Annotated in this window: 33 protein-coding genes; 26 read left to right on the top strand and 7 right to left on the bottom strand. The window is 37.2% G+C overall.

Annotated features, from left to right (window positions below):
- From PHP31_03685 to PHP31_03620, 14 genes are all read left to right on the top strand, one after another.
- A partial coding sequence (locus PHP31_03685; protein MDD3738376.1) for a glycosyltransferase occupies positions 1-660 on the top strand: 660 nt, incomplete at its 5' end.
- Between the two features lie 3 nt (positions 661-663).
- On the top strand, positions 664-1,254 hold the full coding sequence (locus PHP31_03680) for an acyltransferase (protein ID MDD3738375.1): 591 nt from the start codon (positions 664-666) through the stop codon (positions 1,252-1,254).
- Between the two features lie 3 nt (positions 1,255-1,257).
- Complete coding sequence (locus PHP31_03675) at positions 1,258-2,136, top strand: polysaccharide deacetylase family protein (GenBank protein MDD3738374.1); 879 nt, start codon at positions 1,258-1,260, stop codon at positions 2,134-2,136.
- A gap of 91 nt (positions 2,137-2,227) precedes the next feature.
- Entirely contained in the window at positions 2,228-2,836 is a 609-nt protein-coding gene (locus tag PHP31_03670) for a sugar transferase (GenBank protein MDD3738373.1), read from the top strand.
- Positions 2,837-2,864: 28 nt separating this feature from the next.
- Positions 2,865-3,458: an acetyltransferase gene (locus PHP31_03665; GenBank protein MDD3738372.1), complete on the top strand. Its 594-nt coding sequence runs from the start codon at positions 2,865-2,867 to the stop codon at positions 3,456-3,458.
- 151 nt (positions 3,459-3,609) lie between these two features.
- Positions 3,610-4,362, top strand: a complete 753-nt coding sequence (locus tag PHP31_03660) for an SDR family NAD(P)-dependent oxidoreductase (GenBank protein ID MDD3738371.1) — start codon at positions 3,610-3,612, stop codon at positions 4,360-4,362.
- A 17-nt stretch (positions 4,363-4,379) separates the two neighbouring features.
- On the top strand, positions 4,380-5,546 hold the full coding sequence (locus tag PHP31_03655; GenBank protein ID MDD3738370.1) for a DegT/DnrJ/EryC1/StrS family aminotransferase: 1,167 nt from the start codon (positions 4,380-4,382) through the stop codon (positions 5,544-5,546).
- Between the two features lie 21 nt (positions 5,547-5,567).
- Positions 5,568-6,569, top strand: a complete 1,002-nt coding sequence (locus PHP31_03650; protein ID MDD3738369.1) for a hypothetical protein — start codon at positions 5,568-5,570, stop codon at positions 6,567-6,569.
- A 126-nt stretch (positions 6,570-6,695) separates the two neighbouring features.
- Positions 6,696-7,250, top strand: coding sequence for an exosortase/archaeosortase family protein (locus PHP31_03645; protein MDD3738368.1), 555 nt, complete (start codon positions 6,696-6,698; stop codon positions 7,248-7,250).
- A gap of 94 nt (positions 7,251-7,344) precedes the next feature.
- Positions 7,345-9,306, top strand: coding sequence for a nucleoside-diphosphate sugar epimerase/dehydratase (locus PHP31_03640; GenBank protein MDD3738367.1), 1,962 nt, complete (start codon positions 7,345-7,347; stop codon positions 9,304-9,306).
- A gap of 135 nt (positions 9,307-9,441) precedes the next feature.
- Complete coding sequence (locus tag PHP31_03635) at positions 9,442-9,840, top strand: four helix bundle protein (GenBank protein MDD3738366.1); 399 nt, start codon at positions 9,442-9,444, stop codon at positions 9,838-9,840.
- A gap of 161 nt (positions 9,841-10,001) precedes the next feature.
- On the top strand, positions 10,002-11,483 hold the full coding sequence (locus tag PHP31_03630) for a GWxTD domain-containing protein (GenBank protein MDD3738365.1): 1,482 nt from the start codon (positions 10,002-10,004) through the stop codon (positions 11,481-11,483).
- A complete protein-coding gene (locus PHP31_03625) occupies positions 11,483-12,511 on the top strand; it encodes a glycosyltransferase family 2 protein (GenBank protein ID MDD3738364.1) in 1,029 nt (342 codons plus the stop codon). Before PHP31_03630 ends, PHP31_03625 begins: the two co-directional genes overlap by 1 nt.
- Before the next feature lie 110 nt (positions 12,512-12,621).
- On the top strand, positions 12,622-12,984 hold the full coding sequence (locus tag PHP31_03620) for a four helix bundle protein (protein MDD3738363.1): 363 nt from the start codon (positions 12,622-12,624) through the stop codon (positions 12,982-12,984).
- A 57-nt stretch (positions 12,985-13,041) separates the two neighbouring features.
- Here PHP31_03620 and PHP31_03615 read toward each other — a convergent pair whose 3' ends face one another.
- On the bottom strand, positions 13,042-13,473 hold the full coding sequence (locus PHP31_03615) for a 3-dehydroquinate dehydratase (protein ID MDD3738362.1): 432 nt from the start codon (positions 13,471-13,473) through the stop codon (positions 13,042-13,044).
- Between the two features lie 476 nt (positions 13,474-13,949).
- Here PHP31_03615 and smpB point away from each other — a divergent pair, with 476 nt between their 5' ends.
- From smpB to PHP31_03590, 5 genes are all read left to right on the top strand, one after another.
- Positions 13,950-14,396, top strand: a complete 447-nt coding sequence (gene smpB / locus PHP31_03610) for an SsrA-binding protein SmpB (protein MDD3738361.1) — start codon at positions 13,950-13,952, stop codon at positions 14,394-14,396.
- A 442-nt stretch (positions 14,397-14,838) separates the two neighbouring features.
- Entirely contained in the window at positions 14,839-21,504 is a 6,666-nt protein-coding gene (locus PHP31_03605) for a hypothetical protein (protein MDD3738360.1), read from the top strand.
- Between the two features lie 315 nt (positions 21,505-21,819).
- Positions 21,820-24,414, top strand: a complete 2,595-nt coding sequence (locus PHP31_03600; protein MDD3738359.1) for a hypothetical protein — start codon at positions 21,820-21,822, stop codon at positions 24,412-24,414.
- A 515-nt stretch (positions 24,415-24,929) separates the two neighbouring features.
- Positions 24,930-25,199 (top strand): 30S ribosomal protein S15, encoded by a 270-nt coding sequence (gene rpsO / locus PHP31_03595; protein MDD3738358.1) that lies wholly within the window; start codon positions 24,930-24,932, stop codon positions 25,197-25,199.
- An 84-nt stretch (positions 25,200-25,283) separates the two neighbouring features.
- Positions 25,284-27,410 (top strand): polyribonucleotide nucleotidyltransferase, encoded by a 2,127-nt coding sequence (locus PHP31_03590; protein MDD3738357.1) that lies wholly within the window; start codon positions 25,284-25,286, stop codon positions 27,408-27,410.
- 111 nt (positions 27,411-27,521) lie between these two features.
- On the opposite strand, the gene PHP31_03585 is transcribed toward PHP31_03590, so the two are convergent.
- The 3 genes from PHP31_03585 to PHP31_03575 form a co-directional block, all read right to left on the bottom strand.
- On the bottom strand, positions 27,522-28,814 hold the full coding sequence (locus tag PHP31_03585) for an adenylosuccinate synthase (protein MDD3738356.1): 1,293 nt from the start codon (positions 28,812-28,814) through the stop codon (positions 27,522-27,524).
- A gap of 128 nt (positions 28,815-28,942) precedes the next feature.
- Positions 28,943-29,398: a transcriptional repressor gene (locus tag PHP31_03580; protein ID MDD3738355.1), complete on the bottom strand. Its 456-nt coding sequence runs from the start codon at positions 29,396-29,398 to the stop codon at positions 28,943-28,945.
- A 66-nt stretch (positions 29,399-29,464) separates the two neighbouring features.
- Positions 29,465-31,675: a RelA/SpoT family protein gene (locus PHP31_03575; protein MDD3738354.1), complete on the bottom strand. Its 2,211-nt coding sequence runs from the start codon at positions 31,673-31,675 to the stop codon at positions 29,465-29,467.
- Positions 31,676-31,841: 166 nt separating this feature from the next.
- On the opposite strand from PHP31_03575, the gene PHP31_03570 reads away from it, so the two are divergent.
- Positions 31,842-34,427, top strand: coding sequence for a gliding motility-associated C-terminal domain-containing protein (locus PHP31_03570; protein ID MDD3738353.1), 2,586 nt, complete (start codon positions 31,842-31,844; stop codon positions 34,425-34,427).
- A 506-nt stretch (positions 34,428-34,933) separates the two neighbouring features.
- On the opposite strand, the gene PHP31_03565 is transcribed toward PHP31_03570, so the two are convergent.
- Genes PHP31_03565 through typA form a run of 3 tightly spaced genes read right to left on the bottom strand, consistent with a single transcriptional unit; the run spans position 34,934 to position 39,188 of the window.
- Entirely contained in the window at positions 34,934-36,640 is a 1,707-nt protein-coding gene (locus tag PHP31_03565) for an Ig-like domain-containing protein (GenBank protein MDD3738352.1), read from the bottom strand.
- A gap of 3 nt (positions 36,641-36,643) precedes the next feature.
- Positions 36,644-37,342, bottom strand: coding sequence for a 4'-phosphopantetheinyl transferase superfamily protein (locus tag PHP31_03560; protein MDD3738351.1), 699 nt, complete (start codon positions 37,340-37,342; stop codon positions 36,644-36,646).
- A gap of 49 nt (positions 37,343-37,391) precedes the next feature.
- Entirely contained in the window at positions 37,392-39,188 is a 1,797-nt protein-coding gene (gene typA / locus PHP31_03555; protein MDD3738350.1) for a translational GTPase TypA, read from the bottom strand.
- 202 nt (positions 39,189-39,390) lie between these two features.
- Here typA and PHP31_03550 point away from each other — a divergent pair, with 202 nt between their 5' ends.
- The 6 genes from PHP31_03550 to PHP31_03525 all read left to right on the top strand — a co-directional run.
- Positions 39,391-40,524, top strand: a complete 1,134-nt coding sequence (locus tag PHP31_03550) for a glycosyltransferase (protein ID MDD3738349.1) — start codon at positions 39,391-39,393, stop codon at positions 40,522-40,524.
- An 80-nt stretch (positions 40,525-40,604) separates the two neighbouring features.
- Positions 40,605-42,071, top strand: coding sequence for an IMP dehydrogenase (gene guaB / locus PHP31_03545; protein ID MDD3738348.1), 1,467 nt, complete (start codon positions 40,605-40,607; stop codon positions 42,069-42,071).
- A 34-nt stretch (positions 42,072-42,105) separates the two neighbouring features.
- Entirely contained in the window at positions 42,106-44,079 is a 1,974-nt protein-coding gene (locus tag PHP31_03540; GenBank protein MDD3738347.1) for a peptidylprolyl isomerase, read from the top strand.
- A gap of 6 nt (positions 44,080-44,085) precedes the next feature.
- Positions 44,086-44,979 carry a hypothetical protein gene (locus PHP31_03535; GenBank protein MDD3738346.1) on the top strand — a complete coding sequence of 298 codons (894 nt, stop codon included), beginning with the start codon at positions 44,086-44,088 and terminating at the stop codon, positions 44,977-44,979.
- Positions 44,957-46,324 carry a peptidylprolyl isomerase gene (locus tag PHP31_03530; protein MDD3738345.1) on the top strand — a complete coding sequence of 456 codons (1,368 nt, stop codon included), beginning with the start codon at positions 44,957-44,959 and terminating at the stop codon, positions 46,322-46,324. The genes PHP31_03535 and PHP31_03530 overlap by 23 nt, the downstream gene beginning before the upstream one ends.
- Positions 46,325-46,346: 22 nt before the next feature.
- Positions 46,347-46,582, top strand: a 236-nt coding sequence (locus PHP31_03525) for a MoxR family ATPase (GenBank protein MDD3738344.1), incomplete at its 3' end; no start/stop codon positions are given.

Raw genomic sequence — 46,582 nt, 5'->3', positions numbered from 1 at the left:
GTAAAATTAGAAAAAATAGATGTCATTACTAATATAAGTGAATTAAAAAGATTTAAAGATATTTCTAAGAAAGTTGATTTAAATATTGATTTGAGCAACAAAAAAACTATACTCTATGCTGGCACTTTAGGCCCGGTTAATGATATTATGTATGTTGCTAAATTAGCTGAAAAAATGATCAAAATAGATCCTGATGTTTTATTTCTTATTTTTGGAAACGGTAGCGAAAAAGAAAAAATAATATCATATTGTCAAGAAAAAAATATTCTCAATAAAAACATTGTTTTTAAAGAGCCTATTAGTAAAGACTCTCTCCCTCATTTATATAGCAAAATCTCGATGGGTAGCTCATTTGTTTGGGATTATAAAATTAAATGGGATAATTCTGCGAATAAGTTTTTCGACTCTTTAGCCGCTGGTCGCCCAATATTAATTAATTATTACGGTTGGCAGGCTGAAGTAATAAATAAAAAGAAGTGTGGATTTGTTTTACCCTATCATTATAATGAACAAGATATTCAAAATTTGGCTAAATATCTTAATAACAACGAAAACCTGCAAGAACAATGTATGAATGCTTTATTAGCAGCTGAAGAATATTCTTTAGAAAATGCTGTTAGTAAATATGTTAATATTTTAAATTCAATATGCGTTAAATAGTTCATGACAAAATTAAGTTTAACATATCGATTTTTAAGGGCTATAGGGCTAAATTATTCTGAAAAAGAGTATGGAAATATAAGTTTATGGGTATTAATTAAAAGAGTATTTAAAACTTATAGAGATGGATTTTTACTAAAATTCTTAATGAACTCGTGGTTATTAGCTCCAATTAGTCCCCGAAAATTAAGACCATGGATTTTAAGAAAAATTGGCGCCAAAGTGGGAAATAATGTATTTATTGGTTCAAATGTTTGGATAGATTCTGGACATGCTAATATGTTAATTCTAGAAGATCATGTACATATTGCAGGAGAATCTACTTTGCTATGTCATCAAAGGAATTTAAAAGAATATTATAAAGGAGATGATTATGCAATATTAGGATATAACATTGCAAAAATTCATCTAAAAAAAGGTTGTCTTATTGGACAAAGAACAATGGTAATGCCTGGGGTTACTGTTGGCGAAGGAGCGATTGTAGGAGCTTATTCGCTTGTTACGAAAGATATACCAGCATGGACAATTGCTATGGGGAGACCAGCTAAGGTTGTGAAAGAAATTCCAGAAAGACCTAATATTGATATTAAATAGATAATGAAAATACTAACATTTGATATTGAGGAATGGTATATAGAAAAGGCTTACTACGGTGGAAGAAAAGATAAATATCAAGAATATGATAGATATTTGAATTCTATTCTAGATATATTAGAAGAACAGAAAATTAAAGCTACATTTTTTTGTATAGGAAAAATTGCTCCCAATTTTCCAGAAGTTATTCGAAAAATTGCCGATAAAGGTCATGAAATAGGTTGTCACTCTGACGAACATATATGGCTCAACAAAATGAAACCCTCTGCCGTGCGAGAGGATACTATTGAGGCTGTTAAGTCTCTTCAAGATGTTTCAGGTCAGCCAGTTATCAGTTACAGAGCTCCAGCTTTCTCTATTGGAGAACAAAACAAATGGGTTTTCGAAGTTTTGTATGAATGTGGTATCAGAAGAGATGCATCAGTTTTTCCCATGACACGAGATTTTGGAGGATTCTCATCATTTCCATCACGTACACCAACAATTGTAGAATATAATGGCATCCAAATAAAAGAATTTCCTATTTGTTCTACTAAATTGTTTGGTAAAGAAGTTGCATATTCGGGAGGAGGTTATTTTCGATTTTTCCCTCTTTGGCTTCTTAAGAATAAAATGAAAAACAATAAATATGTAATGACCTATTTTCATATCGGCGATCTTATACACAATAAAGGTGGCATAATGTCAAAAACTGACTATGAAACCTATTTTAAAGAAAAAGGCTCGTTTTTTAACCGTTTAAAAAGGTATGCAAAATCGAATATTGGCACATCAAATGCATTTGAAAAAATGACCCATCTAATAAAACAGTTTAATTTTATTAATTTAGAAAAAGCTGATTCTCTGATCGACTGGGGAAGTAGTGAGTGTGTGATATTATAGTGGGGTATAAAGCTAAAAATCTAATATTAAAACATATTAGCACTTGTATTTAGCTCAGTATGCACAACCATTTTCAGAAATAACTAAAAACATGTATAAACACATAAAACACATTCTCGATTTTCTTTCAGCACTAATTGGATTTATCGTTATAAGTCCGATATTCCTATTTTTATGGCTATTACTAGCTATTGCCAATAAAGGTGCTGGAGCATTTTTCTTTCAAGAGCGTCCAGGCAAAGATGAAAAGATTTTTAAGGTCATCAAATTTAAAACCATGACTGATGAAAAAGACGAGCGAGGGAAACTATTGCCTGATGCTGAAAGATTAACAAAAGTCGGTAAATTCGTTCGCTCAACTTCGTTGGATGAAATACCACAATTGCTAAACGTTATAAAAGGAGATATGTCCTTAGTTGGACCTCGTCCGTTATTGGTGCAATACTTACCTTTATATAACGATTCTCAAAAACGCCGTCACGAAGTGCGACCAGGTATTACCGGATGGGCTCAAGTTAACGGTCGAAACGCCATAAGCTGGGAACAAAAGTTTGAACATGATGTATGGTATGTAGATAATATGTCTTTGGCATTAGATGTAAAAATACTTTTTCTTACACTAAAAAAAGTATTTGTTCGTGAAGGAATTAGTTCAGAAACAAGTGCTACGATGGAGGTGTTTAAAGGAAATAATGTGTGAATAACTGTTCACTAAAAAAGTAAACATCATGTATTTGTACGGAGCAAGCGGACACGCGAAAGTAATTATTGATATTCTAACAGCACAAGGTGTTGGTGTCCATGGATTATTTGACGATAACGAAACTATTAAAGAATTGCTGAGTTATCCTGTTTTGAGGACTGACAGAGTAATTTCTCCTTTAATTATTTCAGTAGGCGACAATAAAACAAGAAAAAAAATAGCAGAAAGTTTAGAAGTTGAATATGGTAAAGCCGTCCACCCATCTGCTATAGTTTCTGAACATTCATCCATTGGTGAAGGAACGGTCGTTATGCAGAACGTAGTTATACAATCATCTTGTCAAATAGGGAAACATTGTATTATCAATACGTCAGCATCTGTTGACCACGATTGTATCGTAAAGGACTACGTGCATATCTCTCCTAATTCTGCACTTTGTGGAAACGTAACATTAGGAGAAGGGACATGGATAGGAGCTGGTAGTACTATTATACCTGGAGTAACAATAGGTAAATGGTGCATTATTGGAGCTGGCTCTGTGGTAACAAAAAATATCCCAGATTTTTCTTTGGCGGTGGGAAACAGATGCGAGATTTTAAAATCATTAAAAAAAGAGTGATAATATATTGCTATTAATTAATAAATAGCAAAAAAAACAGACAAAACCATCGATTTCATACATGTCTGCATTCCAATTGCATAAATGTATAAATTTTGTTGATTAGACAAACACCACTATATTTACATTTTAAATCTATGATTACACAAAAATGCCCTCAACTAACAATCCATTTTCTATAAAAGATAAGCACTTTTTGGTTACAGGTGCCTCATCGGGGATAGGTAGAGCCATTGCTGTCGAATGTTCTAAACTTGGTGCTACTCTCACTATTACCGGTAGAAATGCCGAACGGCTCAATCAGACTTTATCGATGATGGATGGTAATCAACATAGTAGTGTTATAGCTGATTTAACTTCCGAAGAAGATAGAAATAAGCTAATTGACGAACTGCAAATTATCGACGGCTTGGTAAATTGTGCCGGCGTTAGCGACCCGCTACCATTTCAATTTGTTAGTGAAAAGAGTATAGACTTTATGATGGATAACAATTTCAAAGCCCCTACTCTACTGACACAAGGTATTATTAAAAAGAAAAAATTGAAGAGAAATTCTTCCATTGTATTTATTTCTTCTTTGTCGGGCGTTTATTTATCAATGGTTGGAGGTGCTTTATATTCGGCTTCAAAAGGTGCCATTAACGGACTTATAAAAGGTATGGCTTTAGATTTGGCTCCAAACTACCGAGTTAATTCCATTTGCCCAGGAATTATTGAAACTCCTATTTTAAACGATGGACTTTTTATTGAAGGTCAACTAGATATGTACCGACAAAAAACACCACTCAAACGAAATGGTTTCCCCGAAGAGGTCGCCTATACTGCTATTTACCTACTATCAGACGCAACAAAGTGGATGACAGGCACAAACATTGTTATAGACGGCGGTTATATGCTGAACTAAAATATACATTAAAATATATGAGTACAAATAAAAGTAGAATTTGGTTATCTTCTCCACACATGGGTGGAGAGGAATTGGAAAATGTAATAGAAGTATTTGAAAGTAATTGGATTGCTCCATTAGGACCTATGGTCGATGGTTTTGAAATAGATTTACAAAACTATACCGGCGTTAAACACGCAGCAGCACTTAGCTCCGGAACCTCAGCCATACATCTGGCACTAATTATACTTGGCGTAAAACCAGGTGATATTGTTATTTGCCAAAGTATGACCTTCTCTGCCTCAGCAAATCCAATAGCATACTTGGGCGCCACTCCTGTATTTATCGATTCAGAAAATGAAACCTGGAACATGAATCCTGACTTCCTTGAAATGGCAATTAGGGACAGCATTACAGGAAAAATCAATGGCAAACCAACTCTACCAAAGGCTATTATACCTGTACATCTATACGGAATGCCTGCTAAAATGGACGAAATAATCGCCATAGCTAATAGTTATAACATACCTATTGTTGAAGATGCAGCCGAAGCATTGGGTTCTTCGTACAATAACAAAAAATGCGGCTCTTTTTCGGATATTTCTATTCTTAGTTTCAACGGAAACAAAATTATAACCACAAGTGGTGGCGGTGCTTTGCTAAGCAATAACGAAGAATACGTAAAAAAAGCTCGCTTCCTTGCTACTCAAGCCCGTGACCAAGCTCCACATTACCAACACTCAAACATAGGTTACAATTATCGCCTGAGTAATGTTTTAGCTGCTATTGGAAGAGGACAAATGCAAATTCTTGATAAACGCGTAGAACAAAAAAGAAAAATTTTTGAAACTTACAATAAATACTTTCAAGATAAAAATAATATTGGCTACAATGTCAAATTCCAACCGGAAATGGAAAACAGCTTTTCAAACAGATGGTTGTCGTGTATATTGGTCGATCCTGCCGAAAACAAAAACGTCGACGTTGAAAAAATCAGACTTGCCCTAGCAGAAGACAATATTGAATCCAGACCCTTATGGAAACCTATGCATATGCAACCTGTTTTTGAATCTTGCTCTTTTTTTGGCAATAACACCGCCGAATATCTCTTTAATAACGGACTGTGCTTGCCATCAGATAGTAAAATGACTGAAAACGACTTTGATAGAGTTTTTTCCGTACTTGACAGAATTTTTGTGTAAATTTGAACAGACAGCCGATAAATGCCTTTCATAAGTACCGACAATAATATTTGGAAATCACTATCTGTCGAGTTCCCCAACGATTTTTATTGCCTACCCGAATATACTTCACTAGAATCCAAGCACATAAAAGGAGAACCGCTTGCCTGGTATTTCAAAAAAAACAATTCAGAAATACTTTTTCCTCTCATAGATAGAGAGATTCCTAATCTGAGAAAACGCGATCTAATCAGTCCCTACGGATATACAGGTTTTTGCGGAAACAACATTAACAAAGACTTCTTTGCCGAAGCTATAGAAAACTTTAACGAAGAAGCTTGTAACGATGGCTATTTCACATCTTTTATCAGATTGCACCCTTTTAACAATTGCGTAAAAAGTTTTGAACCAAGCAATTACATTATCAAGCGTAGCAATATTGCATACATTCCTCTAAATAAATCCATAGAAACTGTACAAAAAGGGTTTTCTAAAAACCATACGCGAAATATTAATAAACTAATATCTGATAAATATACCGTTAAACTCAACGATTACAGTTTCTTAGACGATTTTTACAAGTCGTATATACAAACTATGGAAAGAAATAAAGCCCAAAGTTATTATTTCTTCCCATTATCTTACTTTACAAAACTAATTTCAATTTTGGGCGACAAAATGCACTTTATAAGTATTCTTTCACCCAATGGCAAATACGTTTCCGGCGGCTTATTTTCTGTTGCCAACAAAAACATGCAATATCTTTTTGGTGGAACCGAAAATGATTATGTAAAAGATAGTCCTTCAAAGCTAATGATACATTACGCAATAGTTTTAGGTAAGAAACTAAAAGCAGAATACATATGTTTAGGCGGTGGTGTAAACAATAGCAACGATGACGGACTATTTAGGTTTAAAATGGGCTTTGGCAGCATGTACCGACCATTCTACACGCTACACCTAATTCATAAACCCGAAGAATACGCCAAACTTAGTGTGGAAGAAGACGACTTCTTTCCAAAATATAGACGAAGATCGCGATGATTAGTGGCTATTGGCTTTTAGCTGTTAGCCCTTGGCTATTGATTATATCTAGCTAATGGCTAAAGGCTAAAGGCTAAGGGCTAAAAGCTACTCCCGCAAACCCCGCAACACGAAACACGTAATACCTTGAAATTCAAAAAACTAAACAAAAAACAAAAAAGAATAATTAAAGATATTGTAATCTTTGCAATATTATTATTTTCATTTCACTACATATACATATTCTGGAGTAAAAATGACTATTACCCGTTTCAAAACCAAGTTAACGCATTATTCGATAAAGCCTCTGTCGTTGTAACCAAACAAAGCGACTGGATTTTGACGCATATTTTCAAACAACCACACACAACAGAAGGAATACAAATTACAGTCGATACAGTAAAAGGTCACACTTTTACAGTTGAAGTCAGTCCTGGATGCACAACTCTCAAACAGTGGCTGCATTGGATTTTTTTAATGCTTTTGTTCCCTGGGCCATTCAAGCATAAGCTTTGGTACATTCCCTTAGGTCTTATCGCTATACACATAGCCAACCTTATCCGAATTACAGGGCTTACCCTTATTGTTACCCAACTTCCCTATCATTTCGCCTTTTTCCATAATTATATATTCAAAACATTTTTCTACTTTGTGATATTCGTGATGTGGCTGATATGGGCTGAAAAAATAAAACGAAGATAATATGCAACTATTTATATTAATTTTGTATCTTTGCACGATTATTGTAGGCTGATCACTCATAATTTATTTTTTATACCAAAAGACACCCAGAGAAATGAAAGGTTTTTTACATGATTTCTTCAAGAAAATATCAGGCAAGATAGTACCTCGATGGCTTGTGCTTTTCATTGATGTTGTTATCGTTGTTTTTTCATCCCTATTCGTTAACATTTTACTTTACAGTTTCTACTTCTACGATTTAAGCAACTACTGCTGGTTTATGACTCATAATACTGTTGTAATTAGCGTATCGTCAATTGTGGGATTTTTAATTATAGGCACTTACAAAGGCATTGTCAGACACAGCGACATCAACGATTCATTAAAAATAATAAAAGCATTAGCAATAGCTATAACAATAGAAATTGTAGCGTACATATACCTCAATTTTCTTACCAACTATAACTTTAACATCGATTTATCGCTAACTTTAATTTTTATAACCAATGTTGTTATTTTTGTTTTACTGCTTGTATTCCGATTTTCTGTAAAACTTACTTTTCATTACTTCACCAAAAACAACAACGGTAACCAGATAAACATAATAATATACGGTGCAGGAGATGCAGGACGCGTAACACAAAAAGTTATCAACAGCGCCAAAGATAAAAGTAACCTGAAAGTAGTGGGGTTTGTCGATGCATCACCAAAACTTCAGGGTAAAGTTATTAACGGTGTTAAAATATATAGTCCTTCAGAGCTCAACAATGAGTTGGTTGAAAAACTGAAAATAGAGGAGATAATTTTTGCTATATTAAATATTTCTGAGAAAGAAAGAGTTGAAATATTAAACAACTTAGTAAATTTAAACAACGTTAAAGTAAAAGAAATACCGCCTTTAAGCAGTTGGTTGGACAAACAACTTTCACTTTCAAAAATTAAGGAAATTAAAATTAACGACCTGCTCGAACGCAAAGAAATTAAATTAAACCTTGAAGAAATTGAAGCTTTTATTAAGGATAAAGTTGTTTTTGTTACTGGAGCCGCAGGAAGCATTGGAAGCGAAATTGTCAGACAAATAAGTAATTTTTCGCCTAAGCGAGTTGTATTAATAGACCAAGCCGAAACTCCATTGCACGAGTTACAACTTGAAATGTTTAAAAACTGCCCCGATTTTTATAAAATTATAGACTTCCAAATTTGTAGCGTGTCGGATAGTGTTATGCTTAAACACATTTTTGACAAGTACAAACCCGATATAGTGTACCACGCCGCTGCTTACAAACACGTTCCTATGATGGAAAGTAACCCTATTTCGGCTGTAACTGCTAATATTATTGGAACATATATAACGGCATCTCTTGCAAAAGAATATAATTGCGACAAGTTCATCATGATTTCTACCGATAAAGCCGTTAACCCTACCAACTTTATGGGTGCTACAAAACGAGTCGCCGAAATAATTTGCCAAGGTATAAATAACGACCCAAATAATAAAACTAAATTTATTATTACACGATTTGGAAATGTTTTGGGCAGCAACGGCTCGGTTATACATTTGTTTAAAAAACAAATTAAAGACGGAGGTCCTGTTACCGTTACCCACAAAGACATAGAAAGATATTTTATGACCATACCCGAAGCATGCCAATTAGTACTTCAAGCATCTGCTTTTGGCAATGGCGGAAATATTTTTATGTTCGACATGGGAAAACCTGTGAAAATTGCAGACCTTGCTCACAAAATGATTAAACTCAGCGGACACACACCTAACGGCGATATAGATATTATTTATACAGGTTTGAGACCCGGAGAAAAACTAACGGAAGAAATGCTGATGAAAGACGAAAACTTGATAGAAACCCCCAATGAAAAAATAAAATTGGCAAACTTGACTCCAGTCGAATATGTTATGGTTGACAATATCATGAATAGCATTTACGAAGCATACAACCAATTTGACACCTACCAAATTGTAAAAAAAGTCAAACTAATAGTCCCTGAATACAAAAGCAACAATTCTGTTTTTGAAAAAATTGACGAGGAAATAGAATTGGAAAGAGGAAGTAAAATTTAAGTTAAAAAATTAATTACATCATGAAACTAATGTGAAGACCTAAGTTGGAAGTTATGAGTTATGAGTCAGGAGTATTGAGTGTCATAGCTTGCACCCACAACTCAGAACTTAGGACTCAATACTATTTTACAATTTATGGCTAAGGAGTATAAACAATTTAGTGATTTTAGAGATTTGATTGCTTACAAAAAGGCTTTTGAGCAAGGTTGTGAAATTTTTGATTTAACTCTTTCATTCCCAAAAGAAGAACAGTATTCGTTAACTGATCAAATAAGACGTTCATCTAGATCTGTCTGTGCAAATTTAGCGGAAGCATACAGGAAAAGAGACTATTTAAAACTTTTTTTATTAAAAATAACTGATTGCTTGGGAGAAAACAGCGAAACACTTGTTTGGTTAGAATTTGCAAAACAACATAAATACATTTCAGAAGAAACATACTTAAAACACTACGATTCAAACGAAGAAATAACAAAACTATTAAAATACATGTACAACAACCCAACTAAGTTCGGAGTAGGAGTAAAGAAATGATCTCTCTTATAACTCAGAACTCAAAACTCAGAACTCAAAACTCAAAACTCAAAACTCAAAATTCAGAACTCAGAACTCAAAACTCAGAACTCAAAACTCAAAACTCAGAACTCAAAACTCAAAACTCAGAACTCAGAACTCAGAACTCAAAATTAACAACTATGAAAACAAAACTCTTATTAATCACCATTGCGCTATTCTTTATGTGTTCGCAACATACACAAGCAAAACAAAGCATAAAGGTATATCTAACTTATAAAACCTACTCTACCCCAACCAACGAAAGTTACTTTGAAGTATACCTTAGCCTTGATGCCAACAGCATGGAATACGCTAAAATTGGTGAAAACAAAAAACAAGCAAAAGCTCAAATTACTATGCTGTTTTCGGTTAACGACTCTATTCACGCTTTTAAAAAATATATTGTCGAAAGTCCCATTATAGACGATAGTGCCAACACGGCTTTCACACTACTTAGTCAAGAAAGATTTCAACTACCCAAAGGTAAATACTTGTTTACACTCAAAGTAAAAGACCTAAATAGTGATAATCCCGAAGTTTCAGGCTCAGAAGAATGGGTAATGCCCGACTATTCAGGTTTCTCAATATCCGATATTTTACTAGTCGAATCGTATAGTATTGCTGAAGACAATTCAAAAACAGCTAAAAGCAACTTGGAAATTTTTCCACACCAGGATTATTTTTACCCCGAAAAAGACAAAATCTTATCTTTCTATTACGAAATATATAATTCAAACATAACCCTTTCCGATACAGGCAACTTACTTGTAAAATCCGGAATAGCAGACTTTTCTACAGGCGAAATGCTTAACAGTTATGTTCAAATAAAACGTGCAAAAGCAAAAAGTGTAATACCTGTTTTTACGCAAATGGATATTTCACAACTGCCAAGTGGCAACTATTACGTTAGCAGCGAATTGTACGATAGAAACAATCAGAAATTACTGTCGAAAAAAACTCACATACAAAGGGTCAACAACAATGTTGATTTCAACGACCTTCTGCTTGCATCTACAATGGTAGAAAGCAACGGATTTTTCGAAATAAATAATAAAGACTCTTTGCAATACTACGTCAGGTCGCTCTACCCTGTAGCTTCACCGCAAGAAAGACTTTTCATTACAAATAAACTAAAAGAACGTTCGGTTTCGGATATGCAAAAATTCCTTTCATTTTTCTGGACTCAAAGAAATAGCGATGCACCTTACATGACATGGAAAACGTACAATAAAGTTGTAAAAGCCGTAGAAGTCGAGTTTGGTACTCAAACCGTTAGAGGATTCGATACCGACAGAGGTAGCACATTCTTAAAATACGGTGCACCCGACCAAAGAGTCAGAATGACAGATAACCCAGTTTCGCTACCCTACGAAATTTGGCATTATTACAAGTATCAAAACCAAACTAATCTGAAGTTTGTATTTATAGCACGCTCTTTGTCGCACGACTTCGTTTTAGAACACTCTACCGCTGATGGCGAAGTGAAAAATCCCGACTGGCAAAATTACCTCAGTCGCACACAACAAGCTACTCGTAGCGACGACCCCAATAGGCTACACCGTGCCGACGACTCCTTTAACTTTGGCGAAAGCTCAGGCGAAATTTATAACCTGAATAAGTAATGACTGATTTTAAAATTGCAGTTGTTATCCTCAACTGGAACGGACTGAAATTTTTACAACAATTTTTACCCAAAGTTGTTGAATATAGTAGCGATGTCGCCGATATTTACGTCGCCGATAACGCCTCTTCCGACGAATCGGTGAACTGGTTGAAAGAAAACTTCCCGCAAATTAAAATTATTATAAACGATAAAAATTACGGATTTGCTCAAGGTTACAATGTTGCATTAAAACAAATAGATGCCAAATACTTCATTTTGCTCAACTCCGACGTAGAAGTTACCCCCAACTGGATAATGCCCGTTGTCGAACACTTAGAAAACAATCCGAAAATTGCAGCAGCACAGCCAAAACTTCTATCATACAACGAACCTTACTTATTTGAATACGCAGGAGCCGCCGGCGGATTTATCGATAAATACGGATACCCATTCTGTAAAGGTCGGATTTTCCAGCACATTGAACAAGATGACGGACAATACAACTACTTAGATGAAATTTTTTGGGCTTCGGGAGCTTGCCTATTCATTAAATCTGAAACCTTTTTTGAAGTAGGCGGATTTGATGATGACTTTTTCGCTCACATGGAAGAAATTGACCTCTGTTGGAGACTTAAAAACAAAGGCTACTCAATTGTATATAATCCCTACTCGACTATCTACCACGTTGGAGGAGGCACTCTGCCGAAAAAATCTGCTAAAAAAACCTACCTCAACTTCAGAAATAACCTGATACTCCTATATAAAAACCTCCCCAAAAACCAATTGCTCAAAGTCTTTATTTTGCGCTTTTTTTTAGATGGAATTGCAGCTATAAAGTTCTTGTTAGAAGGATGTCCTGCCGACTCATTCGCAGTGTTGAAAGCACATTTTCATTTTGCCAAAAATATTAATAGGAAGTACAGAATTAAACGAAATAAAATTCAGCACCACTGCTTCGACCATATTTATAAAGGAAATATAGTCTGGGAACACTACATCAGAAAAAAGAAAAAGTTTACCGAACTGAAACCGGAACTGTTTAAATAGTGTTTCGGGGTACGTGGTACTGGTTGCGGGGTAAACTTGCGATTATTGAGCCTACTGAAGTACCATAGTGCTAATGATAATGGGTATGGCGTACAAAATAAGTTAATAGTATGAGTTATAAAGATTTGGATATTTTCAATTTAGCTTTGGAATTATTTTTCAAAGTTCATCCTTTATCTTTAAAACTTCCAAAATACGAGTTATATGAATTGGGTTCGCAGATAAGACGTTCGGCAGATTCTGTAGTAACAAATATTGTTGAGGGATATGGAAGAAGAAAGTATAAAGCCGAATACATACGCTTCCTCGTTTTTTCTCATGCCAGCACAGATGAGACAATTCTGCATATATTAAAAATAAAACAACTTTATCCTCAATATGCAGAAGAGTACAACAAATTGGAAAAAGAATACAATATTTTAGGGGCAAAAATCAACAGTTACATTAAATACGTCGAGAATAATTGGAAATAATACCACCATCCCGCAACACGCAACACGCAACACGCACCACGCAACACGCACCACGCATCACGTCCCGAAACTTCGGGACACCGCCAACAATCCTAGTCGATAAACCTCCAAACCAAAACCCGCAATCACCCCAACACACGCCTCCGACAATAACGACACCCTGCGATAAGGTTCTCGGGCATAAATGTTTGAAATGTGGACTTCAACAACCGGAACATTCACAGCCCTAATAGCATCAAGTATAGCAACGGAAGTGTGAGAATACCCACCCGCGTTTAAAATAATGCCGTCAACTCTTGTACTTTCAGTTTGAATAAAGTTCACAATCTCTCCCTCAATATTCGACTGATAAAAAGACAAGTCAACATCACTGAAATTTTCTTTAAGTTTAGTTAAATAATCTTCTAAACTAAAATCACCGTATATTGATGTTTCCCTTTTCCCAACCAAATTGAGGTTAGGTCCGTTTATTATTGCGATTTTTTTCATGCCAATTTAGTTAACAATATTAAAGCCTTTGCAATACAAAGTTACAAAATTAGTATTCTTAGAGTTTCACTTTTATATTTTTCTTTTCTTAATTAAAAAAATAAACGTTAGAAATTGGAATTTCCCACCGCTCGCTCGATTTTGCAAATCGAGCGGGTGTCAACGATTTTGTTAAACTATTTTGCAATAAATAAACCTAACAGCTAAGTATCCCGAAACCCGCACCACTATCTATTTTCCATTTTCGGCATTTTGGTGTCTGAGTTCATCGAAGACCGATACACCGATATTTCGCTTCGCTCAATATCGGCACTCAATGACCGAAAATGTCACAACCCGCACCACGCAACCCGCATCCCGCATCCCGAAACTTCGAGACTAACAGCCAACAGCCAACAGCTAATGGCTAACGACAAATAAAACCCATAAAGCCAAAATTTGCAATACAAAATTACTATTTTTGCACTCCAATAATTATGACAACAAAAATAATCATAAAAAACAAAAAAGCTTCGTTTCTGTACTTTTTGTTAGACGAGTACAGCGCCGGCATAGTATTGCAAGGAACGGAAATAAAATCCATTCGCGAGGGAAAAGCAAATCTAACCGATAGTTATTGTGCCTTTATAGGCGACGAACTTTTTTTGCTGAATGCTCATATAGCCGAATACGCCTACGGCAACAGATTTAATCATGAACCCAAACGCCCACGAAAACTTCTACTAAACAGAAGAGAACTCAAGAAGATTAAAGGTAAAATTACCGAAAAAGGACTTACCATTGTTCCTACACAACTATACATAAACGAAAACGGCTTATGCAAGGTAGATATTGCCATTGCCAAAGGAAAGAAAGTTTATGATAAACGCGAAAGCATCAAGGAAAGAGATAGTAAACTAGATTTGAAACGTAGAGGATATTAGTGGTGATAGTTTTGAGTTAGGAGTTACGAGTCAGGAGTTACGAATGAGAAAGTTAAATCATAGACTAAAGACTCAGAACTCAGAACTCAAAACTCGAAACTAACCCGTAACCCGAACCACGCAACATCCCGAAACTTCGGGACAGAACTCAGAACTCAGAACTCAGAACTCAGAACTCAGAACTCGGAACTCAGAACTCGGAACTCGGAACTCAGAACTCGGAACTCAGAACTCAGAACTCGAAACTAACCCATAACCCATTTTCCCATTTTGACAATTTCACAACCTCTTATATATCAGACACTTGTCTTATTATAGAAAAAAAACAGTCTCTTTATAAAGAAATTTATGATGAAATTAAAAAATATGTTATTTTTGCATTAAGTTACCTTAAAATAGGTGATTTTTGCATTAAATATTGAAAAAACTGAACCATAATATAATGCTAAATATAAGAAAAATAATATTCTTACTTTTTCTTCTGTTGCTTGCGTTTGCCGGTAGCCTCACAGCCCAAACGCCAGCACCATATTTCGTTTCGTGGGATACCGGTAACGATGCAAACGACGGCTTAACCTGGCAAACTGCTTTTAAAACGGTAGGTAAAGCCTGTGATGCCATAGGTAGAAACACTTCCGACGGCAGAACATATAATGTGTATATGGCAAAAGGAAGATACACCCCATCTGGGGGCATTACCCTTACGGGCAATAAAACCATACGTTTTATAGGCGGTTTCCCTGTACCCAACGAATTTACAACCGGTGCCGACACCTGCAACATATGTGTATACGCATACCCTGCCATAATAGATATTGAACCTTCCGCTGATGGTAGCGTTATCAGAATTGGTCCAAGCACCTTAGGAAGTCCTGTCGAAACTCAATCAACTAATGTGTATTTTAAAGGCATAACCTTCGATAATAACACCACATCCGGCGGTGCCGCTGATGGTACATTTTTAACTTGTACAAGGTACTCAAACAATGCGACGATAACAATGGAGCATTGCTATATAAAAAATTACAGGTCAAATGCAGCATGTTTCATTTATGTTTATAGATCGGATAACCATACCTTTAATTTCAAGAACGTATATGTTTCCGGTGGCGATAGAGGTAGTAGTAGCAGTTTAATATCTGGAGGAGGATTTTTCAGAGTGTATAGGAATATCACTGCTAGTGGTGAGAATGCCTCTAAGAACATTACGCTCAATGTTGAAAATTGTGTCTTTACTAATAATATAACGCGTGAGGTAGATGGCGGCACTTTTTTTAAAGTACAAACCGATGAGGCAAGTAACGGTGCAAAAGCTGTTTTTAGGAACAACAAGTTTTGTGAAAACGGACATGTTGGTACAGGAGTAGGTACATGTATATATATAGAGGGCGCCGAAGAAGTAACTCTCGAAAACAATACCTTCTCAAACAATGATGGACGTGCATTAGTACATCTTAAAAAATGTTACACCAAATCCATCAAAAACAATGTGTTTTACGACAACATTTCAACCGGTAGAAGTGGAGTAGCCTACTCCTTTGAAGGCGTTCATAACCTTACAGGTCCCTCTACCGATTACGTTATTGATGGCGATAAATTTTACGGTAATTATACAGAAGGAACAGCATTAGGAGTTGCAGATGCCGGTGCTATTAACGCTTTAGAAGCCCCTTTGGTAGTTAAAAACAGTATTTTTATAGGAAACTACACTACACAAACTGGTGGCGACGGAGGTGCTATTTTTGCTAATGAATGTGGTAAATTAGAAATTGATAATTGCTATTTCAAAGACAACGAATCAAGGGCTTTAGGTGGTGCCATTTATGCTAAAAACACTCTTGTTGGAATTCAAAACAGTATCTTCATAGGGAATAAGAATACAGAATCCAATACCAACAAAGGAGGTGCAATTTTTGTGAAAGACGGCGTATTCGGAAGTAGTAACAATTTCTATATAAACAACGAAACAGGTCATTCGGGTGGAGCTATAAACCACGAAGGAAATTATCGTTTCCTCTCAACTAACGACGTGTTTTATGGCAACAAAGCCGGACACACTGGCGGCATATCTGCCACACGAGGCGGTGGTGCTGTCTATTTTTACCTAAACGAAGACCAAGAAATAGAATTTAATCGTTGTGATTTTCTGGACAACCTTTCAGGATTAGATGGAGGTGGTATAAAAGTATATGGTCCTAGCATTTTGGGCACCACAACTTGCGAATTGAATAAGTTATATAATTGCAGGTTTTGGGACAACACGGCTTCAAGCGGTGCCACCAAGGATGTTTCCTCCGACCGTAAAGTTACCATAGGTACTAATGCAACTAAGATAAAAGGCTGCCATATGCAGCATAGGCAGAATACCTATCCAACGACGGGTAATGGTAGATTTATCTTCGAAAATATCGGGAACTCCTTTGGCGTAAACCCCAACATCCCTATACCAACGCCAACTGAATACACCATACCTGATGCTTCTGAATATGCATGTCCCGAAGCTCGAAAAACTTTTATTCCCCATATAGCTGCAACCGTAGGAACCGACACAACACAAAACATTATAGCAACCAATATATGCGTTGAGCAAATTGCTACCACCAAGCTCAGCGCCCATTCAATTACAGGAGTTCCTCCTTTTACTTTTGAATTTCGTATAGATAAAATTAAACCCGGAATGACTGCTTGGCAGACAGGCGCTGTACAAACCTTAACAACTGTTGGTAGCTCGCATACTGTACAAGCTAATGTTCCCAACGAAAACCTCCTTGATGGCGTAACATATCGCTATGTTGGTTTAAAAGTAACCGACGCCAGGGGTATAGTAAAAGATTATACACCTTGCGATGGTACGCATTTTATTAATATAAACGTAAATCCGAAACCCAAGGTATCGGCAGGCTATACTTATGCCTGTCCGGGTCCGAATGCAGTATTAAATGCAACTTTTACAGAAACCAACACCTTAACAGATGCAATGAAAGCCCTTGGTGCTGAATGGGAGAACTCCGAAAATGTTACCGCATGGCAATGGACAGGACCCAACGGTTTTACTTCAACTGAACAAAACCCTACTATTACAAATTTAACAAGTGCCAAATGTGGTGTTTACACAGTTACGGTTACTGATAATAACGGATGTACCAATAGTGCATCGGTTACAGTAACACTAAACACAACCGACACCGACGGCGACGGCGTACTCGATTTATGCGACCTTGATAACGACAACGACGGAATACTTGATGCAGACGAACTTTACTGCAACAACCCCAATTTGCCTGTAGCCATAACTACCGGAAAAGGTAAGTACAAAACTCAACTCGGCTTTTTCGACTTTACAGGTGCCACGTGGAATGCAATAGGCAATAAAGTTACACGTACTGCTACATACAACGGTGTTACATACACTGCTGAGGTTACGTACATAGATATATATAATAAGGTAGAAGGTCATCCTACAATTGACATCAAAGATTTGCCCAATAATCCTAATGTGCCTAAATTTGAGGGCTGGGACATGAATACCTGGGATGTTACTAATCAGCCTCAAATGATAAAAAATTACTACAATGTAAACGGCACTAGCTTTAAAGAAGCAATATATTATAATAAAAATGCCCCGGGAGCTGTACCACTGTTTGGCGAAGCAAGTTTTAAAATAGATGTAAAAGCTCATGTAGAAGGACAGCCCGATAATCCTGTACCATTCCAATTAGTAGTATTTGATGCGGAAGGCTCAGGAATGGAGGCTATGAACAATTGGTACGGACAAATAAAATATACCGACTTGCAAGGACAAGGTTTCCAATTGCTCGAAAAAACGGGAACAGCCAATTTCAACGATGTAGTAACCGTAAGTTACCCACCCTTTTCTCGTACTGCACAAAAAGTTGAATTAAGTCCCGATAATCGCATCCTTTCATACAACCATACTGCCAACTTACCCGGATTGCCTAGCAACGTGAACGGTATGTTTGAAACTATCGACTATACATCGTCTAACCACTCTGTTAGAGTTGATGTAAAAGCACGCAGTGGCTGTCAGGGATTTGGTTTTGCCGTGCGCACGCTTTGCGATACCGACAGCGATGGCACTCCCGACTTCTTAGACTTAGATTCCGACGGAGACGGTTGCTTTGATGCTATTGAGGGGACAGGGAATGTTACTCCGTCACAGCTTACAAGTGGTAGAATAAGTGGTACTGTAGATGCTAACGGTGTACCTACACTTGTAGGAGCAGATGGACAAGGTGTTGGATACTCAAAAAATCCCCTAATAAATGCTTGTACCGATACCGACGGAGACGGTGTGCCCGACATAAACGACCTCGATAACGATAACGACGGAATATTAGATGCTGATGAACTATACTGCCACAATCCCGATTTGCCGGTTGTTAAAACTGTCGGTAGAGGTCAGTATAAAACACAACTCGGCTTTTTCGACTTTACAGGTGCCCAATGGAATGCAATAGGCGATAAAGTTACCCGTACTGCTACCTACAACGGCATTACTTATACCGCCGAAATTACATATATAGATATATATAATAAGGTAAATCCCGGTACCGACATAACAACCGACCTCAGAGATTTAAACGATAGTGGTATAGTACCTCAATTTATCGGATACGACATGAATACGTGGAATGCCGGACCTCCGCAAATGATAAAAAATTACTACAATGTAAACGGTACTAACTTTAAAGAGGCTATATGGGTTGCTAACAATTTATTATTCGGCGAAGCGACATTTAAAGTAAATGTTAAAGCCGAAAAAGGCGGACAACCGGTACCTTTCCAATTAGTGGTATACGATGCGGAAGCCTCAGGTTTTAAATTAGACAACAATTGGCCCGGACAAATAATATTTACCGACATGCAAGGTAAAGGTTTCCAATCGCTTGAAAAAACAGGAACAGGCAACTACAACGAAACAGCGAGCGCATCTTTCGGAGGTGTTACCTATACCGTAGAAAAAATTAAATTAAGCAACGATAATCGCATTCTCTACTACAACCACACTAATAACAGTCCGGATATAAGCAATGTAAACGGTTTGTTCCAAACCATCGATTATACCTCATCAAATCATATAGTTAAAGTTGCTTTAAAAGCACGTGGTGGTGCCGGTGCTTTCGGTATTGCCGTGCGTACGCTCTGCGATGCCGACTCTGACGGCAAGCCTAATTTCTTAGATTTAGATTCCGACGGCGACGGCTGCTACGATGCCATTGAAGGCGATGAAAATGTAGCTGCTACACATCTTAATGCTAACGGAAGTATAAATATTGCATCTTACGGCGGTGTAAATGCCGATGGGGTTCCAAACTTGGTTAACTCAGGCGGTGCTGCCGATATTGGCGGAGATGTAGGACAAGGCGCAGGTTATTCAAAAAATCCACTTGTAAATGCTTGTACCGATACCGACGGAGATGGTGTGCCTGACATAAACGACCTTGATAACGATAACGACGGAATACTTGACAGCTCGGAACTTCACTGCAATAATCCGGATTTACCTATTGCAGGAAGCACTATAGGGAGTAATGCAGCCTATGGAAATCAGCTTGGTTTCTTCAATTTTGCAGGTAAAACATGGAATACCATCGGACAAACTCACACTGTTACAGCCACATACAACGGCGTTACTTATACTGCGGAAGTTACCTATTACGATGTGGATAATAGAGCAGAAATTTCAGGTACTACCGATTTTATAATGGCACCTGTTAGTTCAGCTGTGCCACCTTTTGTAGGACACGATATAAATACATGGGCTGCCGGTCCTGCTCAAATGATACATAAATACTACAACGCCGGTGGAGCAGATTTTAAAGAGGCAATAGCCATTGACCCCGGTAATAAAATATTACGCGGCGAAGCAAAATTTTGGATAAAAGTTAGTGCCGAAAAGGCAGGACAACCCGTTCCATTCAAATTGGTGGTATTTGATGCCGAAGCAACCAGTTTAAAGATAACCAACAACTTTACAGAGGATATAAATATTATAGATTTCGGTAAAGGTTTCCAACTATTAGAAAAGACAGGAACTGCACCCAATTACACCGACCCTGTTACTGCAACTGCCTCAGGAGGCTACAGCATTACGGTTCCGAAAATTGGGCTAAGCGCCAACAAACGTAAAATTACCTACAACTATACTGATAATAACATAAGCCCGCCAAGCAATGTAAATGCTCTATTTGAAACTATAGACCACACCTTAAGCGAACACAAAATAGAGGTAAGAATAAAGGCACGTGGCGGTGGAGGTGCATTCGGTTTTGCAGTGCGTACACTTTGCGATACCGACAGCGACGGTAAGCCCAATTATTTAGATTTAGATTCCGACGGCGACGGCTGCCCCGATGCTATTGAAGGCGACGAAAATGTTACCGCCGGACAGCTTAATGCCAACGGCAGTATAAATATAACTACTACCGGTGGTGTAAATGCCAATGGTGTTCCCAATTTGGTTAACTCAGGCGGTGCCGCCGATATTGGCGGAGACGAAGGACAAGGTATTGGTACTTCTTTAATAGCTTCAAATATATCGGTAACTACACAGCCTGCCAATGTTACAGTTTGTAGCGGAAATACAGCCGTTTTCACTGCTACAGTTAATATTACCGGTACAGGCAGCTGGACGTACCAGCTACAACGTAAAAACGGCGCTACGTGGAATAATGTTGGTTCTCCCGTTACCATTACCGACAATAACATTTCGGCATCCATAACTAATGCTACCGAAAGCGGCACCTACCGCTTTGAATTTATAGGTGTTAACAATCCTTGCCCTGTTTATTCAAACGAAGCAACGCTCACGGTTGTTACAAATACTATGGTAACCTCTGTTGTTGTTAGCAATGCCGACTGCTTTGAAGCATCTACAGGTTCGTTTAAGGTTACTGTTACGGGAGGAACTCCAAACTACACATACAAACTTTTAGACGAATATGGCAATCCTTATATTGCCGGCGGTTACACACAAAACACTCACACTACTTCAGCTACTACACATACATTTTCTAACCTGCCCGCAGGGTTTTACATTATTACCGTAACCGACTCTAACGGTTGTGTGGAAGATGTTTGTATTTAATATTTTTATTAACAAAAAAAACAATATGACTAAAAAACAAAAAATTTAACTTGAAACTAAAAATAATAAAAAATTCCATTTTTGGGAATTTATGTAAACTGCTTTAATACAGACACTTACTAATTTTAATGAAAATTATTTAATTATTAAGGCAATTTATTTGTATACCTATTATAATATATATTATTTTTGCAAGAAGTTCAGTTAGATAGTATTTTTTGGAATCTTTAAAAAGATATTAAAATATTTTACAATTAAAAGAAATAAAGAAAAAAGGAAAACCATATAGATAAAATTTAACAAAATAATTAAAACATGAAAAACAAATTTACATTATTAATTACATTAGCGTTTCTGCTTCTGTTCGGCTACTCTTCTAAGGCGCAGTCTTTTTGCGTCATAGAAGTTAAGCAGCCCTCTAAGCTCCAAGCTGTAATTCAAGATGTTACCAAAACTGTTTGTTATGGTACAACGGAAACGTTTACAATTACGCTTAAAGGAGGGACACAACCTTGGCAGTTAACTATTGGTACTGACGTAATTTCTGGCATTTACGACACCGATGCTGACCCCAATGACAGCACTTTTGTTTACACTTACACAACACCTGCCTTAATATCCAATACTACATATAGTAGCGGTTCCGGTGCGGGTATTGTTACCGTATCTGTTACCGATAAAAATAGCTGTACCGGATACGTTAGCGGTAGTGCTGCTTACACTGTTGTTCCTGAAATTACTATTGCAGCTATACCCGACCAAACAATATGTACGGGTTCCAGCACTACAATTACTGCCGTAGCAGGTGGTGGTACCGGCACCTTTACATACCAATGGAAGGTAGAGACTGAACCAGGCGTTTGGGGTAATGCTACAGGGGCTTCGGCTACAAATGCTACATACACAACACCTACACTAACTGAAACAACAAAATATAAAGTTGTTGTGACTTCAGGAGGTTGTACTAAAGAATCCAACGAAGTTACTATTACTGTTACGCCTGCTATTACTATACCAACTATAGCAGACCAAACTATATGCACGGGTTCTAGCACAACAATTACGGCTGCACCAACCGGCGGTAACGGCTCTTATACATACCAATGGATGGTAGAGACTGGACCAGGCGTTTGGGGTAATGCTACAGGACCTTCGGCTACAAATGCTACATACACAACACCTACACTAACTGAAACAACAAAATATAAAGTTGTTGTAACATCAGGAGGTTGTACTAAAGAATCCAACGAAGTTACTATTACTGTTACACCTGCTATCTCTATACCAACTATAGCCGACCAAACCATATGCACGGGTTCCAGCACAACAATTACGGCTGCACCAACAGGTGGTAGCGGATCTTATACATATCAATGGATGGTATATGACAACGAAACTTCGAGTTGGGGTAATGCACCAGGGGCTTCGGCTACAACTAATGAATACACAACACCCGCACTAACTGCTAATACAAAATATAAAGTTGTTGTAACGTCCGGCGGTTGTACCAAAGAATCCAACGAAGTTACTATTACTGTTACACCTGCTATTACTATACCAACTATAGCCAACCAAACTATATGTCCGGGTACCAGCACAACAATTACGGCTGCACCAACAGGTGGTAACGGACCTGGCACTTATAGCTACCAATGGAAAGTAGAGACTGGACCAGGCGTTTGGGGTGACGCACCAGGTGCTTCGGCTACAAGTGCTACATACACAACACCTGAACTAACTTCTGAAACAAAATATAAAGTTGTTGTAACATCAGGAGGTTGTACTAAAGAATCCAACGAAGTTACTATTGGTGTTTACACTGCTGTTATTGTTCAAAACATTGATAATCAAACCATATGTTCTGGCAATAGCACAATACTTACAGCTACTCTGTCCAGTGGTACTGCAAGTTCCTATCAATGGAAAGAAAAAGTAGGTGGTAGTTGGCAAAATGCAACAGGTGGTAGTGGTGCTACAACTGCTTCATACACAACACCTACACTAGCTGAAAATATGATATATAAAGTTATTGTAACGTCAAGTGATGGTTGCGTTGGTGAATCTAACGAAGTTACTATTACTGTTACACCTACTCTTACTTTACCGGATATAGCTAACCAAACAATATGTACGGGTACCGGCACGACACTTACGGCTAATCCAGATGGTGGTAACGGCTCATACGACTACCAATGGAAAAAATATAACGCCGGAACTATGAGTTGGGATAATGTTGGTACTAATTCCAATACATACGCAACAGGTAACCTAACAGCTACAACACAATATAAAGTTGTTGTAACGTCAGGTGCTTGTACTAAAGAATCTAACGAAATAACTGTTACTGTCCTTGGTAATATTACCATCACAACTCAGCCAGCAAGTACAACCGTATGTTCAGGTGTTCAGGCAACACTTTCTGTTACAGCAAGCGGTAGTGTTGGTCATACTCTAAATTACCAGTGGCAAAAATATGATGGCAGTGATTGGCAAAATGTTGGTACTAATCATTATGAATATGAGACAACTGCTGAAACTCCTGCAGCTGGTACAACTAGTGCAACAACATATAGAGTAATTGTTACGTATGCAGAATTACCTACTTGTAAGCCTGCAACTTCAAACGATGCTATTGTTACAACAAGTGGAGGTCCTACATCTCAATATACTCTTACAAATGCTACTTGTTATGGTGGAACCGGTTCAATAGTAATAAAGGTAACAGCAGGTGTGCCTAACTTTACGGTTACCTTGTACGAAGGCGAGGGTCTAGGTGGAACTGTAGTTGGTACACAAACTGTAAACGCAGTTAATGGCACCGCAACGTTTACACCTTTACCGGCTATGAAATATACCGTAACTGTTAAAGACCAATACGGTTGTGAAGGCACCTGCCCCACAGAACCGTAATTGGAAGCTGTATAACTAACAAAAAATCTCCTGTGAAGAATTTCGCAGGAGATTTTTTTTAATGGCGGTTGGTGAGTGGTGGTTGGTGAGTGGTGATGAGTGATGAGTGGTGAGTGGTGAGTGGTGAATGGTGAATGGTGATTAGTGATGAGTGATGGCTTGTCCCGAGTATTCGGGAGTGATGAGTGGGTAAGTTATGAGTTCTGAGTTCTGAGTTCTGAGTTCTGAGTTCTGAGTTCTGAGTCTCAAAACTTCCGTCTTCGGTATCCCGACTTCCGACTTCACTAGCTAATGGCTAACGGCTAATGGACTAACAGCTAACAGTCCCGAAAATTCGGGACTAACGGCTAATGGACTAACAGCTAACAGCTAACGGCTAACGGCTAACGGCTAATAGCCAACAGCTGCTCCCATAAACTACGAAAAAAAACTCAACAATTACTTTGATATATAAAAAAAAGTTGTACTTTTGCAGATTGAAAATAAAAAGAGAAAGTTAAAGTAAGAATTAAGACATGTATTTGACACCTGAAATTAAAAAAGATATTTTTTCGAAGTACGGAAGCTCCGAAACCGACAGCGGTAGCGCCGAAGGACAAATCGCTTTGTTTACCCACAGGATTCAACATTTGACCGAACACCTCAAAGTGAACAAAAAAGACACCGCTACACAACGTTCGTTGGTACGCTTGGTTGGAAAAAGACGCAGACTTCTTGATTACCTCAAAAAGAAAGATGTTGAACGTTATCGTTCCATCATTGCTGAACTTGGTATCCGTAAGTAAAAAACATCTATGACAATTTTAACATAAAAGGCAATTGCTATAATTGCCTTTTTTTGTATTTAAAACAATTATAAAATAATAACTATGAATGTACAAAGAACACAATTTGATATAGGCGATGGTCGTATAGTAGAAATTGAAACAGGTAAACTAGCTAAACAAGCCGACGGCTCATGCGTCGTAAAGTTTGGCGACACAATGCTGTTGGCAACTGTTGTTGCCGCAAAAGAGGCTAAAGAAGATACCGACTTTTTACCTCTATCGGTAGAATATCGCGAGAAATACGCCGCAGCCGGTCGTTTCCCGGGAGGATTTTTTAAACGCGAAGCACGCCCGGGCGACCAAGAAATCTTAACCGCCAGACTTATAGACAGAGCATTACGTCCCTTGTTCCCCGACGATTTTCACGCCGAAGTGCAAGTTATTGTAACTCTTATCTCGGCAGAAGAAGACGTTTTGCCCGACGCTTTAGCTTGCTTGGCTGCCTCCAGCGCTATAGTTGCCAGCGATATACCTTTCAACGGACCCGTTAGCGAGGTCAGAGTTGCCAGAATAGACGGCAAACTTGTAATAAATCCGAAATACAGCGAGTTGGCTAACGCCGATATAGACATTATGGTAGCTGCCACGGCTGATAATATTATGATGGTAGAAGGCGAAATGAAAGAAGTTGACGAACAAAGTATGATAGATGCTTTGATGTTTGCTCACGAAAATATTAAAATCGCCTGCCAAGCTCAGTTGGAATTGGCTGCTAACGTTGAAAAAGCAAAAACAAAACGCGAATACTGCCACGAACAAGTTGATTTGGAATTGGAAAAAGCTATTTTCGACCATTGCTACCAACCTATTATGGATACGGCAATGAAAGCCTTATCGAAAAGTGAAAGAAATACTGCTTTTGAAGAAATTAAAAACAGTTTTATTAGCACTCTTAGCGAGGAAGAAGCTGAAGAAAAAGCGTTTATGATAAACGGATATTATCACAAAGCCGAAAAAGAAGCTGTTAGAAATATGGTATTAGACAGCGGTCGCCGCCTTGATGGTAGAATTCCTACCGAAATACGTCCTATATGGTCGGAAGTTGGATATTTGCCCGGAGCTCACGGTTCGGCTATATTCACACGCGGTGAAACACAATCGCTTACAACCGTTACTCTCGGTTCAAAACTTGATATTCAGGATATTGACGGTGCTGTTATTCAGGAACAGCAAGACTTTATCTTACATTATAATTTCCCTCCATTCTCAACAGGCGAAGCACGACCAATAAGAAGTACCAGTCGCAGAGAAATAGGACACGGAAACCTTGCTCTTAGAGCACTTAAAGCTATGCTTCCCGACAAAGAAGACAATCCGTACACAATAAGAGTTGTGAGCGATATCTTAGAATCAAACGGCTCATCGTCGATGGCTACAGTGTGTGCAGGTAGTTTGGCTCTTATGGATGCCGGCGTTAAAATGAAAAAACCTGTGGCAGGTATTGCTATGGGACTTATTACCGACGAAAAAACCGGAAAATATGCCGTACTAAGCGACATATTGGGTGATGAAGACCACCTTGGGGATATGGACTTTAAAGTTACAGGTACTCATGACGGTATTACAGCTTGCCAAATGGATATTAAAATTAACGGTCTGCCGACCGAAGTTTTGAAAAAAGCCCTTGAGCAAGCACGTCAGGGTCGTATCCATATCCTTAACGAAATGGCTAAGACCATTACCGAACCACGCGAAGATTACAAACCAAACGTACCTCGTATTGAAACTATTAAAATTGATAGAGAATTTATTGGTGCGGTTATAGGACCCGGTGGTAAAGTTATTCAAGAGATGCAACGCGAAACAGGCGCTACTATTGTTATTGAAGAAGTTGGAGAATTTGGCGTCATCGACATCGTTTCCAAAAATAAAGAAATGATGCAGTTGGTTAAAGATAAAATCAAGAAAATAGTTGCAGTGCCTACTGTAGGCGAAGTGTACGACGGCGTTGTTAAAAACATACAACCTTTTGGAGCTTTTGTTGAGATATTGCCCGGAAAAGACGGACTGCTTCATATTTCGGAAATAGACTGGAAACGAATTGAAAAAGTGGAAGACGTTCTGAAAATCGGAGACCAAGTTACCGTCAAATTAATCGACATTGACCCCAAAACCGATAAGCTAAAACTTTCGAGAAAAGCGCTTATTCCCAAACCGGAACGGAAGTGATTGGTGGTCAGTGATTGGTGATGAGTGGTCAGTGAATGGTGAACAGTACGTACCACCCATCACCCATCACCCATCACCCATCACCCGCCACCCATCACCCATCACCAGTCACTATCTACGCCAAACCGTCTGACTTCTATCAGGTCCTACTGAAACTGCGGTAACATTTTTGTTTACCATTTGTTCTACGTAGTTTACGAAATCTTTAAGCTGTTTTGGTAAATCTTCAAATGTTTTGCAATCGACTGTGCTATATTTCCAGCCTTCCAACTGACGCCAAATCGGTTTAACTTCGTTTAAATTAAGCATGGAGTTGAATTCGGAATAGATTTGATTTTTGTATTCGTACTTTTCGCATACCGAAATGCTTTCAAAATCATCTAAAACATCAACTTTCATCATTATAAGGTCGGTAACGCCATTAATCATAACTGCATAATTAAGAGCGACAATATCCAACCAGCCGCATCTTCTGGCTCGTCCGGTAGTTGCACCAAATTCATGACCTTTTTCCTGCATTGTCTTTGCAGTATCGTCGAACAGTTCCGACATAAAAGGTCCACTTCCAACACGCGTACAATAAGCCTTAAAAACTCCGTACACCTTATCTATAGCCGAAGGTGGCACACCCAAACCTGTACAAACTCCGCCGGTAATGGTATTTGATGAAGTTACAAAAGGATATGTTCCGAAGTCAATATCTAACAAGGTACCTTGAGCTCCTTCGGCTAATACTCGCTTGCCCGAAGTCAACGCTTTGTTTATATAAATTTCGGTATCAATAACCTGATATTGTTTCAAGTACTCAACAGCTTTGAGCCATTGCTCTTCGTATTCTTGCAAGGTTTTTCCTTCTATTTTGTACGAGTTATAATCAAATTTTTTGCTTTCCAACTGACTTAAGTGAATATTTTTCAGCATTGTATATCTATCAGAAAAATCTTCTGAAAAAATATCACCAACCCTCAACCCTAAGCGGGCTACCTTATCGGTATAGCAAGGTCCTATTCCTTTAAGAGTGGAACCAATTTTTTGCTTGCCCAACATTTGCTCGTTGGCAGCATCCATAAGTCGGTGAGTAGGCATTATCAAATTTGCACGACTTGAAATAATAAGGTTTTCTTTGGGATTAAAACCTTTATCAATAATTTGTTTGAGTTCGTTTTGCAAAATCAAAGGGTCTATAATAACACCGTTGCCAATCAGATTGATAATGTTTTTATGAAAAATACCCGATGGTATTATGTGCAAAACGTGCTTCAGGTCGCCTATGTTGAGCGTATGTCCGGCATTAGGTCCGCCCTGAAAACGTGCCACAATATCATAATTTGGCGATAAAAAATCAACAATTTTGCCTTTACCTTCGTCTCCCCACTGGAGACCTAATAATACATCTATTTTCATTTTTAATTTATATTGTAATTCAACAAAATAAAACGATTTCCGATATTAACTCAGGAAATCGTATTCGTTACAAAGATAAAACTTTTTTCGGTAATAATACTAAACTTTTATTAAAAGAGTGTTAGTTGTTATTTCTCGTTATTATTGTTGGAATTTATTGAACCATAGCATATTAGCGAATGATGCATAATTTTAACTCCAAGGTTTTTTTCAACAGACTTTATAATATCGAGCAAACGTGGGTCGCAAAACTCAAGCACTTGTCCGGTTTCTAAGTCGACAAAATGGTCGTGTTGGTTATATTCAAAAGATTTTTCAAACTGAGCCGATCCATCGCCAAACTGATGTTTTACAACCAAATGACTATCCAAAAGCAAGTTCATTGTATTGTACAAAGTCGCCCTGCTAACAGAATATTTATTGTTTTTCATGTGAATGTACAAAGTTTCTATATCAAAATGTCCTTTCATTTTGTACACTTCCTCAAGTATAGCATACCTTTCGGGAGTTTTGCGATGCTTGTTGTTATCTAAAAACTTAGTAAAAATTTGTTTTACCTGACTTAAACTAATTGTTGTTTCCATTTACTTTCTATTTTTTTCCAAAATTAAAAAATTATTTTAAATTAGATTAGATAAAAACATTTTTTATTAAAAAGTTTCTGAAAAATCCGTAATTCTATTCACTTCGTTAATATTTTCAATTTTGCGTAGCGACTCAATCAAATTATCCAAAACTTCGCGCGAACAAACTTGAATTTTTATATGAGCCTTAAACAAATTATCTTCGGTATTAATATTCAATCCCTTGAGTTCAACGTTTTCGGATTTACTTATAATGTTGACAATATCGGCAAGTAACCCCGATTTATCGATTCCGATAGCTGAAATAAACGCATAAAATTTGTTAGTATTGGCATTTGTCCATTCGGAATGATTAATTCTATCGGAAAATCTGGACATAAGAAAAATAGCCTCTTCGCAATTATCTTTATGAATAATCCATTTGTCCGACTCGGGATTGTACGCTATGATATTGTCGCCGGGAATTGGGTAACAACATTTTGCAACCGTAAAATCCATATCATCGACTTCTAATTTCTTTTTCTTTCGGTCTTTTAGTGCGTATATTTCTTCGGGCAACAGTTGCTCGTTTTTAGCAGGTTTATCAGTTTTAAATTTATAGTCTTTTAAAGAATAAAATTCGTGAATTAGTTCGTCAGAAACCTTACCCAAGAACACATCATAATACAAATCATGTATTCCGGAATATCCGGCGTAAACACTAAACCTCTGAACTACGTTGGTACTAGCTGAGTATTTAAATCTTCTCAGACGTCTTTCTAAAAGTTTTTTCCCTTTTTCGATTTCATTTTTTCTCTCTTCTCGGTAAAAATCTTTAATAGCTTTGATAGCTCTATTGGTTTTTACTTCGTTAAGCCAACTCAACTGCGGTTTGCTTTTGTCGGAAGTAATTATTTCAATTTTGTCGCCTGTTTTAAGTTGCTGAGTCAATGTTGCCCAATTTCTGTTTACAGTTGCCGCAATTGCCTGATTGCCAATATTGGTATGGACTGCATAAGCAAAATCGAGTACGGTACTGCCTGTCGGCAAAGATATTACATCGCCGGTGCGTGTATAAACAAAAATATCCGACGGAGTTAATTCTCTTTTTACAACATCAAGAAAGACCAATGAATTGGGATTTGGCGATGTGAGTACCTCTCTGATGCTATTGAGCCACCCATCAACAAAAAGAGTATTGGGATCGCCCAACTTATATTTCCAATGAGCCGCCATGCCCCTTTCGGCAATTTCATTCATCCTAACCGACCGTATTTGTACTTCAACCCACTCGCCCCTACTATTCATTACGGTAGTATGTAAGGCTTCGTAGCCGTTTTGTTTCGGAATGGAAATATAATCGCGCAATCTGTTGGGTTGTGGTCGGTACAGCTTTGTTACTTCCGAATAAATTGAAAAACAAGCCAACTTTTCATCTTCTCCTTCCGGAACATCTACAATTATTCTAATAGCAAAAACATCATATATTTCTTGAAAGGGAAGTTGCTTTTTCTTCATCTTTTGATATATGGAGTATGCCGTTTTTATTCTGCTATCAATTGTAAACACAAATCCCAACTCGGTTAGTCGTTTTTTAATAGGTGAAATAAATTCGTCGGTTATTGCGGTTCTTTCGTCTCTTGAAATATCAATAGTCCTTTTTATAGATGAATAAATAGCAGGTTCTAAGTATTTTAAAGATAAATCCTCTAATTCACTTTTTATTTCGTATAAGCCCAATCGGTGAGATAGTGGTGCGTACAAGTAAAGTGTTTCGGCTGCAATGTCTTTTTGTTTAGGCAAAGGCATGGCATCCATAGTTCGCATATTATGCAATCTGTCGGCAAGTTTAATAATTACAACGCGGGCATCATCAGAAAGCGTAACAAGCAAGCGCTTAATATTTTCGGCTTGTGCCGATACTTGCTCAATCAAAAAACCGTCTTTTATCTTTGTCAGACCCTCAACTATATATGCGGTCTTTTTTCCAAAACTACTTTTAATGTCATCAATGTTGTATTCGGGGCTGTCTTCAATAACATCGTGTAATAATGCACAAATAACAGATGTTTCGCCAAGACCGATTTCGGTAGCAACTATATTAGCTACCTCCAACGGATGGTAAATGTACGGCTCGCCTGTACGACGTCGCATATTTGCATGCGCCGACTTTGCCATTTCTAAGGCACGTCTGATATTGTCGACGTTTACGTCGGATCTGTTCTTTAAAACAGATTCAATTATCATGTCATAACGCCTTTCTATTTCAACTTCTTCTGCTTTTGTATATAAACTCATCGGGCAAAATTTGTTTAAACATTATTATTTATTTTTGTTAAAAGTACTAATTCCAATAAGAAAACACTAACTTTGCATTAGAAACAAACAAAAGTAATGCTAATTTATAAAAATTGTGTGTTTATTCGTTTTTTATTCACAAAATAGGTTATGAAAAGTTAAATTTATGAAAAGATTTTTACTTATACTTTTGTTTATAGCTACCTATTTAGTTGGCAATGCAACCCATCAGCGTGCCGGCGAAATAACATACAAATACTTGAGTCCGCTAACATACGAAGTTACAATTGTAACATACTCATACGCTCCAAGCCCCGCCGACCGTTTTGAGCTTGAAATAAAATGGGGCGACGGTACAAGCGAAATTTTAAGAAGAACCAACGGTCCGGTAAACTCTAACGGATTTCATATAGGCGAAATGGTTGGACCCGACATTAGAAAGAACTTGTACGTCGGAACTCATACCTACCCGGGTGCGGCTACCTATACTATTTCTATGGAAGACCCTAATAGAAATATGGGAGTGCAAAATATTCCAAACTCAGTAGAAATACCGCTTTATATCGAAACTCAACTTATTATAAATCCATTCATAGGACCAAATTCTTCGCCTATTCTATCAATGCCACCTGTTGACATTGGCTGCGTCAATAACCTTTTTATTCATAATCCCGGAGCTATTGACCCCGACGGCGATAGTTTGTCGTACAGACTCACAATATGTAGGGGAAGCGGTGGTAATAACGTTCTCGGATATCAATATCCTAATCAGGTTGGTTCGAATATTGGCGGAGAGTTTTATATTGATGCCGTAACCGGCGACTTGGTTTGGGATAACCCGAAAATGCAAGGCGAATACAACGTTGCATTTTTGATAGAAGAGTGGCGTAACGGAGTTAAAATAGGTTATACCACCAGAGATATGCAAATTAATATAATTGCTTGCTCAAATAACCCTCCTACCCTTACGTACACCAACGATACTTGCGTTACTGCCAACGATACTATGAACATGGCTATTGTTGCTACCGATATTGACGGCGACAGAGTTAAGATTGAAACCAGCGGCGAAGCTTTTATGCTTGAACCGCCTGCAACCTACACAACTGTAAATCATCAAGGTGGATGCACAGCATATATCAATTGGGAAACATCGTGTCAGAATGTTAGAATGCAGCCTTACACTTTTTTTATAAGAGCTACGGATAGTTCATACGTTCCGCTCTCTAGCTTAGGAAGGCTCAACGTTAGAGTTGTAGCACCAAAAACAGAAAACCTGACTGCAAATGCTAGCGGAAACAAAATTATTCTGAATTGGGATCATAATACTTGCGATAATATATCAGGTTACAAAATATACAGGCGCTCGGGTTACTATGGATTTACTCCTGAAAACTGCGAAACGGGTGTGCCTGCTTACACAGGTTACCAACTTATAGAAACTTTGGGTATTACCAACAGCTACGAAGATGAAAACGTATCAAACGGTATTGAGTATTGCTACATGGTTGTGGCAATTTTTGCCGATGGGTCTGAAAGCTACGCTTCCGACGAAGCATGTTCACATCTGAGAAAAGAGCTGCCTATTATTACTAACGTCAGCATTGATAAAACTCACGATTCGGAAGGTATTGTTGATATTGCTTGGTCGAAACCAACCGAGATTGACACAATTTCTTATAAAGGCGATTTTTATTACAAAATATACAAAAGCAGAAGCGATAATCCGTTTTCGTTTGTGTTTGTCGATTCTACATTGACTATAGACGATACAATTCACAGAGAAAACAATTTAAACACAAATGATTATTACTACTACTATTATATTTCATTGATTAACAACGACAAGGGCTCCATTACTGATATTGGTAGCTCACAAACTGCTACATCTCCATTTTTAAGACTTTCGGAAGGAGATAAAAAAGCCGGAATAAATTTGGATATCGCCGTGCCATGGACAAACACCGAATACGTGATATACGAACTAAACGCAAACAATATATTCGATTCTGTTGCTACAACTTACACTCTGCCTTACACCATTTATAATTTAGTAAACGAAACGGAATATTGTTATAAGGTCAAAACCGTTGGTACTTACGGAACTCCCGGAATTATAGACCCAATAATAAACTATTCGCAGATAGCATGCGTAGTTCCTTACGACAATGAACCGCCGTGTACTCCTGAGCTTGAAATTACGACCAACTGCGATTTCTTTTACAACGAACTGTTTTTTGAACCCAACAGTATTTTTTGCAAAAACGATGTTCATAAATCGTATATACTTCGCTCCAACAATATCTACGACACAAATCTGGTAGTTATTGACTCAACTTACGCTTTCCGATACCAAACTGCCAATAACAATATTAGTGGCTGCTATGCCATACAGTTTATTGATGCAAACGGCAACAAAAGCGAAATAAGCGATGTGGTTTGTGTTGATAGCGACGTCTGTGGCAAATACCATTTGCCGAACTTGTTTACTCCTAACGGAGACGAGATAAACGATTACCTGCGACCATTCCCTTATACCGGAGTTGAAAAGGTTGATATTATTATTTTGAATCGCTGGGGACAACTAGTGTATAAAACCAACGACCCCGACATCAGATGGGACGGTAAAATACTTGACACCAACATAGATGCAAGCGAAGGAGTTTATTTTTACTTTGGCGAAGTTTACGAATACACCCCCGAAGGCATTAAACCCAGAAAGATACAAGGTAGTGTTACGATAAGGAGATAGAGAATAGTTCTGAGTTAGGAGTTAGGAGTTCCGAGTTCAGAGTTCCGAGTTCAGAGTTCCGAGTTCCGAGTTGCGGGGCAATTAGCAATGGGCAATTAGCAATGAACAATGAGTTTTGCCGGCACGCTTTACAAAAGCACGCCAGCAAATTTTTATTATTGACGCTCGCTCGCTTTTGCAAAGCGAGCGGGGTCAGCACTTCGCTCACTGCGGTGGCTGAGCGAAGTCGAAGCCCGAAGTGTCGAAGTGCTGCGTATTAATTTCGTACTTACGCGGTAGGAAATAAAAAAATATTTTGATAATTTTTTGTAAAATGATGTTTTTTGTTTCGCTTCAATAGCCGTGCCTTTAAAGACACGGCTATTGAGAAAAACTCGAAACTCAATACTCTCCTGAAACTTCGGGAAAACTCGAAACACGAAACACGTAACACGTAACACGTAACACGCAGCTCTCATCACCCATCACCCACCACTCACCACCATTCACCAACCACTAAACACCATTCACTCAATAAGCCAATCTTCCTCCAAATCCCAATTGGCTCTTATCTTTAGTTCTTTTGGAAAAATAAAGGTGGGTTCGGGATATATTTTTTTGAAGTAGTCGCCGCAATCCCATATCCCGTTGTTATTTATATCGAAAATAACTATAGCCCTGTAGGTCTTGGGATTGAAATATCCTAAATCAATCGTTGAATTGCTTACAGCTTTCACACTACGAACTAAATTATCATTTTCGGCATCTAGAATATTGACAATAATATTTTGCGTAGTTTTTGAACTAATATTCAGCTTAAGCGAACCGTAATTTTCTGCCGGACTCACACTAAAAGCCAATTTAATACTGTCGTTGTATACGTTGTAAATATCAGTGTAGCTGCTATCGGGAATTACAATTGTGTAAACCGAAGATAAAGGCTTTGGTAAATCAATTGTCAGCTTTCGGAATAAAGTATCCGCTACAGTAAACTGACTTTGAACGGTATCGGCTTTTTCATCGTCGATTAATAAATAATTGCTATTAAACACCTTAGCAATAGGAGTTTTAAAACTGATTTCCACAGGTTTGTAAAATGGTAACATTCCGGAACTAACAGTGGAAGAATATTTCAGTCTGGGGGTAGCAACTGCTTGGCTTTTAGACTTACCTTTTGGTTTCTCGGTTTCTCTTTCAACCAAACCCTTAAAAGTTATAGTATCGGAAATAGTTTTATTGGTATTTATGTAGAAAGTAGCCGTATCTACATCAGAAGGCAACCACAACATAAGCGTGTCTTTTCTGTTGCTCCACTCGTGATATTGTTTATCTATATTTTCAAAAAAATTGGCTCTTATATCAAAATCTTCGGTTGGTTCTTTAAAAATAAAACGAACTTTATTTTTGTCTATAATTTTACTTTCAACTATATGCTGGACTGTGTCCTTCGTGGTAAACATCATTAACTTAATTTCTTTCGCAGTATCTACACCTAATGAATTATTGCCAAAGTATCGCGGCTTAATTGTATCTAAAGAAAAAGCTAAACTTTCGGTTAAAAGATTACACTTATAATCGTTGTTTAAATCGTTGAGAGCAAAGATTTTATATTCACCGGCTTTTAAGTTCTGAATATGAAAAGAGCCGTCGTCATTGGTTTTTGAGATGTGTCGAGGTAATGAAGTTAGGGGAACCGAATCGTTGAAATCAGTGTAAAGCATAACCAATGCATCTTTTACGGGCTTTTGCGTATATGCATCTAAAACATGTCCCCAAACCGACAAAGTATCTATATAATCACCTGTCGAAAATGAATACACAAGGTTTGATACCTTATTATTTTCAGTAATATCGCTGATTGCATCTCCAAAAAACACGGTATATGTAGTGTTTTCAAACAAAGTGTCATTAATATTTATTTGCAATGATTTACGCTTAACCTTATAATCGGGTGCATTTTTAAAAGGCGGCGATATAAATATTTGTTTATCTGCATTTTGCAGATTGATAAACTCATCGAAAGTAATTACAATTTTTTTTGAGTCGAAATTTAAACTTTTATCTTGCGGAGAATAAGAAACAACTTGCGGAGCTTGTTTATCGACAGGTCCTCCCGACGGGGCAACAATTGTAGCACAAGAAGTTGCGACAAAAAGAAGTAAAACGAAAAGTTTTGTTTTGTTTGAAACAAAATATAGAAGAGAATTGACAATATTTAAAAACAAGTTGTTCATTTCCTACAAATTCGATTGAATATTACTCAAAACCTTGTCAATATCGGTGCAAATAAATTTTGGCTTTTGTGCAGGTTTTTCAGCACAAACCGCAACATATGCATCTTTTAATTTATATGAAGAAACGCTGTATTTTTCGGCATCTTCATTATTATTCAGCACAAAATTATCATCGTCTTGGGGCTCAATATTAAAAGAATTTAATTCTAAGGCTAAACCTTTGCCTATAGCTTTTAGGTAGCTTTCTTTAATTGTCCAAAATCTGATAAACATTTCGTTTCTGTCATCATTATTAAGAGTATTCAGAAATAGGACTTCCTTTTCGGTAAAAAATCTATCTGCAATGCTTGGATTTATCTTCTTGATTGTTTCTACATCAACTCCAACATTGCCGTCTGAAACAGCGCAAGCAAGCCAATTTTTAGAATGCGAAATGTTGAAATTATATTCCTTATATTCGCTCAAAAATGGCTTACCTTTAGATGTAAAGCTGAAATCCGACAATAAATAAGGAACATTGAAATGCTCCGAAATTGCGTATCTGGCAAGTATTTCTCCAACAAAAGACTGTATTTTGACTTTATTGTTTGCGAAACTATTCAAACGCTTAATACTAGATTCAGGTAGTAGGTTTTGATTATCGACAATAATGCTATTGTCGCAGTTTTCAATATTAAGCACATATACAGATACCCTACTCATTTACACTTTTTTTTAAAGTCGGAACAAAGATAAGCAAAATACAACAAACCTACCTTTGTTGTCGCTTGCGGTCTATTTCTTTGAGCAATATTTTGCGCATTCTAATGGATTTTGGCGTAATTTCAACCATTTCATCTCTTGCAATATACTCTAATGCCTCTTCCAACGAAAATTTGACAGCCGGCGGAATATTAACGGCTTCATCTTTAGAAGTAGTTCTAATATTGGTCATTTGTTTGGCTTTAGTAATATTGACGCCTATATCGTTGTCTCTGGTATTTTCGCCAACAATCTGACCTTCGTACACTTGATCAAAAGGTTCTACAAAAAATCTACCTCTATCCTGAAGTTTATCTATAGCATAAGACGTAGCCATACCGGTTTCTATGCTGACCAAAACTCCTTGAAGACGTTTGGGCATATCGCCTTTGTAAGGTAAAAATTCTTTAAAACGATGAGCCATAATAGCCTCACCGCAGGTGGCAGTGTGCAACAAGTTTCTAAGTCCCACAATACCTCTCGATGGAATTTCAAACTCTATGTGTTGCAGGTCGCCTTTTTCCTCAATTGCTTTAAGTTCGCCTTTTCGGTTGCTTATAATTTCAATTACTTTGCCCGAAACTTCCGGCGGAGCATCAACAATAAGCAATTCGATAGGTTCGCATTTTACTCCGTCAATTTCTTTAATAATAACCTGTGGCTGACCTACCGCAAGCTCGTAGCCCTCGCGTCTCATAGTTTCTATAAGTATAGCCAAATGTAAAATTCCCCTACCGTAAACGTTAAACTTATCGGTGGTATCTGTATTTTGTACTTTTAAAGCTAAGTTTTTTTCCGTTTCCCTTTTCAATCTCTCGCCCAAATGCTTAGATGTAACAAATTTGCCTTCTTTCCCGAAAAACGGCGAAGTGTTTATAGTAAACAACATACTCATTGTAGGCTCGTCAATATGAATATCCGGCAAAGCCTCAATTGTTTCGGGGTCGGTAACGGTATCGCCTATTTCAAAATCATCAAGACCAACCAAAGCACAAATATCGCCCGAAAAAACCTCTTTTACTTTTTCGCGTCCCAAACCGCTAAACGAATATATTTCTTTTACTTTTGCCTGCTTATTTGGTTTGTCCTTACCTACAAGAGCTACACGCATACCCTCAGTAACAAATCCTCTGTGTATTCTGCCAATGGCAATACGTCCAACGTAAGAGTTGTAGTCTAACGATGTAATTTGCATTTGCAAAGGTCCTTCGATGCTTTTTGGAGCCGGTATATGCTTAATTATGGCATCTAATAATGGCGTCATATCCGAGCTGGCAACGTTTAAATCGTTAGTCATCCAACCGTTTTTGCCTGAGCCGAAAATTGTAACAAAATCTAACTGTTCGTCGGTTGCACAAAGGTTGAAAAATAATTCAAAAACTTGATCTTGCACTTCCAGAGGACGACAATTTGGCTTATCAACCTTATTAATCACAACTATCGGTTTTAAACCCAACGACAATGCTTTTTGAGTAACAAATCGGGTTTGCGGCATAGTACCCTCAAAGGCATCTACCAACAAAAGAACACCGTCAGCCATTTTTAAAACACGCTCAACCTCGCCCCCAAAATCGGAGTGCCCGGGTGTATCTATAATGTTGATTTTAACACCTTTGTATGTAACCGAAACGTTTTTCGACGTTATAGTTATACCTCTCTCTCGCTCTAAATCGTTATTATCTAATATTAATTCGCCCGTTTCCTGATTCTCTCTGAACAAATGACACGCATGTAGAATTTTATCTACCAAAGTGGTTTTACCATGGTCGACGTGTGCTATTATGGCTATATTCCTGATTTCTTGCATATATTTTTAAAAGTTGCAAATTTACTACTTTTATATTTTTATTTTCATACAAGACATTACTTTTGTGTTAATATTTTTTCCTTTTCTCCAACCTATAAGCGTTTTGCGTAGTATTAACAAAATGTTAATAAAGTTTTCGATTTTTCGAGCATAATATGTAGCTAAATTATAACTTTGCCAACGCTTAATTAGGAGTCTTATTATGTTACAAATTCTAACAAATAATCCTTTGTTGACAACGGTATTACTGATTTTCGCAATATCAGTTATATTGCAATTGGTTTACATTTGGGCGGTATATTCAAGATTGGCTTTTTACAAAAAAAGCAATGATATATCACGACAAGATATTCCCATATCGGTGATAATATGTGCCAGAAACGAATACACTAATTTAAAGAAACACTTGCCCTATATTTTAGAACAAGATTATCCTGCCTTTGAAGTTATTGTTGTTGACCACAGAAGCGAAGATGAAACACAGTTTTTATTAGAAGATTTAAAAAATAAATACTCCAACCTTAGCGTAGTGAGTCTTACACAAGATTTGAATTTCTTTAGGGGAAAAAAATTCCCTCTTTCAATAGGAATTAAATCGGCAAAATACGATAATATATTACTAACCGATGCCGACTGCATCCCCGCCTCCGACCAATGGATAAGACGAATGGCTGTCAACATTAACAACAATGTTGAAGTTGTGTTAGGATACGGTGCTTACAAAAGCAATAAGGGATTGCTCAATAAACTTATCAGATTTGATACTTTAAAAATAGCTGCCAACTACTTAAGTTTTGCTTTGATAGGATTTCCATACATGGGTATAGGCAGAAATCTTGCTTACAAAAAAGACTTGTTTTTCAAAAACAAAGGATTTACATCGCACTACAATATTCCTTCCGGCGACGATGACCTCTTCATCAATCAGGTTGCAAATAAAAATAACACCTGTATAGAAGTCGATAAAACTTCATTTACCTACAGCGAACCAAAGAAAACTTACAAAGAGTGGATTTTCCAAAAAACCAGACACAATAAAACCGGCAAGTACTACAAAAAATCACATCTTGCACTATTAGGAATAGAAACAGTAAGTGCTTACCTGTTTTGGATATTATCAATTCTTTTGCTTTGCATGAATTATTATCCTATTATTGTTATTGCAGCAATGGTCTTACGCTTGGGCAGTCAGCTTTTTATGACAAAAAAATTAATGCAAAAACTAAACGAAAAAGGTTTCTGGTTTTATACTCCTTTATTCGAAATAATATTGCTGCTTCATAACTTTATTTTCTGGCTAAAAGGCAATAAAAACGCAAGATACAACTGGAAATAGACAATTAATAATTGTTAATTTAGCAAATTTGTAAATTATTAATACCGTTTTTATTAACTTTGCAAGCTAAAAAGGCGACAATGATAACAAACGACAAATTTGTTGGTGAAGGTTACACGTACGACGATGTATTACTTAAACCGGCGTATTCCGAAATTTTACCCGCACAAGCCGATGTAAGCACCTATTTTTCGCGTAATATAAAGTTAAATATTCCTATTGTAACGGCAGCCATGGATACCGTTACCGATTCGGTTATGGCTATTGCAATTGCACAAGAAGGTGGCATTGGTGTTCTGCATAAAAACATGACTATAGAACAACAAGCTTCCGAAGTCAAAAAAGTAAAGCGTTCGGAAAACGGAATTATATTAGACCCCATAACACTTCACGAAAATGCTTTAGTTGGAGATGCACACAGATTGATGAGCGAGCATAAAATAGGCGGTATTCCTATAATTGATGAAAACAGGGTTCTTAAAGGCATTATCACCAACCGCGATTTAAGGTTCGAACGCGACACACATAGACCTATTTCCGAAATAATGACCAAAGACAACCTCATCACCACCAAAGGTGAGTTTGATTGGCAAAAAGCTTCGGATATTTTACAAAAACACAAAATTGAAAAGTTGCCTGTTGTTGACGACGATTATAGATTAGTCGGACTTATTACCTACAAAGACATTATAAAAATAAAAACTCGTCCCAACGCATGTAAAGACGCAAAAGGTCAATTGAGAGTTGCCGCGGCAGTAGGAACCGGAAGTGATACAATTGAAAGAGTTACCGCCTTATACGAAAGCGGCGTTGATGCTATCGTTGTCGATACCGCTCACGGACACTCAAAAAAGGTTATTGAAATAATAAAAGAACTAAACAAAAAGTTTCCTAACATAGACATAATTGGTGGCAATATAGCGACAGCCGAAGCAGCCATCGCTCTCGCCGACGCCGGCGTTAGTGGCGTAAAAGTTGGTATAGGTCCCGGTTCTATATGCACAACTCGCATTATTGCTGGTATTGGTGTTCCTCAGCTATCGGCGGTTTACGAAGTTGCCAAAGCCCTTGAAGGTAGAAACATTCCTGTTATCGCCGACGGTGGCATCAGATATACAGGCGATATAGTTAAGGCTATTGCAGCCGGAGCATCGTCGATTATGGCAGGCTCGCTATTTGCAGGAGTTGAAGAATCGCCAGGAAGTACTATTATTTTGGAAGGCAGAAAATACAAAGTTTACAGGGGAATGGGTTCTTTGGAAGCTATGGATAGTGGCTCTAAAGATAGATACTTTCAAGACGACGTTTACGATATGAAAAAGTTAGTTCCCGAAGGAATAGTTGGCAGAGTGCCATACAAAGGAAACCTTGCAGAAGTTATACATCAAATGGTTGGTGGACTTAAAGCTGGTATGGGATACACGGGCTCAGCTAATATTGAACAACTTAAAAAAGCTAAGTTTATTAAAATTACAAGTGCAGGTATTATTGAAAACCACCCTCACGATGTTACTATTACCAGCGAAGCTCCTAACTATAGCAGATAATTATTAATTTAACAAAACTCTAAACACTTTAACAATGAGAAAATATTTCATAGTTTTAATAAGTTTATTACTAATACTTGCTTCAAACTCATTATTAGCACAAGATAAAGAAGTTATCATTACCATTGATGACAATAAAATATATACCGACGAGTTTTTGCGCTTGTTTAATAAAAACAATTTAGACGAAAATGGTATAACCAAACAGGCTTTAGATGAATACATGCCACTTTTCATAAACTTTAAGCTAAAGGTTATGGAAGCTAAATCGTTGGGTATGGACACTTTGGAAAGCTTTAAGAAAGAACTTTCAACGTATCGCAACCAATTGGCTATGCCATACCTTACCGACGAAGAAGCCGAAAACTTTCTGTTAAAAGAAGCCTATCAAAGGGGCAACTTCGATATGAGAGTGAAACATATATTATTTGGCATAGATGGCATAGGCTCTCCGCAGGACACATTGCAAGCATGGAATAAAGCCATTGAAGTTCGAAATCAAGCTCTCAAAGGTAGCGACTTTAGTGAACTTGCTCAAAAACACTCAAAAGACCCTTCGGCACAAGACCGCGACTTTCAAGGCACTTTGATAAAAGGTAATGGTGGCGATTTGGGCTACTTTACTGTGTTTAGAATGTTTTATCCGTTCGAAAACGCCATTCACAATATGAAAATTGGAGATATATCAATGCCTATACGCTCTATGCACGGATATCACCTAATTCAACTAACTGATAAAAAGCCTGCTCTCGGGAACATACAGTTAGCTCATATAATAATTATTAAAACCGAAAATTCGGATCCCGAACAAAATAAGAAAAAAGCTAACGATGCTTACAATTTGTTGGAGAGTGGAAAGTCTTTCGGCGAAGTCGCTAAACTCTACTCCGACGATAAAACCACCAAAGATGATGGTGGCTTATTGCCTTGGTATCCTGTGCATAAACTTATGCCTCAAATTATCGAGAACATTCACACTCTTAAACAAAACCAATACTCAAAACCCTTTGAAACACAAGTGGGATGGCATATTATTAAACTAATCGACACACAAAAACAAGGCTCATACGAAGATGAAGTTGAAAGAATTAGAAAAAAAATGGTTGACAGCGATAGAATGAGCGTAATAATTGATGCATTTGTCGAAAAAGTTAAAGCAAAACATAAATTTACCGAAAACTTAAACAACGTCGAAGAAGTTGCTACAAGAGTTACCGACTCGATTTTTACTTCTTCATGGAAACCATCGGAAGCCGAAGGTTTAAATAAAGTTGTTTTTACAATAGGCGATAAAGTCTACACTCAGGAAGATTTAGTCAACCAATTAGCTTACACGCAAAGAATGTCGGCTCCGACTTATATCCCATTTTATGTAAAAAATGTTTACGACAATTGGATGAAAAAAGAAGTAATAAGTTATGCTGATATGCACATAGAAGATGACCATCCTAACTTTAAAAATCTTATAGATGAGTACAAAGACGGAATATTGTTGTTTAACCTCACCGACAAAATGGTTTGGAATAAAGCAATTGAAGATACGATAGGACTCGAAAACTACTACAAAACCGTTTGCAATAATTATATGTTAGACGAAAGATTGCAAGCCAATTTGTACACTCTTAAAGGCAATAATAAACTTCTGAAATCCATAGAAAATGACGTTAAAAAGGGTTTAAGCTGTAATGAAATCTTGAAAAAACAGTCATTAGACAGCACACAACTGACTGTAAAACAAATTATTATCGGCAAAAACGATTTAGATAAGTGGAACAACGTTAAATGGGAAAAAGGTGTTAGCGTATCTGCTACAATTAAAAACAACGAATACCACATTATTGATGTTACCGATATTTTGCCTGCCCAACCGCAAGAGCTTAAAAACATAAGGGGAGTTATAATTTCCGAATATCAAGAATATTTGGATAATGCTTGGATTGAGAGTTTAAGAAAAAAATACTCAGTAAAAATAAACACTGCAGCTGTAAATAATCTGATTAATAAGTAATAGCAAATGCAATTGAAACATCCGAAAATTATTTATGCTATTTTCATTTTTGCAATCGTAGTGTTGGCATCATCGTGCAAACCAAAACAGCAAGAAGAAATCATTGATGCACCTGTTAAAGTTGCTCGTGTTCTCGATAGCTATTTGTATATAGATGATTTGCAAGGTGTTGTTCAAAAAAACACTCCCACAAACGATAGCATTGAGATAATACGCAGTTACATAAATAATTGGGTTAATAAAAAGCTTATTCTGCACGAAGCTGCCAACGACAAGGATATTGATTTTGCCGAAATTGATAGTAAAGTAGCCGAATACAGAAATTCGTTGATAATATATTACTATCAGACCAACGTCATTAATAGTAAGGTTGATACCAACATAACCGTTAGTGAAATTGAAAACTACTACAACGATAACAAAGACGACTTCATTCTGAACGAAGATTACGCTAAGGTCAACTTAATTACTATAAACAACAAACACCATTTGCTGAGCAAAATAAAAAAATACGTTAATTCATCAAAAGAAGACGACCGCTTTGTACTAAACGAGCTTTGTGTAAAAAACGATATCAACATTTCTATTCATAACGACACGTGGACAAATGTATTGAAAATAAAGGAGTTTGTCAATTCAATAGAAACAAATCCTAAAAGAACCGTAAACATACTTCCCAAAAAAAACACCTATACAATAAGTAATAATACAAATACGTATTTCATTATTATTGATGAATATAAACAGGCTGGAGAACAAAGTCCCATTGAATTGGTTAAAGATAAAATTGCAACCATAATAATTAAAAAACGCAAAGCCGACTTTGTTAGCAGTCTGTACAGAACACTAAACGATAACGCAGCAAAACAAAACGACTATGAAATTTATATCAAAAAGTAATAGCATACTGATAGTACTACTTTCGGTAATAAATATACTTGCCCTCAATTTCAGTAAGGCAACGGCTCAAGAGCATGTCGTGATTGATGAAATTGTAGGTTTGGTTGGAAAATATCCCGTTTATTGGTCGGATGTTGAAACAAACAAACTGCAAGTTCAAGCCTACGGCGAAAAAGTAAATGAGTGTGATATTTTTGAAAAACTTTTGCTTCAGAAATTGTACATTAATTATGGCGAAATAGATAGCGTGCAAGTTACCGACGATCAGGTTGAAAGCGAATTAGACAGACGTTTAAGATATTATATTCAACAGTTTGGTTCTCAACAAAAATTAGAAGAATTTTACGACAAATCGGTAATTGAGTTCAAAAATGAACTACGCGAACCGCTTCGATTAGAAATTCTTGCTCAAACCATTGAAGGACAAATAACAAGCGGTATTAAAGCATCGCCAAAAGATGCACAAAAATTTTTCTATAACCTACCCGCCGATAGTATTCCACTCATTCCTAGCTTGTACGAAATTGCTCAAATCGTAAAAACACCAAAAATTGGGATAGAAGAACAACAAGAAGCCCGTAAAAAATTAGAAGACATAAAAGAGAGAATACTAAAAGGTGAAAAATTCTCAACATTGGCAGTACTCTACTCCGAAGACCAAGGTTCAGCTACCAAAGGTGGAGAACTGGGCTTTTTTACAAAGGGAATTATGGCTCCGGAATTTGAAACAGCTTCATTCGGACTGAAAAATAAAGATGACATTTCTGATATCATCAAAACAAAATTCGGCTACCATCTTATTCAACTTATAGAAAAGAAAAAAGACGAAGTGAACGTAAGACACATTTTAATAATACCTAAGGTAAACCCCGTGGCACTAATTGAAGCAGCCAGAGAATTGGACAGCATAGCTGAACTTGTTCGTAACGACGAAATTCCTTTTAAAGATGCGGTATTAAAATTTAGCGACGACCCTGGCAAAGTCAATGGCGGATATATTCAAAGTCAATATACGGGAAACACTTTGCTTTCTGCCGAAGAATTTGACCCAAAAATGTTCTTCGTAGTCGATAAATTAAACGTAGGCGAAATTTCAAACAGCGTACAATATTATACCGAAGACGGAACCTCAGCTTTCAGGTTGCTATATTTAGTCAGCAGAACCGAGCCTCACAAAGCAAGCCTTGATACCGACTTTAACATAATACAGCAATGGGCTCTTGAAGAAAAAAAGGGAAAAGCCATAGCCAAATGGGTTCAAGCAAATAGCAAAAACGCTTACATAAAAATAGGCGACAGATACAAAGACTGTAAACTAAAATATAATTGGAACGTAAAACAATAAAAAATCTTTAACTACACACAAGATGCAAAAAGACACGGAAGCAATTAAAGACTTGCAACAAAAATATACTCAGCTACACAACGAAATTAATAAGATAATAATAGGTCAACACGATGTTATAAAAAAACTGCTTATTGCCATATTCTCTAAAGGACACGTTTTGTTAGTAGGCGTTCCCGGCTTAGCAAAAACTTTGATGATAAACACCTTAGCCAGAACCATGGGCATGCAGTACAGTCGCATACAGTTTACCCCCGA

It is taken from the genome of Lentimicrobiaceae bacterium, from assembly GCA_028697555.1.
Taxonomy (GTDB): Bacteria; Bacteroidota; Bacteroidia; order Bacteroidales; family UBA4417; genus UBA4417.
Note: the sequence above shows the minus strand (reverse complement) of the source record. Positions and strands in the feature narration are given on the sequence as shown.

Coding starts and splice junctions, on each gene's coding strand:
- PHP31_03680 (MDD3738375.1), top strand. CDS start 664: ATGACAAAATTAAGTTTAACATATCGATTTTTAAGGGCTATAGGGCTA.
- PHP31_03675 (MDD3738374.1), top strand. CDS start 1,258: ATGAAAATACTAACATTTGATATTGAGGAATGGTATATAGAAAAGGCT.
- PHP31_03670 (MDD3738373.1), top strand. CDS start 2,228: ATGTATAAACACATAAAACACATTCTCGATTTTCTTTCAGCACTAATT.
- PHP31_03665 (MDD3738372.1), top strand. CDS start 2,865: ATGTATTTGTACGGAGCAAGCGGACACGCGAAAGTAATTATTGATATT.
- PHP31_03660 (MDD3738371.1), top strand. CDS start 3,610: ATGCCCTCAACTAACAATCCATTTTCTATAAAAGATAAGCACTTTTTG.
- PHP31_03655 (MDD3738370.1), top strand. CDS start 4,380: ATGAGTACAAATAAAAGTAGAATTTGGTTATCTTCTCCACACATGGGT.
- PHP31_03650 (MDD3738369.1), top strand. CDS start 5,568: ATGCCTTTCATAAGTACCGACAATAATATTTGGAAATCACTATCTGTC.
- PHP31_03640 (MDD3738367.1), top strand. CDS start 7,345: ATGAAAGGTTTTTTACATGATTTCTTCAAGAAAATATCAGGCAAGATA.
- PHP31_03635 (MDD3738366.1), top strand. CDS start 9,442: ATGGCTAAGGAGTATAAACAATTTAGTGATTTTAGAGATTTGATTGCT.
- PHP31_03630 (MDD3738365.1), top strand. CDS start 10,002: ATGAAAACAAAACTCTTATTAATCACCATTGCGCTATTCTTTATGTGT.
- PHP31_03625 (MDD3738364.1), top strand. CDS start 11,483: ATGACTGATTTTAAAATTGCAGTTGTTATCCTCAACTGGAACGGACTG.
- PHP31_03620 (MDD3738363.1), top strand. CDS start 12,622: ATGAGTTATAAAGATTTGGATATTTTCAATTTAGCTTTGGAATTATTT.
- PHP31_03615 (MDD3738362.1), bottom strand. CDS start 13,473: ATGAAAAAAATCGCAATAATAAACGGACCTAACCTCAATTTGGTTGGG.
- smpB (MDD3738361.1), top strand. CDS start 13,950: ATGACAACAAAAATAATCATAAAAAACAAAAAAGCTTCGTTTCTGTAC.
- PHP31_03605 (MDD3738360.1), top strand. CDS start 14,839: ATGCTAAATATAAGAAAAATAATATTCTTACTTTTTCTTCTGTTGCTT.
- PHP31_03600 (MDD3738359.1), top strand. CDS start 21,820: ATGAAAAACAAATTTACATTATTAATTACATTAGCGTTTCTGCTTCTG.
- rpsO (MDD3738358.1), top strand. CDS start 24,930: ATGTATTTGACACCTGAAATTAAAAAAGATATTTTTTCGAAGTACGGA.
- PHP31_03590 (MDD3738357.1), top strand. CDS start 25,284: ATGAATGTACAAAGAACACAATTTGATATAGGCGATGGTCGTATAGTA.
- PHP31_03585 (MDD3738356.1), bottom strand. CDS start 28,814: ATGAAAATAGATGTATTATTAGGTCTCCAGTGGGGAGACGAAGGTAAA.
- PHP31_03580 (MDD3738355.1), bottom strand. CDS start 29,398: ATGGAAACAACAATTAGTTTAAGTCAGGTAAAACAAATTTTTACTAAG.
- PHP31_03575 (MDD3738354.1), bottom strand. CDS start 31,675: ATGAGTTTATATACAAAAGCAGAAGAAGTTGAAATAGAAAGGCGTTAT.
- PHP31_03570 (MDD3738353.1), top strand. CDS start 31,842: ATGAAAAGATTTTTACTTATACTTTTGTTTATAGCTACCTATTTAGTT.
- PHP31_03565 (MDD3738352.1), bottom strand. CDS start 36,640: ATGAACAACTTGTTTTTAAATATTGTCAATTCTCTTCTATATTTTGTT.
- PHP31_03560 (MDD3738351.1), bottom strand. CDS start 37,342: ATGAGTAGGGTATCTGTATATGTGCTTAATATTGAAAACTGCGACAAT.
- typA (MDD3738350.1), bottom strand. CDS start 39,188: ATGCAAGAAATCAGGAATATAGCCATAATAGCACACGTCGACCATGGT.
- PHP31_03550 (MDD3738349.1), top strand. CDS start 39,391: ATGTTACAAATTCTAACAAATAATCCTTTGTTGACAACGGTATTACTG.
- guaB (MDD3738348.1), top strand. CDS start 40,605: ATGATAACAAACGACAAATTTGTTGGTGAAGGTTACACGTACGACGAT.
- PHP31_03540 (MDD3738347.1), top strand. CDS start 42,106: ATGAGAAAATATTTCATAGTTTTAATAAGTTTATTACTAATACTTGCT.
- PHP31_03535 (MDD3738346.1), top strand. CDS start 44,086: ATGCAATTGAAACATCCGAAAATTATTTATGCTATTTTCATTTTTGCA.
- PHP31_03530 (MDD3738345.1), top strand. CDS start 44,957: ATGAAATTTATATCAAAAAGTAATAGCATACTGATAGTACTACTTTCG.